The following is a 57,671-nucleotide window of genomic DNA, read 5'->3' on the forward strand; positions in this document are numbered from 1 at the left end:
ATTATCAACGGCTCGGAAGTGTCTAGATTATCCGTGGCGATTCAGATAACGATTACTCTATTACCCCAACGGCAGTTTTACACCGCATAAAGAATATCGAAATTACAGCATGTTAGGTGATGAATTGTCCGATGGATTGTTAAAACGAAACCATACAGGTAACCATGATGCGTCAGTCACGAGGCGAGAAGATCGCTGAAAGACTGGGGTGGATATTGCTCCAGCTCTATACCGGTAATTCTCTGTCGGTTAATGATATTTGCCAGCAGTTTTCGGTTTCCCGTCGGACAGGGCGACGTGACTTATTGAAGGTTGAAACAGTAACTGAAACAGTTTCTCCCGGGAAAGTGAAGTTGGCTCCCCTGATAAGAGATCGAGTCAGGCAAGGAATATGCAAATAATTTTCTCTACATGGACATAACCTGTCCTCGCATTGCATTAGGCTCTGCAATGAACCAAATAAATCCCATTAATTAAGGATGTAAGATGAAAAGAACGATAATGGCGGCTCTGTTATTCACAGGTTTTCTGTCGCAGGCGCATGCCGGGCTTGTTCAGGTAAATAACCGTGTAGCCTGTTATCTTGCGATGGACAGTATAAATGAAGTGGTTTACTGAATTTGGCCACCTGAACAGAGGTGATATGCTCACCTCAGAACAACACAGGTGTCATAATGAAAAAAAGAAATTTCAGCGCAGAGTTTAAACGCGAATCCGCTCAACTGGTCGTTGACCAGAACTACACCGTGGCAGATGCAGCCAGCGCTATGGATGTCGGCCTTTCCACAATGACGCGATGGGTGAAACAATTACGTGATGAACGGCAGGGCAAAACACCAAAAGCCTCCCCCATTACCCCGGAACAAATTGAAATCCGTGAGCTCAGGAAAAAGCTACAACGTATTGAAATGGAAAATGAAATATTAAAAAAGGCTACCGCGCTCTTGATGTCAGACTCCCTGAACAGTTCTCGATAATCGGGAAACTCAGGGCGCGTTATCCTGTGGCCACTCTCTGCCATGTGTTCGGGGTTCATCGCAGCAGCTACAAATACTGGAAAAACCGTCCTGAAAAGCCAGACGGCAGACGGGCTGTATTACGCAGTCAGGTACTTGAACTGCATGGCATCAGCCACGGCTCTGCCGGAGCAAGAAGCATCGCCACAATGGCAACCCAGAGAGGCTACCAGATGGGGCACTGGCTTGCTGGCAGACTCATGAAAGAGCTGGGGCTGGTCAGTTGCCAGCAGCCGACTCACCGGTATAAGCGTGGCGGTCATGAGCACGTTGCTATCCCGAATCATCTTGAGCGACAGTTCGCCGTAACGGAACCAAATCAGGTGTGGTGCGGTGATGTGACCTATATCTGGACGGGTAAGCGCTGGGCGTACCTCGCCGTTGTTCTCGACCTGTTCGCAAGAAAACCAGTGGGCTGGGCCATGTCGTTCTCGCCGGACAGCAAGCTCACCATGAAAGCACTGGAAATGGCATGGGAAACCCGTGGTAAGCCCGTCGGGGTGATGTTCCACAGCGATCAAGGCAGCCATTATACGAGCAGGCAGTTCCGGCAGTTACTGTGGCGATACCGGATCAGGCAGAGTATGAGTAGGCGTGGAAACTGCTGGGATAACAGCCCAATGGAGCGCTTCTTCAGGAGTCTGAAGAACGAATGGGTGCCGGCGACGGGCTATGTAAGCTTCAGCGATGCAGCTCACGCCATAACGGATTATATCGTTGGATATTACAGCGCACTAAGACCGCACGAATATAATGGTGGGTTACCGCCAAACGAATCAGAAAACCGATACTGGAAAAACTCTAACGCGGTGGCCAGTTTTTGTTGACCACTTCATACCGCAGGAGGCATGATGGAGAGCATTAATAATCAAGTGCAGTCGGTACGCCAGTTGCTGGCCATTCCCCAACTGGCCATCCCAAGCTATCAGCGACCTTACCGCTGGGGCTCCAAGAATATCTCGGATCTCTTTACCGATTTGGCAACCCATCAGGACAAGAGCGCCTACCGGCTGGGCTCGGTGGTGTTTCATCAGCACACCGATAGTGAGCAGGGCGAGATGCTTGATATCGTCGATGGTCAGCAACGCACCCTGACCCTGATGTTGACCGTCAAGGCGCTGATCGAGGTGCTGGATAACGAAAATCGCAGTGGCAAAGAGAAGAGTATCCGGTTTCAACGTCAGGATCTGCGTGAGCAATTGCAGGTCTTGCGTGGACCTATCGATGCGTTTATGCAGCGCCAGCGCTTCCCCAGCCGGGATTCGGAGTTCAACCTCAGACGCAACTATCTGGAGTTGCGTCGGCTGGTGGCCCGCCCTGAGTTTGACGAGCAGCAAATTGACTTTCTGCTCAACCGCTGTCAGGTGGTCTGCTTTGTACTGCAGGATATCTCGGAGGCGTTCCAGTTCTTCGATTCGCAAAATGCCCGGGGGCGCGATCTGGCTCCTCACGATCTGCTCAAGGCATTTCACCTGCGCGAGTTTGCCGGTCATGAGGCCAATCTCAAGACCGAGGCGGTCGCCCATTGGGAGCGCCTGCCAAGCGACGAGCTGGCCAATCTGTTCGCCCTCTATCTCTATCGGGTACGCCAGTGGGCCGAGGGCAAGTCGGCCCGCTACTTTGGCAAGGGGGAGGTGGATCTCTTCAAGGGGGTCAACCTAGATCGGGTAGGGCATTATCCTTACGTGGAGTCGCTGCGCATCGCCCACCACTTTGTCGATGAGTACAACAGCCAGTACCAGCGCAAGATTGACGGCCAGTACATGACGTTTCCCTTTCATCTCGACCAGATGATCATCAATGGTCGGCGCTTTTTCGAGATGGCCGAGTACTACCAGACGCGGGTGGCCGCCATCGTGGCCGAGGAGTCTGATTCCGGCAAGGCGCAATCTGCCACCCTGCTCGGCGAAACGCTGACACCGATGGCCAGCAAGGTGCTATCGACCCTGGGCAGCTACGAGCGTCGCCACCGCACCGGGGATCGTTATGTGCGGGCCATGTTCGACTGCGCCCTGATCTTCTATATCGACAAGTTCGGCAGCCAAGGGCTGTCACTGGCCATCGAGAAGTGCTTTATCTGGGCCTATCGCTGCCGCATCCGCCAGCAGGTAGTGCAGTTGGCAACCATGGATAACTATGTGCTGGAGCACAATCTGATCCGTGCCATTCGTGATGCTCGTCTGCCGGGAGATCTGCACGGCTTCCCTTTGCCTAGCATGAGCAGTCGAGAGAACAAGAACAATCGCAATGGTGCCGAAGATGAGCTGGTCGGGCTGTTTCGGGAGATGAAATATTATGAATGATGCAGGCGTTCGCCCCTTTTCCATTCGTGCACTGCTTGAAGATCGCGCCCGCTATCTGGTGCCCATGTACCAGCGCAACTATGCCTGGGGTGAGGGAGAGATCACCCAGCTGCTGCAGGATGTGCTGGATTATCAGCAAAAATTGGTCAGTGGTAAGGGGCCGCAAACCTACTATATCGGCACCCTGGTGGTGTTTGCCCGGGACGATGGCAGTTTCGAGGTAATCGATGGCCAGCAGCGCTTTACTACCCTCTCTCTGCTGGCCAATTGGCTCAAACATCACGCGATAGATTCGGTGGATATGAGCTGGTATCAGACCATCAACCTCGCTTTTGAGAGTCGCCCGATATCGAGCCATACCTTCGAGCGCTTATGGCAGGGTGTTGCCCCCTACGATTTGCGGGGGAGTACCTTCAATGAAGGTTTGGTGAACGGTTTTGAGCTGATTGGCAAGGCAATGGCGGATCTTGGTTTGGTAGGGGCTAAACTGACGGCCTTTTGCGACTACCTCTTCAAGCATGTGCAGATCTCTCGTATCGAAGTACCCAAGGATACCGATCTCAATCACTTCTTCGAGGCGATGAACAATCGCGGCGAGCAGTTGGAAAAGCATGAAGTGATCAAGGCGCGGCTGATGGAGACGCTGAACCAGATACCCGAGGAAGAGCATCGTCGCCAAAGTATTCATATCCTGACCCGGGTATGGGATGCCTGCGCCAATATGGAGCGCTATATCCAGTACGGCTTTACCCCGCAAGAGCGCCACCGTCTGTTTGGTGAGAGCGACTGGGGTCAGTTTGTGCCCCGTGATTTTGCCCATCTGCTTGATCTGCTAGGATCCCCAAACACGGCCGACGCTGCCGATAAAAGCCGTGCAGCTGCCGGTAGCCAAGGGCGCACCTTGTTGGCCATTTTGCAGGATGACAAGCTTGATGGTGAGCAGACGGTGGAGGAGGAGAGCGCAGGCTCCGAGCGCTTTAACAGCGTCATCAACTTCTCCAACTTCTTGCTCCATGTGCTGCGACTCGTGAGCCGCGACCCGGGTGATACGGAGGGGGTGCCGCTTGATGATAAACAACTGGTCGATCAGTTTGAGCTGCGAGTGATAAGGCAACCGGATCCAGTAGCGGCAGTTCAGCGTTTTATCTATGGCCTGTTAAAGAGCAAGTATCTGTTTGATCAGTTCATCATCAAGCGCGAGTTTGCCGATGGCAAGGATAGTTGGAGTCTGAAGCGGCTGCACTGGTATTCGGAAAAGAGCGTCAGTTACATCAATACCTTTGACAAGGATGAAAATGAGAATGGTTTCTCTGGTGTTAACCGGCGGGTCCTGATGTTGCTGTCGGCGTTTCATGTGTCGACCCCGACCCTGGTTTACAAACATTGGCTGAATGGTGCACTGAGATATCTGTTCGACAATTGTCACCCTGATCAACCGGTGGATGCCGGGGCTTATCTGTCCTATCTGGAGAGTCAGGCTCGCCGCTTTGTCTTCCAGCGCTTTTTGGCGCCTGGTGAAGGGGCTTCCTATTACCAGATGCTCTACCTTGATAACGCCCTGTTGCCCGCCATCAATGTGGATGAGAGTTGGCACAAGGTGATTACATCCAAACTTCGCTTCGGTCATATCGAGAACAACTTTGTCTTCAACTTCCTCGACTATCTGCTGTGGGTACGAGATCGGAATAGCGACAAAGTTGCTGGCCCCTTTGAGTTCACTTTCCGCAGCTCGGTGGAGCACTTCTCACCCCAGCATCCGATGGATGGCTATAAACCGGTTGAGCAGAGTGCACTCCATTCGTTTGGCAACCTTTGCCTTATCAGCCACAGCAAGAACTCGCGCTTGAGTAACTTCCAGCCGCAACAGAAGCAGGAGCACTTTGAAGCAAGCCTTGCCAATAACCAGACTGATAGTCTTAAATTGCTTGCTATGATTCGGCTGATGAAAGATAAAGGTCGTTGGCTGGAAGATGAGATAGCTGTGCATCAACAAGATATGTTGCAGGTCTTACTATCCAATCAAATTCAGCAATAACGGATTGAATCTGTTTATGAAATTTGGCTGCTATCAACTAATGGGCGTTAAGTTGATTGTATGATCTGATTGATAAAGAAGGGGAGACTAAAAATCTCCTCTTCTTTGCAGCAGTTTACTGCGGTCTTTTTGTGATGCATCAGCATAAAACGTTTTACTTGTGGACCCTAAGAAATGGAGAACATTATGTCGACTGTAGATACCTCTACAGCAGAGGAACTCAATCAAGGAGGCTCAGATTTTATTCTGACTTCCCTCGAGGCTATGCGTAAGAAGTTATTGGACCTTACGTCTCGAAATCGACTTTTGAATTTCCCTATCACTCAAAAAGGGTCTTCACTACGTATTGTTGATGAATTACCAGAACAGCTTTATGAAACCCTTTGCTCGGAAATCCCGATGGAATTTGCTCCTGTGCCCGATCCAACTAGAGCGCAGCTGTTAGAGCATGGCTATCTCAAAGTTGGGCCAGATGGTAAAGATATACAGTTAAGAGCTCATCCTAGCGCTAAGGATTGGGCGCACGTCTTAGGAATCCGTACAGATTTTGATTTACCAGATAGCCATAAAACGGTTGTTTCTGATTCAGATAGAGAGTTGCTGGAAAAAGCCCATCAGTTTATCTTGCAATATGCCCAAGGCCAGAATGGAAAATTAACAGGGATTCGTTCTGAATACGTTAATCAAGGTATAGCTTTGTCAGCGTTGAAGGAGGCGTGCTGCTTAGCAGGCTATGAAGGGCTTGAGGATTTTGAACGACAGGCAAAGGCTGGGAATGAGATTAGTATATCTTCTTCCAATCCCTCTCATGACGATAATCGGATACAGGCTCTGCTTTATCCAAATGAACTGGAAGCTTGTTTGCGCGCCATCTATGGTAAGGCTCAAACTGCTTTGGAGGAGAGTGGCGCCAACATCTTGTATTTGGCGTTAGGGTTCCTTGAGTGGTATGAAAGCGATTCCTCTGAAAAGGCACGTTATGCACCGTTATTTACAATTCCGGTGAGATGTGAACGAGGAAAATTAGATCCGAAGGATGGTCTTTACAAGTTTCAACTTTATTACACGGGTGAAGATATTTTGCCCAATCTCTCTTTGAAGGAAAAACTTCAGGCTGACTTTGGCCTCGCTCTTCCTTTGTTCAATGAAGAGGAAACTCCAGAGTCTTATTTTGCTTCGGTGAAGAAGGTTGTAGAGCAGCACAAACCTAAATGGTCTGTGAAACGTTATGGTGCACTTAGCTTGCTCAATTTTGGCAAGATGATGATGTATCTTGACCTCGATCCTGCCCGCTGGCCTTGTGACAAGCGCAATATATTGTCTCATGAAGTAATTCGTCGCTTTTTCACCAGTCAGAGCTGTGGTCAAGAGAATTCCGGCTTACCTGGTGGCTTCGGTCAGCATGAGTACTGCATCGATAGTTACCCTGATATTCATGACAAGGTTCCACTAATCGATGATGCGGATAGCTCGCAGCACAGTGCGTTGATCGATGCTATCCGTGGTCAAAACTTAGTCATTGAGGGCCCTCCTGGTAGTGGCAAATCACAAACGATCACCAACTTGATTGCAGCAGCTCTGCTCAACGGTAAGAAAGTCCTGTTTGTGGCAGAGAAGATGGCTGCACTGGAGGTCGTCAAACGTCGCTTGGATCGTGCGGGGCTAGGTCAATTTTGCTTAGAGTTGCACAGTCATAAAACTCATAAGCGCAAGGTGCTGGATGATATTAATGCTCGCTTGGTGAGTCAGGCGACCATGCCTACTATGGAAGAGATTGATGCTCAGATTTTGCGTTATGAAGATCTTAAGCAGCAGCTCAATGAATATGCCGCATTGATCAATAACCAATGGGCGCAAACAGGCAAAACGATCCATCAGATTTTGAGTGGTGCAACCCGTTATCGTCACAAATTAGATATTGATGCAACAGCACTTCATATCGAAAACCTTTCCGGGAAGCAGTTGGATAAAGTGACCCAATTACGGCTGCGTGACCAAATAGTAGAGTTTAGCCGCATCTACAAAGAGGTTCGTGAGCAGGTGGGGGCTAATGCAGAAATATATGAGCACCCTTGGAGCGGTGTGAATAACACACAAATTCAATTGTTTGACAGCGCTCGTATAGTCGATTTGCTACAAACTTGGCAGACATCAATTATCGACTTTCAACATAGCTATCAAGAATATGTAGATAAGTGGGCGTTAGAAGGCGAAAGCCTTAATACGCTTCAATATATTGAGCAATTGGTAGAAGATCAGTCGAATCTTCCAGTGTTGTGTGGTTCAGAGCATTTCCCAGCACTTAGTGAGCTAGATTCACCCGATGCCATTGCACGGGTGCGTCACTATTTAGATAGGTTCGAGTTGCTACAAGGTCATTATGTGGCCTTGAGCCAGGTTATCGAGCCTCAAAAGCTACGACTTTTAGAACAAGGACAATCGTGTGACTTTCCTCGTGAAGAGCTGGAAAAATATGGTGCAGCAGAGGATTTCACTTTACGTGATTTGGTCAGGTGGCTTGAATCCATCCAATCAATTCATGATGAGTTATCATCTATTTATGCGCAATTAAACGATTTCAAAAATGCTTTGCCAGATGGTATTGCTTCGTATATCGATGATTCGCAAGCTGGATTGCTATTCTGCTCTGAGTTGTTGTCGATTCTGGGTGCTTTACCGACTGAGCTTATTAGAGTTCGAGATCCTCTTTTTGATGATGATGATATCGATGCAGTATTGCGCGACTTAATGTGTCAAATCGAAACATTGCGTCCTTTAAGAGATGGTCTATCTACTTTGTATCAATTGGACCAGTTGCCTTCCCAAGAGATGCTCGCGCATGCCGTTGCTGTTATCCAGCAAGGGGGATTATTTGCATGGTTTAAGAGTGATTGGCGTAGTGCCAAGGCACTGCTCATGGCGCAATCTCGTAAGCCTGACACTAAGTTTGCTGAGTTAAAACGCTGCTCAGCTGATTTGCTCAAGTATTCGGAGCTGTTACAACGGTTTGAACAAAGTGACTTTGGTAATCAACTTGGTAATGCATTCCGAGGGTTGGACACCGACTGTGAACAACTCATGTTATTGCGTGATTGGTACAAGAAGGTCCGAGCTTGTTACGGGATAGGTTTTGGAAAGCGAGTTGCGATAGGCTCTGGATTATTTAACCTAGATGGTGAGATTATCAAAGGTGTGCATTTAATCGAGAAATCGCAGATTAGCTCAAGATTAATGACTTTGGTTAAACGGGTCGAGCACGAGGCTAAGTTATTACCGCGTATTTCTAGCTTGTTGGAAGAACATGCATCTTGGTTAGGTGAGCAAGGTGTATTGATGCAATCTTACCGACAGGTGCGGAATACTCTCATTGCCTTGCAGGGATGGTTTATCAATCCAGATATATCATTAGAGCAGATGACTCATTCCTCCGAGATTTTGCAAAACATAAACGATCTTCAGATATCCCTTGAAAATGACTCGTTACAGTTAGGGGCGTTTTTACAATTAACCCCATTGGCTTGCGGTGCGTATAAAAATAATCAACTGACGTTAGACACTATTAACGACACGCTGAATTTTGCCGAGCAACTGGTTGATAAGATAAATTGCGTATCCTTGGCTACCCAGATCAGACATTTGGCTAGTGGTAGTGATTACGATTTACTATGTCGTGATGGTGGGGAAATAGTTTCGAAATGGAATGAACAGATTAAAAATGCTGAGTTATATGCGCTAGAAACAAAGTTAGAGCGGAGTCAGTGGCTCAAGTCGACTGATGGTTCTCTTAATACATTAATCGAGCGCAACGAAAGAGCAATACAGCAACCCCGTTGGTTGAACGGGTGGGTTAACTTTATTCGTTGTTACGAGCAGATGCATGAAAATGGATTGCAGCGAATCTGGAGTGCTGTACTTGCGGGCTCGCTCCCGATTGAAAAAGTTGAATTGGGTTTAGCATTAGCAATTCATGACCAGCTGGCGCGGGAGGTTATTCACATCCACCCTGAATTGATGAGAGTTTCCGGCTCACAGCGCAATGCTTTGCAGAAGTCATTTAAAGATTACGACAAAAAACTGATTGAATTACAACGTCAGCGGATTGCAGCAAAAATTGCTTGCCGAAATATACCAGAAGGGAATTCTGGTGGTAAGAAAAGTGAATATACAGAACTAGCTTTGATCAAAAATGAGTTGGGTAAAAAAACCAGACATATTCCAATTAGGCAATTGGTTAACCGTGCATGTAATGCGCTGGTTGCAATTAAACCTTGTTTCATGATGGGGCCAATGTCAGCAGCTCATTACCTAGAACCTGGACGAATGGAATTTGATCTGGTGGTGATGGACGAAGCGTCTCAGGTGAAGCCAGAGGATGCATTGGGTGTCATCGCGAGGGGCAAGCAACTAGTGGTCGTTGGTGACCCGAAACAGCTACCACCAACCAGTTTCTTTGATCGAAGTGCCGACGGAGAAGATGACGATGATGCCGCGGCTTTAAGTGATACTGACAGCATTTTGGATGCTGCTTTGCCACTGTTTCCTATGAGACGTTTGCGTTGGCACTATCGTTCACGACATGAAAAGTTGATTGCATACTCTAACCGCCATTTTTATAACAGTGATTTGGTGATATTCCCTTCCCCAAATGCTGAGTCTCCAGAGTATGGGATTAAATTTACCTATGTGTCAAAAGGTCGGTTCTCCAATCAACACAATATTGAAGAAGCCCAAGCAGTTGCTGAGGCCGTACTTCATCATGCGCAACACCGGCCGGGTGAGTCACTCGGGGTAGTGGCCATGAGTTCCAAGCAACGCGATCAAATTGAGCGCGCTATCGATGAATTGCGCCGAAATCGCCCTGAATTTAACGATGCAATCGATGGCTTATATGCCATGGAAGAGCCACTTTTTGTGAAAAACCTTGAGAACGTTCAAGGGGATGAGCGTGATGTAATCTTTATTTCCTTTACCTATGGACCTTCTGAGCATGGTGGAAAGGTTTATCAACGCTTTGGACCTATCAATTCCGATGTTGGCTGGCGTCGCTTGAATGTGCTTTTCACTCGATCAAAAAAACGGATGCATGTGTTTAGTTCAATGCGTTCTGAAGATGTATTGACGAGTGAAACCAGTAAACTTGGTGTTATTTCGTTGAAAGGTTTTTTACAGTTTGCCGAAAGTGGCAAACTAGATTCCCTCACAACGCATACCGGCAGGGCTCCAGATAGTGACTTTGAGGTTGCTGTAATGGAAGCACTCAATCACGCTGGGTTTGAGTGTGAACCTCAGGTAGGGGTTGCAGGATTCTTTATTGATCTAGCTGTGAAAGATCCAGGTTGTCCTGGCCGTTACTTAATGGGCATAGAGTGTGATGGTGCGGCTTATCACTCAGCTAAATCTGCTCGTGATCGTGACCGTTTGCGTCAAGAGGTTCTGGAGCGTTTGGGTTGGAGAATTAGCCGCATTTGGTCCACTGATTGGTTCAGTAATCCTGATGAGGTTCTATCTCCGATTATCCGTAAACTCCATGAGCTTAAAACATTGGCTCCAGACGTTGTTGTACCTTCCTATGAATATGTCGAAACGATTGAGTCAAGCGCTGAAGTGGCGTCTGACTCAATTGATTCTCTTATGCCCAATTTGGGGCTTAAGGAGCAACTTAAGTATTTTGCCACACATGTCATTGAGGTTGAGCTTCCTAATGTTGATGCTGATCGTCGTTTGTTGCGGCCCGCAATGCTTGAGGCTTTGCTGGAACATCAGCCTTTATCACGTTCCGAGTTTGTTGAACGAATACCTCATTATCTGCGGCAAGCAACAGATGTATACGAAGCGCAACGCTTTCTTGACCGAGTCTTGGCATTAATTGATGGCGCAGAGGCTGAAGCGAATGATGCAGCGTTTGAGTCTGAATTGGCATAATTAGTTAAAGGTAATAAGAACAGTGACAACTGTCGGACAACGTGAACGCGCAACTCAACAGCGCGTAGTCAGGTTTTTTATTGAGGAATTGGGCTATCGTTATCTAGGCGATTGGCACACGCGTCCTAACAACCGTAATGTTGAGCCTGATTTGCTCAGTCATTGGTTGATTGACCGTGGTGTGCCCATATGCTCCCCCTATACTCAAACTATAGGGCAGGATCGTCTACCGGGGTGGGGTCAGTCCATTACTAACTGACAGTTGTACCGAATACTGGGGGCAGGTCAAGCGCTTTAGCTTGTGTGGCAACAACCTCCTTTACAGGACCAGGTAGACGATTACCCTGTGCTGTTTCTGTGCTCAACGCAATCTACGGCTATCCATTTTCTGCCAGTGGTTGCAAAGACGACCATTCAACGTCAGCAAAGTTTCGCAATGCACTGCTATGTAACTCATTGATCCTACGTAGAATTTAAAATCCCTCGGCTGTAAGGCTGTGTGGGTTCAAGTCCCACTCCGGGCACCATGGGAAAGAAAAGAATAATCAAAGCAATAAGCAGTGTCGTGAAACCACCTACGGGTGGTTTTTTTGTTTTTATAATTTGCTTTGACCATTGCGTAGCCATTCAGATTCCTCATACAGAGAGAGCATTACTGCCTCACCGCAAACGTAACAACAAAATGCTCTTTTGCTTTCAGAACGAGAAAAGTGAATTGGAAATCAAAGTCGGGAAATTTGCCGCCACCACACTGTATGTAAAGATATGGCAGCGGTTGACTGGCGAATGTTTGAAGTGTGAGTCTTGAATGACTGCCACTCGCGGCGGGTTGTACTTACCCAGTATGATGAATCAGAGATGTTTAATCTGACACCAGCCAGAACTCAGCCTCTTCAAACATTTCCTGAACGGTTCGGCTTATCTGTTCTTTCTCGTGCTTACTGGCATCTGTGTTGATCCCCGGTAGTGTCATCATCGGTTTAACTCGAACATCCGCATCCGGGAAGAGTCGGTGAACCCTCTTACTCAACTCACCTAAAATAATCTCCTTTGCACCCGGCAAACCCTCAAAATTTCTTTTGTCATAAACTAGTTCCACAAACATTGCACACTGCCTTTCTGGTGGATGAATATACAGTATTTATACTGTGTTTTTATCCACTATTCAAGAGGGCGTTAACGTGGGCATTCCTTCAGTTGCGACTGAGATGTGCAATGGTCGCTGAAGTCCGGATTGAGCGATGACGGGCTCACCCGAATCCATACCTGACCAACCTGAAGAACAGCAATGTGTGATGACCGCTCCGTGAAAGAGTACGAGAAAGACCGTTTTCAATATTGCTCAATGAGGGGGATATCCTTATATTTGATTGAGTTGTATTGTTTTAACCCCTTATTCTACTGACATCGAGCAACGCTTGATTCATTAAAATATTCTGAGTAAACGGTATGAAGAAACCAAGCGACCATAAAAATGATCGCCTTCCGAAGCCAAGAACGAACTTTTCTGATCCCGATGTGAGAAAACGTGTCGTTGAAGGGTTGAATGATTCTGCAGCAAACGATTTTATTGCCCTTATTAATTGGCTGAGAATGGGTAAAAACGTAGGCGAGGCCATCCCTTTGGCGAAATGTTACAGCCTTCGTAATACGATTTCCAGGCTTGAAGCCCTAAAATGTGGTGTAAAAACCTATTGGAAAGACGTGCTCAAACTGATGGAGCGTACAATACAAAATAGCCACCAAGTTAAAGAGATTGCGTCTGATCCATCGCAAATTTCCACTGGAATTATCAAAAATATGCATGAGATAAGCCAGAGTATAGCGTCAGGGAGCGCAACGCCTGAAATGCTGGCAAGGCTTCATAAAATGCATCAGATCACCTCCAGTCTGAAAGGAAGTGAAGATCTGACAAACAGTATTAACATGCTAATAGAAAGCACGCAGGATGCTTTGCGTAGCTATACGAGTCAAAAAGCAAAACCTAAGGTCAGGAAACCCATTAAGCAAAATTATGCCCAACGTGAAGATATGATACTCCGCAGCGAGTGTGAGCCTTTAATTGGCTTGAATGACATTTTCATGATAGCAAGTCGCCTTATTTCTATGTCAACTCGATTGGGTTGCTCTCCTGTGACCTTGGCAAAACGAGTAGATGCTTTGAAAGGTGTAATTAACCCTGAAATTATGCCCGAATTGCTCGATCTCCTTCAGCAGGATGTCGAGCTGATGGCCCAGACTGTTCCGCTCCAGGTCAAAGATGATAATAGCCGTAGTGATGGTGGAAAACTTGTTGGATTGACGGGGATAGTCGAAGGCGGATCTTCTATTGGTGTTGAAGCTCAGCGAATAATCACAGCAGAGCTTAAAAGGCTTCCCCCGCTGACCAATGCTCAGCGAATATCTTTTGATACAGCGCGTGCAAGCTTGGCCTTAGAATGTGACACATTCAAGGTTATTGAAGAGATCAGGCGTATTGCAGCTTGCTTTAAATGGAGGCCGTTGGCTGTTGCTGCCTATATTGCACACAAATCTCTTGGAATCAGGGCTGATATTGCTGGAGACGTGATTACCCTACTAGCGCAAGATGAGGCACTTTTAGAAAGTGCTAAATGCCCGTACTCATCCGGCCAACCGCAATCCAGTTGAGGTAGCGCTTGCGACATGCTTTACGTTCTCCGTTTTGTATCAGTAAAACCTCGCCTTGGTGTTCGGCTTGTGTGGATTCAAGTCCCATTCTAATTGAATAATTAAATCAATAAGCCGTGTCGTGAAACCACCTACGGGTGGTTTTGTTGTGCCTGTAATTTGTTGACCCGCATCGGTATCGTTTCTAAGGGCAAGGTTTCAATAGGCATCTACCTGCGAATCGGTGCACCCATCATAAATCCTCCGCGGGCCGGGTTACTACTGAACCCATCTCGGGCGGGATTGTAACTCTGGTTCTGAAAACGGTTAAACATAATGGGATCGCCAATGCCATCCTGAATCGCAAATGGCCGATAGATTTTATTGCGGGACCTGAGCGTGAAACCGAAATCCTCCGTTCCTCCAATGATGATGACGCTGTTGCCGGTAGACAGCGCCGCACTTAATTCACGCTCTCTTGCGGCCTGGTCCTGTAAGGTGCTGGCAATAGCACAGAATGACGTCATCAACAGTACGGTGAAGGCGAAGTATGAACGTACCCGTGGCCGTTTCATGATGAATACCTGATAAAAATGTGGCTATTCAAGTATAGCGTTTGGCAGCGTTGGTACCCGACGTAGGCATGATTAATTTTACCGCTGTGTCTGTGAAAATAATGATTATCCAGCCAGTCAGCACCGCTGAATTCCCCCCTATAATGAAAGTAGGTAACAGGTGATAGCTCCTGTTTGCAGACCCTACTGATGCAGGAGACGATCATGAGAGGCTTACTCTCTTTGACGATGATGTCTGCAACGTTACTCGTTTTTAGCGCGATAGCGTATCCAGTAGCAGTGAGCGTTGCTGTGGCGTCTGTGCCGTCGCAAGACCCCATCAGTCGCTATCAACAAAGGTTTGATCAAATACAATCCTATCAGGTTGTTATGCGTTCCTCGTCCACGACAGAGGCGAGCAAAATTATTCGCTATAGCTATAAAAAACCCGGCTATGTACGAATGGACTTCACCCAACCGCATGCTGGTGCGGTACTGACCTATAACCCCGATAGTGGGAAGGTGACGTTGTGGCCATTTGGGCTAGGAACGTTGCCTGTTTTGACGCTGTCGCCCACTAATTCACTGATTCAGGATGAGCGCGGTCATTGTGTGGACCGGTCTGACATCGGCGTTTTGCTGGGGAATATTCGCCGTCTGCAGCGTGAGGGAACCACCACCACCCTTGGCGTGGAGAATCTATCCGGGCGCTTGGTCACCTATGTCTCGGTGGTGGGGCCGAAGGCAATGGTTGTTGATGGTGTTCATCGCTATGACCTTTGGTTAGATAACTATTATGGGCTGCCTGCCAAAGTGATGAGCTACACGCTGGAGGGAAAACTGCTGGAAACGGTGCTTATGGACTCACTGATCGTTAACGTCCGTTTTCCTGCCAATTTCTTCACGCCTTGAAGGAGCCAGCGTAATGGCCGAATATCAGTTTTCTACCGTCTGGCGGGTTGAGGCGTCACTGCAGGAGGTCTGGGAGGTGTTCTCGCATCCGGACCAGTGGCCAGAGTGGTGGGTAAGTCTGGAGCGAGTCACCGAAATTAAGAAAGGTGATGGGCTGGGTATCGGCGCGTTGCACCGTTATACCTGGAAAGGGGCGCTGCCGTATCGTTTAACCTTTGATATTAATGTACTGAATATTCAGCCGTGTTCTCTGCTCGAAGGAGAAGCCTGCGGTGAGGTTGAAGGTCGTGGAGTATGGTCTTTTGTCGAATTAGGTAAGGAGACACTCGTCAGATACGACTGGAACATTCGCACCACGCTTCGCTGGATGAACTATCTTGCCCCGCTGGCAGCCCCCGTATTTCGCTGGAATCACGATACGGTTATGCGCGAGGGCGCAAGAGGACTTGCCCGCAAATTAGGCGCTCCTGTGTATATGTTTTAATTTAATGGCGAGCCAGGTAAAGGGACTCGCATATTTTATGCATTCTTTGCCTTTTTTCTTATTGCGCCTGTACTCTTGTGGTCGAAAGTGGCTTAATCGGTTCTCTTTTCATTCACAGTTAACAGGTCTGTTATTGATGAATAATCCCCATCGACTCGCCTTTTTACGTCAGCGTCTGTCTGCTGTGATGATCGCCTACGCTCGCCGTGGCTCAACTCTCATAATATGGACAGACAGCAATGCAACGTCGCCAGTTTCTTAAAAATAGCGTACTCCTTTCTGCCGCCGGATTCGTCGGCCCTTCGATAGTTAGCCAGACAGTACAAGCCGCAGAGCCGTTAGCGGCGCCGGTGGCGCGTCGACGTTTTGTGTTATCACAAACCTATCAGCTCAATCCACCTCAGGGATCGCGTGGCGTGGTGAAGCTGTGGATACCGCTGCCGGTAGACACCGCGTTTCAGCAGATGACAAACCTTGTCTTTACCGGCAATTATAAGCAGGCGTACGTCACCACTAATAACACCTACGGCGCCAAAACGCTGTTTGCCAGTTGGCCCGATTCGCAGGGTGAGTTGCTGATAAAGGTCGATATTGAGATTGAAACGACCGACTGGGAACCGCTGAAACATGACGCGCTAAAAACCTGGCAAGCGCCGGCGCAGATTATTTACCCGCTGGATGTCAAACCGTATCTGCTGCCGACAGCGCATACGCCCATCGATGGCCTGGTTCAGGAAACCGCGCGTAAAATTACCGGGACGGAGCAGGACCCACTGAAAAAAGCACGCCTTATTTATGAGTGGGTGAGTCGCTATATGGAGCGTGATAATGACGTGATTGGCTGCGGGACAGGCGATGTCGCAGAGATCCTGAAAAGCGGCAAGCTTAAGGGAAAATGTACCGACATGAGTTCCGTTTTTGTGGCCCTGGCTAGGGCTAGCGGCATTCCTGCGCGTGAACTGTTTGGCATCCGCCTGGGGAAAGCCGTTAAGCTGGAACGCTATTCGAAAAGTGCGTTTGGCAAAGCCGACAGCGCAGGGGTTGCCGATGTTAGTGGTGGACAGCACTGTCGCGCTGAGTTCTATCTGGCCGGTTACGGCTGGTTGCCGTGCGACCCGGCAGACGTGACAAAAATGCGTCTGGCAGAGAAAAAAGCCCATCAGGATGCCGATGTCCAGGCCGTCAACGCTTACCTGTTTGGTAACTGGGAAATGAACTGGGTGGGTTTCAACTACGGACGCGATTTTGAACTGTATCCGGCAACCGAGCAGGGTGCGATGAACAACTTTGGTTACCCTTATGCTGAAGTGGACGGCGATCCGATCAATTTCTATGACCCTAAAGCGTTCTCTTACCGCTATGTCGCAACAGAACAACGCTAAGGGGGCGGGATTAACCCTGCTGACGGCCGCTGCGGCGGCTGTGGGCCGCTGTTATATCTGCTGTTTGGTATTTCCGCGGCGGGCTTTGCGGTATTCACCCAGGCTGAATTTTTACGTATCCCCCTGATGGTGCTGACGTTAGGGTTATTATTACGGGTCTTCTGGCGACTCTATTTTTCTAAACGGCTGTGGTGCACCGGGCGGTTAACCTTGACGCAGATGCGCGTTCTATACTGGTTCGCCGTGGCGCTGATTTTGCCGGTGTTATTCTACCCCACGCTGGTGGCCTGGTTTTATGAGGTGTTTGAATGAAAAAAGTAATGCGGCTGGGATGGTTATTACTGCCGTTATGGGTACAGGCCGCCAATCAAAAAGTGGTGCTGGATATCCAAAATATGACCTGCTCGCTGTGCGTTATTTCGGTGAACCAGGCGCTGCGCGAAACCGACGGCGTGATCAAAGCCAAATCTTCGCTTAAGACTCGACAGGCCGAAGCCATCGTGCCCCACGGTTTTTCTACTGATACGCTGCTGAACGCAGTGGCGAAAACCGGATACACGGCCACGCTAAACCGTATTGAGCAACAGTAAGCCGTTTATGCCTATTGGTATCAGTTATTCTGCCAGCCATGTAAGATACTCACAGGCAGGAATTATTGACTAAGGAAAAGCGTTATGAAAACGGGACCGTTAAACGAGAGCGAGCTGGAATGGCTGGATGATGTACTGACCAAGTACAATACCGACAAAGCGATTCTGGATGTCTCAGAGCTGGACGGCTTGCTGACGGCAGTGCTCAGTTCACCTTTTGAAATTGAGCCAGAGCAGTGGCTGGTCGCGATATGGGGCGGCGCGCAGTATGTCCCTCGCTGGTCATCCGAAAAAGAAATGGCGCGTTTTATGAACCTGGCGTTTCAGCACATGGCGGATACCGCCGATCGTCTGGATGAATTCCCGGAGCAGTTTGAACCGTTGTTTGGCCTGCGCGAAATTGAAGGCCATGAGCTGACGATTGTGGAAGAGTGGTGCTTTGGCTATATGCGCGGTGTGGCGTTGTCTGACTGGTCCACATTACCGGATTCGTTAAAACCCGCGCTTGAGGCGATTGCGCTGCACGGGACGGAAGAAAACTTCGAGGTGGTGGAAAAACTGACCCCAGAGGCGTTTGAAGAGAGCGTTGAGGCTATCCGTCTGGCGGCGCTGGATCTACACGCGTATTGGATGGCGCACCCGCAGGAAGCCCCGGCGAAGGTACCGGTTAAAGTCGATGCCAAGGTAGGACGTAACGATCCGTGCCCGTGCGGCAGCGGTAAAAAATATAAGCAGTGCTGTCTGCACTAAGACAATGGGGGCATTAAGCCCCCTTTTTTTTAACCCACTTCTGGCAGCAGTCCTGCCGCAATTGAAAACTGCACCGCTATCACCACAATCCCGCAAATAAACACCAGTGCCAGTGCCGGAGCGCCGCCGGCAACGCGATACGTCGCCTGAGGATTGTGTTTTCTGCTCTGCCAGACCAGCATCGACGGGATCAGCAGCGCCAGCACCGCGAGGGCCACGCCTGCGTATCCCAGTGCCATGACAAACCCGCGCGGGTAGAAGAGGGCGAAGGCCAACGGCGGCAGGAATGTCACTATGCCGGTCTGCAGTCTTCCGGCTGCAGTATTACGGCGCTGGAAGAGGTCAGCCAGATAATCAAATAAGCCCAGCGCCACACCCAGGAAGGAGGTCGCCAGTGCGAGGTCGGCAAACAGATGCACTGCCAGCTCAACGTGCGGTGAGGCCACCACTTCACGTAACGCCTGTAATAAACCGTTTAAGCCCGCATGATCGGCGAGCAGCCCCATAAAGGTTGATGAGTTGATACTGCCGAGTGTGGCCAACTGCCAGAAAATATAGGCGACCAGCGGGATGGCGCTACCGGTAATAAATACCCAGCGTAATTTACGGATATTGCCGTTCATATAGCTGACAATGCTGGGAACGCTGCCGTGAAAACCGAATGAAGTGAAGATAACCGGAATGGCAGAAAGCGCCAGACCCTGCTGCAGCGGTAGCGTGAGGAGATTGACTTTATGGACGTGCGGCATCAGCAACGCCAGCATAACGACCAGAAAAATAATTTTGGCGCTGAACAGCAGGCGGTTGAACAGATCAACCAATGAAGTGCCTACACATACCACCCCCCCGGCAACAAAGGTGAACAGTAATACGCCCATCGTTGGGGATATGCTGGTGCCGGTCCAATCACTGATGCTCGAGGCCAAAAGTTCACCCGCACCGCTGATGTACGCCGCTGTGAGCGCATACATCAAAAACATCATGCTAAAGCCGGTGATCCACTGTCCGTAGCGACCGAGATAGCGTTTTGCCAGCGTGCCGAGTCCGGTGTCTGCCGGGACATGCTGATACACTTCGAGCAGCAACAGCGCGGTGTAGCACATCAGTGCCCATAGCCCAACTAACAACACCAGCGTGACGCTAAATCCCACGCCCGCCGCAGCCAATGGCATCGCCAGCATACCGGCGCCAATCGTGGTTCCCGCCACGATAAAAACACTACCCAGAGTTCTATTCTTCACGTTTTCCTCTGTCCCAGAGATAGTCAACAGTTGTATCTGCGGCGCAGAGTAAGGCATAACGCTATTTTCGTCAAATGACCGTTACAATACGTGTATAATTATATTTACACTTGGTGAGTGGTTAAGATGTATTCCAGATGACATTTTTCTGCGTTAGCGCAAAGCAGCATAAAGCCGTTCACATTAGGCTATGGGCTTTATTGAGGAGAATGTATGGAATCTATTCACGGCCACGAAGTACTCAACATGATGATTGAGTCTGGCGAACAGTATTCAAATGCCAGCCTTGAAGCGGCGATTACAGCACGTTTTGGCGAGCAGGCACGTTTTCATACCTGTTCTGCTGAGGGCATGACGGCGGCTGAGCTGGTGGCGTTCTTAGCAGCGAAGGGGAAGTTTATTGCCAGAGACGACGGCTTCTCTACGCACGAAAGTAAGATCTGCCGCCATTAATATTCCTGGCTAACGGTAGTATAGCGCCACCGTTAGCCAACAGAATTAATTCTGTGTATCAAGCGTGGCCAGTTCTCTGTCGATGAAATAAAGACCTTCACCGCTTTTGCCTGCCAGCGTTAATTTATCAATAACCGATTTAAATAATTTCTCTTCTTCGTGCTGCTCGGCAACATACCATTGCAGGAAATTAAAGGTCGGATAATCCTGATGGGTCATTGCCGCATGCGCCAGTTCATTAATTTTCTGGGTGATCAGCTGTTCGTGTTCATAGGTAACGCGGAACAGTTCATCCAGTGACGCGTATTCAGCAAACGGTGATGGCACGGTATTAATGCACGGCAAGCTGCCGGTGTCGGTCAGGTAGTCAAACAGACGCTGCATATGCGTCATCTCTTCCTGCGCATGGCGACGCAGGAACGCGGCGGCGCCTTCAAAGCTGTGATAGCTGCACCACGCACTCATCTGTTGGTAGAGCAGAGATGAATATAATTCAAGATTCATTTGCTCATTCAGTTGGTCGATCATTTCTGTTTTCAGCATGGTTCTGCTCCACGAACGGTAATTATATATTGATGTGGCATCACTATAATTTGTTATTTATTTATTTGCAAAAGGTAAAATAATAATTTTAATTATTAAAAATGCGAATGGGAATAAAACGCATTAACGATATTAGATCGTAAAAATAAACCCGGCGTAATAAAGACCAGCAGCAATATGCTGGTCTGCATATTAGTAATTAAAAGAGGGGGATTGTGGGACGGCAACGCCGTGGCACTGCCAGGCGAGCGTGATGGTGGTATTCATGCACAAGGAACCGGCATAAACGCTGCAGGTGGCAACCGGTTGGCCAAACGCCACCGCGCTGGCGTATCCCATCCGCTGACATTCCTTTGTCGCCGTACCCTGGGCAACATAATCGTCGGTACGAGCCGTCTGCAGCATGGCCTGGTTGTAAGTCAAGCGCACTACACCGGTGATAGGGCTGGCTTCGCTGACCTGTGCCTGTTTAGTGATAGTGCATCCCGTCAGCACGAGCGGCAATAGGGTTAGGATTAGGGTCTTCATGATATCGCTCTGAAAGTTCGGTGATAGGCTATCCTTGCATACACTGCGGCCTGACAATGGCCTGAATAACTTAACGATCACCTGCAAGTAATCACAACGGCGTCTTCGGCATGAGGCAAATCGGTTGTTTCAAAGGAAAAATGTGAGCACATCATTACTTTTTAAAACTAAATTTCATTAAATTTGAAAGTGAGTTTGCAAAATAGTAATGTGGCCTGAATGTTATGACTCATGGCGGAACCCCCGCGACGTATTCAGGAGAAGACACAATGAAAATTGCATTGATGATGGAAAACAGCCAGGCAAGCAAAAACGCGATCATTCATAACGAGCTTAAAGCCGTTGCTGATGAGAAAGGTTTCCCGGTGTTTAACGTTGGGATGAGCGATGAAAATGACCATCATCTGACCTATATTCATCTTGGTATTATGGCCAGCATTCTGCTCAATTCTAAAGCTGTCGATTTTGTCGTCACCGGTTGCGGTACGGGTCAGGGCGCCATGATGTCGCTGAATATCCATCCGGGCGTCGTGTGCGGCTATTGCCTCGACCCGGCAGATGCGTTCCTGTTCGCACAAATCAACAACGGTAATGCGCTCTCCCTGGCGTTTGCGAAAGGTTTCGGCTGGGGCGCAGAGCTGAACGTACGCTATATGTTCGAAAAAGCCTTCACGGGGCGTAACGGCGAGGGTTATCCGCCGGAGCGTAAAGAGCCACAGGTGCGTAACGCCGGTATTCTGAATCAGGTTAAAGCGGCGGTCGTCAAAGAAAACTATCTTGATACTCTGCGCGCTATCGATCCCGAATTGGTGAAAACGGCTGTATCCGGCCCGCGTTTCCAGCAGTGCTTCTTTGAAAACTGCCAGGACAAAGCGATTGAAGCGTTTGTCCGTGAAATCATTGGCTAAATGTTGTTGGCCCGGCGGCGCACGCTGTCCGGGCTTATCGGTTCTTGTTTGACACCGCACAGCCTGCGTCGCGAGTGAGCCGCAACGTATCCACCATGCCGATCAGGCAAATAATAGCAATTACCACAAAGGCCAGACGGAAGCTAATGCCGGGCACATGGCTCAGCGCCAGCCACTTGCTGACTTCATCACCCATTCTGATGCCAATTGCCGCCAGCGAAATTCCTAACCCTACCGCTAATTGCGTGGCCGTGCTGAACAGCGTATTGGCGTAGCTCATCTGCGAGGCGGGAACATCAGCGAAGGCCAGCGTGCTGACACCGGTAAACTGGATCGAGCGGAACACGCCGCCCAGATACAGCACCAGTAAAATCACCCACACTGGCGTTTGCGGGGTAATCAACGCGCAGGCCAGTAGCGCCAGTACGTTCAGCGCACCGTTAATCAACAGCAGCTTTTTAAAGCCCAGCCAGCGAATCAACGGCGTGGTCGCAGGTTTGATCGTCAGATTGCCGACAAACACCGCCAGCACTAATGAGCCGGCATGAAAGGCGTTCATGCCAAAGCCGACCTGAAACATCAACGGCAGCAAAAAGGGTACCGCGCTGATAGACGCACGAAACAGCGACCCGCCGTACATCGTGACGCGAAACGTCGGGACCTGCAGGGCATCGAGACGAATCATCGGCCAGGCAGCATGGCGAAAATGGCGCAAAGCGAACAGAAAGGTGACGACCCCAAGCGTAAGTAGGCCAGCAGTTAGCCAGCCTTGAGGCTGTTGTGCGCCCAATAACTCCATGGCATACACCAGACTAACCATGGCAACCGAGGTGGCAATAAAGCCGGGGATGTCGAAGGGGCGGCGTTCATCATCATGGATATCGGGGATGAAGCGTAACGCCAGGGCTATCGCCAGTAATCCCAACGGGACATTAATAAAGAAGATCCAGCGCCAGTTGGCATAGCTAGTGATAAACCCGCCGAGCGGGGGACCGATGATAGGGGCGACTAATGCCGGCCAGGTCAGGGTGGCAATGGCAGTGATTAACTGGTGTTTTGGCGTGGTGCGCAGCACCGCGAGGCGACCAACCGGCACCATCAGTGCACCGCCCACTCCCTGTAGGATACGCATCGCTACAAAGCTTTCGAGGCTGGTGGATAACCCGCACAGCACTGAGGCGAGGGTAAAGATGGCCAGCGCCAGACTAAACACCTTACGCGCGCCGAAGCGGTCGGCAATCCAGCCGCTGGCAGGGATCAGAACCGCCAGGGTGATCAGATAAGCGCTGATGCCAATGTTGAGATCGACCGCCTCAACGCCAAAGCTTTTTGCCATATCGGGTAGGGCGGTGGCGATGACCGTGCCATCGATAAACTCCATAAAAAAAGCCCCGGCAACGAGCAAGGCCGCCGGGGAGAGGCCACGTTTATTCTCAACCGCTACATCGTTACTCATGTTGTGCTTGCCATCTCAAATGAAATTCACGGGATCTTTTTATTTTCAGTGCAGCTGTACTCTCTGCACTGCTATCGTTTCGCACCCTGAATGGGTACTATGACAACCTTTCTATAAGGAGCTCATTATGTCCCAAACACTGAATGCCGATCAGGAACTGCTCTCGGACGTTGTTGCCTGCCAGCTGGTTATTAAGCAAATTCTGGATGTTATTGATGTCATTGCCCCGGTCGAAGTGCGGGAAAAAATGTCCAGCCAGCTGAAAAGCATCGATTTTTCCAGTCATCCCGCAGGTGGCGATCCGGTTACGATGCGCGCTATTCAAAAAGCCGTTGCGTTGATCGAACTGAAGTTCACGCCGCAAAGTGAGTCTCACTAAAATAAACCGTTGTTTCAGGTTTTAGAAAGGTTTTTTTGCGCCTCTTGGATACAGAGGCGCTGACAGGGTAGTGCCGAGTATCAGTGATGCTGGTGGTTAACGACGTTTAGCAGATGCTTATCCGTTTGCGCCATACACAGTCCGGCGCGTTTGGCGCTACGAACCTCATCAAGAATCGTTTGCAACAGCACACCATCCTGCTGCTGCTCTTTTTCCAGATCGTGAAGAAAATCAACGGTTGGCGCATCGTTCAATGCTTCTGCTTCATTTGTTAAGCGTGACAGTGTGTTGGCTCGCTGTTGATATTCATCCAGCGTTTTTTGAAATAAGTCTTCAAGAGATGTCAACTCATCGCCTGGCACGTCGATGGCTTTGACAATGGGGTTGGCACCCGCGCTTTTCATAAAATTAAACACGCGCATCATTTGCGTGACGTTGCTCTGTGCCTGCGTACGCAGAAACGTTGCGGTGCCGGTCAGACTGTGCTCGTAGCACCATTCACTAAGGTGAAGGTAGAGGTTTGAAGCATAAAACTCAAGATTCATTTGGGTGTTGAGTTTGTGAACAATTCCAACTGCAGCCATATCAATATCCTTATTTCCAGAAAGGAAAATGTACGTTACTCACGTCAGTACAACGGGCTGCCGTTGCACTTTACATCTACGTACACGTAATACTGTTAGCAGAATAAATCCGTTCTGCCGGTCCTTTATATGATCACTGAGGCAATTCTATGCCGATCGAAAATAAGCATAGCGCCTGCTCACGCATAAGAAAATCCTTAAATCTTCGTATTTATGTTTTTTTACATATTGTTATAAGAATATTCTTGCTCTTAATATTTTGATGTATAGCGGGAGTGAATGTAACGAACTGATTTTAAAGTTGTTAAAGTTAAATAAAGATAATGAAATGGCGTTTCATATCACAAAATTAAATTTTCCGACAAGGTATCCTCGGTGCGAGTTCTCAATATTTGACGTTTTTTTTGCGCCTGATCAATTTTACTGAATTGCATTAATCAAATGACATTAATAATTCGACATTTATGGTTTGATTGATGTGGATAAATCGAGGAGTTAAGTATGAAAAAGGTCGCGGTGCTGCTGGCACCCGGTTTTGAAGAGGCTGAAGCCATTGTCACCATCGATATTCTTCGCCGTCTGCATATTGACGTTGAGACGCTGGCCTGCGCCGAGTCCCGTGCGGTAGTGAGCTATCACGATATTCCGATGGTCACTGACAGCACCCTGGCTGCCCGCCTGGAGACGATGTATGACGCCGTCGTGTTACCCGGTGGGCCGCAGGGCAGCGTGAATCTTGCCGCCAGCGATTCGGTTGTCCAGTTTATTGCGCGTCATGATGCCGCCGGAAAACTGATTTGTCCGGTGTGCTCGGCCGCCGCCCGGGTTCTGGGAGGCAACGGCCTGCTGAAGGGCCGTCGTTACGTGTGCTCAGGGGATTTGTGGCAAAACGTCACGGAGGGTGAATACATCGACGCGCCGGTAGTCGAAGATGGCAATCTGATCAGCGGCAAAGGCTTAGGTCATATTTTTGATTTTGCTTTTGCCGTTTCTGCTCGTCTGCTGGAAGATGATGCCCCAGTTCGCGACCATGCCGAACATATTTATTACCCCTGGTAATCATTGCGTTCCCGAATGTGTGCATTCGGGAACAAGGATTCACTGACTGACGTTATGGATTAATCTGCTGCGCCTCATTTTCCCCACCAAAAAAACCGCGTTTTTTTATGTCATTTCCCACTGAATTTATGTACGCAATTACTGTAATTCTGTGGTGTGATGCCGCTCTCTTATGGAGAATCAATTTCCCGCTACAACTACTCTCAGCACTGGCATTGATCTTATCAATAAAAGGTAATGCCTTGTTTTACGTCCGAATTACAAAAAATCGTCTGATTTTACCCTACATAAAAGAACGTTAAAGCTGGAGTTAACCATGCACAAATTCACTAAAGCGCTGGCGGCCATCGGTTTGGCTGCCGTTATGTCACAATCCGCTATCGCTGAATCCATGAAGCTCGGTTTCCTGGTCAAGCAGCCGGAAGAACCCTGGTTCCAGACTGAATGGAAATTTGCGGATAAAGCCGGTAAAGACCTTGGTTTTGAAGTGATTAAGATTGCCGTCCCGGATGGTGAGAAAACCCTGAATGCCATCGACAGCCTTGCGGCAAGTGGCGCAAAAGGCTTTGTTATTTGTACGCCGGATCCCAAGCTCGGGCCTGCGATCATGGCAAAGGCGCGTGGCTATGACATGAAAGTGATCGCCGTCGATGACCAGTTTGCCAACGCCAAAGGTAAGCCGATGGACACCGTGCCGCTGGTGATGATGGCGGCCACTAAAATTGGTGAGCGTCAGGGCGAGGAATTGTACAAAGAAATGCAAAAACGCGGCTGGGATGTGAAATCTTCTGCCGTGATGGCGATAACCGCCAACGAACTTGATACCGCGCGTCGTCGTACGTCCGGTTCAATGGACGCGCTCAAAGCGGCTGGCTTCCCGGAAAAACAGATCTATCAGGTTCCGACCAAATCTAACGATATCCCCGGCGCATTCGACGCCGCGAACTCCATGCTGGTTCAGCATCCTGAAGTTAAACACTGGTTGATTGTCGGCATGAATGACAACACCGTGCTGGGTGGCGTGCGTGCGACCGAAGGGCAGGGCTTTAAAGCACCAAACGTGATTGGTATCGGCATCAACGGCGTCGATGCGATTAGCGAACTGTCTAAAGGTGAAGCGACCGGCTTCTACGGCTCACTGCTGCCAAGCCCGGACGTACACGGCTATAAATCCAGTGAAATGCTTTACAACTGGGTGACTAAAGGGGCAGAGCCGCCGGCATTTACTGAAGTGACAGATGTGGTGCTGATCACCCGCGATAACTTCAAAGAAGAGCTGGCGAAAAAAGGGTTAGGCGGCAAGTAATACGTCATGCCGGATAAGACAAAATGTCTCTTATCCGGCCAACACATTACGCCCTCAGTAGGCCGGATAAGGCAACGCCGCTATCCGGCAACAGATTAGATTCACGGAGACGTTATGCAACAGTCTACCCCGTATCTCTCATTTCGCGGCATTGGCAAAACCTTCCCTGGCGTTAAGGCGCTAACGGATATTAGCTTTGACTGCTATGCCGGTCAGGTGCATGCACTGATGGGTGAAAATGGCGCCGGGAAATCAACATTATTAAAAATTCTCAGCGGTAACTATGCGCCAACGACGGGTTCTTTGGTGATCCGCGGCGAGGAGGTTTCGTTTGCGGACACCACCACCGCGCTGAACGCCGGTGTCGCCATTATTTACCAGGAACTGCATCTGGTGCCGGAAATGACCGTCGCCGAGAATATTTACTTAGGCCAACTGCCCCACAAGGGTGGGATTGTGAACCGCTCGCTGCTGAACTACGAAGCCGGTTTACAGCTAAAACATTTGGGGATGGATATCGATCCGGCCACGCCGTTGAAATATCTCTCCATTGGCCAGTGGCAAATGGTGGAAATTGCCAAAGCGCTGGCGCGTAACGCCAAAATCATCGCATTTGACGAGCCGACCAGCTCGCTTTCCGCCAGGGAGATAGAGAATCTGTTCCGCGTTATTCGCGAACTGCGCAACGAAGGGCGCATCATTCTGTATGTCTCGCACCGTATGGAAGAGATCTTCGCCCTCAGCGATGCGATTACCGTGTTTAAAGATGGGCAGTACGTTAAGACATTTACCGATATGCAGCAGGTCGATCACGAGGCGCTGGTGCAGGCCATGGTGGGGCGTGACCTCGGCGATATCTACGGCTGGAAATCTCGACCGTATGGCACAGAACGCCTGCGCTTGCATGAGGTTAAAGCGCCAGGCGTGCGTACGCCGATCAGTTTATCGGTGCGCAGTGGTGAAATCGTTGGGCTGTTTGGTCTGGTCGGGGCCGGGCGTAGCGAACTGATGAAAGGGCTGTTTGGCGGAACACGAATCACCGAAGGTCAGGTGTTTATTGATGAAAAGCCGATTGATATCCGTAAACCCAGCCACGCGATTGAGGCCGGCATGATGCTGTGCCCGGAAGACCGCAAAGCCGAAGGAATTATTCCGGTCCATTCGGTTCGTAACAACATCAATATTAGCGCCCGGCGTAAACATGTTCTGGGCGGATGCCTGATTAACAACGGTTGGGAAGAGACTAACGCTGACCACCATATCCGCTCACTCAATATTAAAACGCCGGGAGCAGAGCAGCTGATCATGAACCTCTCTGGCGGTAACCAGCAGAAGGCGATTCTCGGCCGCTGGTTATCGGAAGATATGAAGGTGATTTTGCTCGATGAACCGACGCGCGGCATCGATGTGGGAGCGAAGCATGAAATTTATAACGTTATTTATGCCCTGGCGGCGCGCGGTGTTGCCGTGCTGTTTGCCTCCAGTGACTTGCCGGAAGTTCTTGGCGTCGCCGACCGTATTGTGGTGATGCGAGAAGGTGAAATTGCCGGTGTGTTGCTCCACGAACAGGCGGATGAGCGTCAGGCGTTGAGCCTTGCTATGCCTAAAGTCAGCCAGGCTGTAGCCTGAATAAGGAGAGTATGATGTCTTCCGTTTCTACATCGGGTTCTGGCGCAACCAAATCAGCGCTTAATCTTGGCAGAATTTGGGATCAGTACGGGATGCTGGTGGTGTTCGCCGTGCTGTTTCTGGTGTGCGCCCTCTTTGTGCCGAACTTTGCCTCCTTTATTAATATGAAGGGGCTGGGCCTGGCGGTTTCTATGTCGGGAATGGTCGCATGTGGGATGCTGTTTTGCCTGGCCTCCGGCGACTTTGACCTCTCCGTTGCGTCTGTAATTGCCTGTGCCGGGGTTACCACCGCGGTGGTCATCAACATGACCGAAAGTCTGTGGATAGGCGTCGCCGCCGGGTTGCTGCTGGGGGTTCTTTGCGGCCTGGTGAACGGCTTCGTGATTGCCCGTTTAAAAATAAACGCGCTGATTACCACGCTAGCGACCATGCAGATTGTGCGCGGTCTGGCCTACATTATCTCTGACGGTAAAGCGGTTGGAATCGAAGATGAGCGCTTCTTCGCCCTCGGCTATGCGAACTGGCTGGGTCTGCCTGCGCCTATTTGGTTAACCGTTGGCTGCTTCATTATTTTTGGCTTACTGCTGAATAAAACCACCTTTGGGCGTAACACGCTGGCTATTGGCGGTAATGAAGAAGCGGCGCGTCTGGCAGGTGTTCCGGTAGTCCGTACGAAGATTATTATCTTCATTCTTTCCGGCCTGGTATCGGCCGTTGCGGGGATTATCCTGGCGTCGCGTATGACCAGCGGTCAGCCAATGACGTCTATTGGCTATGAACTGATTGTGATTTCAGCGTGCGTGCTGGGGGGCGTTTCGCTGAAAGGTGGCATCGGAAAAATCTCATATGTGGTAGCCGGGGTGCTGATCCTCGGGACGGTTGAAAACGCGATGAACCTGCTGAACATTTCGCCGTTCGCCCAGTACGTTGTCCGTGGCCTAATCCTGCTGGCGGCGGTGATCTTCGACCGCTACAAGCAAAAAGCGAAGCGTACTATTTGATGATTTAACGGCCAACTTTTCAGTTTAGCTCCTCCCAATCGCCAGCCGCTATACCGGTTGGCGATTGTTTTTGCAAATGGCGAGCTTGGTCACACTGTCTATACTTATACCCGTCATACCTCAAGCTGCATAAAGATAAGGAGGAGCACCGGGTGACAGTATCGCGAACCGTACCCCCTGAACTATCCGCAAACTGTGCTTATTTTTTTGATCTCGACGGAACATTAGCTGAGATAAAACCGCATCCCGATCAGGTCACCGTCCCGCAGACGATCCTGCAATTACTACATCGCCTGGCGACGCACAATGCGGGAGCACTGGCATTGATTTCAGGGCGCTCAATGACTGAGCTTGACGCACTCACTCATCCCATTCGTTTTCCGCTTGCCGGCGTGCACGGGGCTGAGCGCCGCGACATCAAGGGTCACACCCACATTGTCCGTCTTCCTCAGGACGTCGAACACGACATTAGCGTGCTATTGCATGCTGCACTGGCGAACATGCCCGGTACGACGTTAGAAACAAAAGGCATGGCGTTTGCTTTGCATTATCGACAGGCCCCACAGCATGAGGCGGCGCTGCTGGCGCTGGCTGAACGCATCACGCGCCGATGGCCCCAGCTCGCCCTGCAGCCCGGAAAATGTGTGGTTGAGATAAAACCAAAGGGGACGAACAAAGGGGAAGCGATTGCTGCATTTATGCAGGAAGCCCCTTTTGCCGGGCGCATCCCTGTTTTTGTTGGTGATGATTTAACCGATGAGGCGGGTTTCGCTGTGGTAAACCGCGTTGACGGCATTTCCGTGAAGGTGGGGAGCGGCGCGACCCAGGCGATGTGGCGTCTGGCGGGCGTAACAGATGTCTGGCGCTGGCTGGAGCAGATCAACTGTCCGCAGCAAGACCAAAAAGCAACGAATGACAGGAGAGATGGCCATGAGTCGTTTAGTCGTAGTCTCTAATCGAATTGCCTCACCGGATGATAAAGGCAGTGCTGGCGGCCTGGCGGTCGGTGTGCTGGGGGCATTGAAAACGGCGGGGGGGCTGTGGTTTGGCTGGAGCGGTGAGACGGGTAATGAAGACCAACCACTAAAAAAAGTCACCCGCGGCAATATCACCTGGGCATCGTTTAATCTGAGTGAGCAGGATTACGAAGAGTATTACTGCCAGTTTTCGAATGCCGTTTTATGGCCTGCTTTCCACTATCGCCTGGATCTGGTGCAATTTCAGCGCCCGGCTTGGGAAGGCTATCAGCGGGTCAATACATTATTGGCTGAGAAACTGCGGCCCTTACTGAATGATGACGACATCATCTGGGTTCATGATTATCATTTATTACCGTTTGCCAGCGAGCTGCGGAAACGCGGCGTGAACAATCGTATCGGTTTTTTCCTGCATATTCCGTTCCCGACGCCGGAGATATTCAACGCATTGCCCCCGCATGATGTGCTGCTTGAGCAACTGTGCGATTTTGACTTACTGGGGTTCCAGACCGAAAACGACCGTCAGGCGTTTCTTGATGCGCTAAGTGCACAAACCCGAGTCACCTCGCGGGGCGACAATCATCATCAGGCATGGAAAAAGGCGTTCCGTACCCAGGTTTATCCTATCGGCATTGAACCCGATGAAATTGCCCGCCAGGCGGCGGGGCCACTGCCGCCGAAAATAGCGCAGCTCAAGGCCGAGCTAAAAAATGTGCAGAATATCTTTTCGGTTGAGCGACTGGACTACTCCAAAGGCTTGCCGGAGCGTTTTCAGGCCTACGAGGCCCTTTTGGAGCATTACCCTCAGCACCACGGTAAAATTCGCTATACCCAAATCGCCCCGACGTCGCGTGAAGAAGTGCAGGCCTATCAGGATATTCGCCACCAGTTGGAGACTGAAGCCGGGCGCATCAATGGCAAGTATGGGCAGCTGGGCTGGACGCCGCTTTATTATCTGAATCAGTATTTTGATCGTAAATTGCTGATGAAAATTTTCCGCTACTCGGATGTTGGGTTAGTGACGCCACTGCGCGATGGCATGAATCTGGTCGCTAAGGAGTTTGTGGCAGCGCAAGATCCCGCCAATCCTGGCGTGCTGGTGCTCTCACAATTTGCCGGGGCAGCACATGAACTGACCTCGGCGCTGATCGTTAATCCCTATGACAGAGATGATGTTGCGGGTGCATTAAACCGCGCGCTAACCATGCCGCTTGCTGAGCGTATTTCCCGCCACGCTGAGATGCTGGACATTATCGTTAAAAACGATATCGACAACTGGCAGGCTCACTTTATCCGCGATTTAAAAAAGATCACGCCACGTCATGCTGAAAGCCAACCGCATGACACCGTAGCTGACTTTCCTAAATTGGCCTGACGACGAGGATACGGTCATTAATCGCCTGCCAGCGGCACCAACAGCACATCGACCTGGCTGGCGCTGACCACGCTTTTCGCGGAGCAGGATGCTCGCGAAAAGAAGCTGTGATTATGGTTGCCATAAATGACGAGATCGACGGCGTGTTTGCGACAGATATCCAGTATATGTTCGTTGAGTGCCCCATAGGTAATAAAGGTATGCTCAATGGGGTACTGCGCCTGCTGGGTGAGTTTATCGATAAAATTCAGAGTCTCTTCTTGCATTACCTCACGCAGGTCTTCCAGCATGGGGGCCGCAAACTGGTTATACAGTTCGGGATCGGAGACCAGGGTGACCAGGCTAATGCGCGCATTGACAGGGCGCGCAATAGAAACGGCTTTTGCTAACAACTGGTGACTTTCGGGGGTGGCGGCAACAGCGACAAGAATGTGCATGTAGCTCATAACTCGCTCCTTAAATACAAGAATTATGAGAGGACTTTTAGCGTTACTCTCGCTTCTTTCATAGTGCAATTTTTCATACTGTAATAGTGTGAATGTCATCATGATTATTCATTAATTATTCTTATAAATAGAATAATCAGATCACAAAAGCTGAAAATCTGTTCAATCAATTTAAGTGAAATTCTCAGCTAATGAAAACAATATGTTAATAAAAAACAAACATAAATTAACATTTTGCATATCGTTACCTGACGGTATTAGTTAATGAGGTTAAATATTTAACTCATTGTTTATAAAGATATAAAGTGAGGAAGCAGTTTATTGTAAATCTGTGATCTCGCTCGTTATTTCGCGCGGTGATATTAACTGTCGTAAACAAAAGACTATTCGCTTTTATTGCAAGAATATTCGGGTGTATGGAATCGATAGAGTGAGTTGTTGGCTATAAAATAACCAAAATAAAAGCTGTGCTGATGGATTTATGTTAAACGTTTAGCTGGTTTATGTGATCTGCGTCACATATTCTTTAAATTCGCAGCAGGGTTCCGTTGTATGTGTAACTGGCGGCGGGTAGAGTTGCGTCGAATTAGGAAAAATCTTAGGCATTTGTAAGAATTGATGTGAGCTTGTAAGGAACGCGGCCTTCTTAAAAAGGGATGTTTACACAACGCGTAAGCCGTAACGCTGCTATGTATTTGACCTTTTGCTTTTTTTTTACCGGGCCTTCCCGGCGACATCACGGGGTGCGGTTACGCCGCATAAAAATAATGTTGGTTATTATGGATGCAAATAATGCATACATCCGAGTTGCTCAAACACATTTATGACATAAATTTGTCATATTTATTGCTTGCACAGCGTCTAATCGTTCAGGACAAGGCTTCCGCGATGTTTCGCCTTGGTATCAGCGAAGAGATGGCGGACACATTGGGAACCTTAACCCTTCCTCAAATGGTCAAATTGGCGGAAACAAACCAACTGGTCTGCCATTTCCGTTTCGACGATCATCAAACAGTTACTCGCCTGACGCAAGACTCTCGTGTCGACGATCTTCAGCAAATTCACACAGGTATCATGCTTTCAACGCGTCTGTTAAGCGACATCAATGATGCGGCGCGTAAGAAAAGGGCGTGATGATGAGCGAAAAAAGCATCGTTCAGGAAGCACGTGATATCCAGTTAGCCATGGAATTAATCACACTGGGCGCCCGTTTGCAAATGCTGGAAAGCGAAACGCAACTCAGCCGTGGCCGCCTTATCAAGCTGTATAAAGAATTACGCGGTAGCCCTCCGCCGAAAGGGATGCTTCCTTTTTCTACCGATTGGTTTATGACGTGGGAGCAAAATATCCATGCTTCTATGTTCTGCAACGCATGGCAATTTTTGCTCAAAACGGGCCTGTGTAGCGGTGTCGATGCCGTCATTAAAGCGTATCGCCTGTATCGTGAGCAGTGCCCACAGCCAGCTGAAGGGCCGTTGTTGGCGTTAACCCGCGCATGGACACTGGTCCGTTTTGTTGACAGCGGGTTGCTGGAACTGTCTACCTGCAACTGCTGCGGCGGTAATTTTATTACTCACGCGCACCAACCCGTGGGCAGCTTTGCCTGCAGTTTATGCCAGCCGCCATCACGTGCCGTAAAAAGACGTAAACTTTCCCAGAATGCTGCCGATATTATTCCACAACTGCTGGATGAACAGATCGAACAAGCTGTTTAACTGATACGGTGTGGATAGACACTCCAGCAGCGGTAAGCCATTACCGCTGCTTTTTTTTGTCCCGACCTTTTAGTTAACTGCCCGACTGCGCATCCTGTCATAGTCAATTGCGAAAGGATGATATCGTGCTGATCTTAATAGGTTACCTGGTTGTTATTGGTACAGTTTTCGGCGGCTATATGATGACCGGCGGACACCTTGGGGCACTCTATCAACCGGCTGAGCTGGTGATCATTGGTGGCGCGGGTATCGGGGCATTCATTGTCGGTAATAACGGCAAAGCCATTAAGGGGACGATGAAAGCGATTCCGTTGCTCTTTCGTCGCTCAAAATACACCAAAGCCATGTATATGGATCTGCTGGCGCTGTTGTATCGCCTGATGGCCAAGTCGCGCCAGCAGGGTATGTTCTCGCTTGAGCGCGACATCGAAAACCCCAAAGAAAGTGAAATTTTTGCCAGCTACCCGCGCATTATCGCGGATGCCGTAATGCTTGATTTTATTGTCGATTATTTGCGTCTGATTATCAGCGGCAATATGAATACGTTTGAAATTGAAGCGTTGATGGACGAAGAAATTGAAACGCATGAAAGTGAGTCGGAAGTCCCAGCTAACAGCCTGGCGATGGTCGGCGACTCATTACCGGCTTTCGGTATCGTCGCGGCGGTGATGGGGGTAGTACATGCGCTGGCCTCGGCCGACCGTCCGGCGGCTGAACTGGGGGCGCTTATCGCACATGCTATGGTGGGGACCTTCCTCGGGATTTTACTGGCCTATGGTTTTATTTCACCGCTCGCCAGCGTGTTGCGTCAGAAAAGTGCCGAAACGACCAAAATGATGCAGTGCGTGAAGATCACACTGCTGTCCAACCTGAACGGCTACGCTCCACCGATTGCCGTCGAATTTGGTCGTAAGACACTGTATTCCAGCGAACGTCCGTCGTTTATCGAACTGGAAGAACATGTTCGTGCGGTGAGAAATCCAACGGCACAGCAAACGACTGAGGAAGCATGAAAAATCAGGCCCATCCCATTATCGTCGTCAAGCGACGAAAACATAAAGGTCACGGTGGTGGGGCGCATGGTTCATGGAAAATTGCCTACGCTGACTTTATGACTGCGATGATGGCGTTCTTTCTGGTGATGTGGCTCATTTCCATCTCCAGTCCGAAAGAACTGATCCAGATTGCCGAATACTTCCGTACGCCTCTGGCCACCGCGGTAACCGGTGGAAATCGTATTTCAAACAGCCAAAGCCCGATACCTGGTGGGGGGGATGATTACACCCAACAGCAAGGGGAAGTGAACCGGCAGCCGAATATTGATGAGCTGAGAAAGCGCATGGAACAAAGCCGCCTGAGCAAATTACGTGGCGACCTGGACCAGCTTATTGAGTCCGATCCGAAGCTACGCGCGCTGCGCCCGCATTTGAAAATCGACCTGGTGCAGGAAGGGTTGCGTATTCAGATTATCGATAGTCAGAACCGCCCGATGTTTAAGACCGGCAGTGCCGAGGTTGAACCTTACATGCGCGATATCCTGCGGGCGATTGCGCCGGTTTTGAATGGTATCCCCAACCGCGTTAGTTTGTCCGGTCATACGGATGATTTTCCATACGCCAACGGTGAGAAAGGCTACAGCAACTGGGAACTGTCTGCTGATCGCGCAAACGCCTCACGCCGCGAACTGGTCAGTGGTGGTCTGGACACCGGGAAAGTATTACGGGTGGTAGGTATGGCCGCCACGATGCGTCTGAGCGATCGCGGTCCTGAGGACGCCATCAACCGCCGTATAAGTCTGCTGGTGCTGAATAAGCAGGCGGAAGAGGCCATTTTGCATGAAAACGCTGAAAGCCAGAATGAGCCGGTAAGTGTCTTACAACCGCCAGCGGTCGTTCCGCCGGCAAGCGTTCCCACATCGCCACCAGCCAATCCGAGGTGATAGCGTGAGCATGGATATTAGCGATTTTTATCAGACCTTTTTTGATGAAGCTGACGAACTGTTGGCTGACATGGAGCAGCACCTGCTTGATTTGGTCCCTGAATCTCCGGATTCCGAACAACTGAATGCCATTTTTCGTGCGGCGCACTCGATTAAAGGCGGGGCGGGCACCTTCGGCTTTACTATTTTGCAGGAAACGACCCATTTAATGGAGAACCTGCTGGATGAAGCGCGGCGTGGCGAGATGCAGCTCAATGCCGACATTATCAACCTGTTTTTGGAAACAAAAGATATTATGCAAGAACAGCTCGACGCCTATAAAAGCTCAGAAGAGCCGGATGCCGCCAGCTTTGAGTATATTTGTCATGCGCTACGACAGTTAGCGCTCGAAGCAAAAGGTGAAACCGCACCCGCGGTCGTCAACACTGCAAAATTGAGTGTTGTTGACGGCACGGCGATACAGGAAGAGACGATGGCGCAGGAAACTGTTGCTGCTGAAGAGGTTAAAAAACGGATCGTTCTGTCACGTCTGAAAGCTGGAGAAGTGGATTTACTGGAAGAAGAGTTGGGGAACCTGGCGACCTTAACGGATGTGGTCAAAAGCAGCGATACGCTGTCGGCTACGATTGACGGTGACCTCGCGGAAGATGACATCATCGCGGTACTTTGTTTTGTTATCGAAGCCGACCAGATTGAGTTTACTCCCGTTGTGGCTGCCCCCGTTGAGTCGGTGACCGTGATGGACGAACCGCTGCCGGTTGCCGTTGTTCCGGTGGTTAAAGCCGCCGTCAGTGAACCGCCGCAGGGGCGCGTTGAGCGTGAAAAACCCGCGCGCGCCAGCGAATCTACCAGCATCCGCGTGGCGGTTGAGAAGGTCGATCAGTTGATTAACCTGGTCGGCGAACTGGTGATCACGCAGTCGATGCTGGCCCAGCGTTCGAATGAACTGGATCCGGTAAACCATGGCGATCTCATCACCAGCATGGGTCAGTTACAATGTAACGCCCGTGATTTGCAAGAATCGGTGATGTCGATTCGTATGATGCCAATGGAGTATGTCTTCAGCCGCTTCCCGCGTCTGGTTCGTGACCTGGCGGGCAAGTTGGGCAAACAGGTTGAGCTGACGCAAATTGGTAGCTCCACCGAACTCGATAAGAGCCTGATTGAACGCATTATCGATCCGCTGACCCACCTGGTGCGTAACAGCCTGGACCACGGTATCGAATTACCGGAAAAACGCCTTGAATCCGGGAAAAATCCAGTCGGTAACCTGACGCTGTCTGCTGAACACCAGGGCGGGAACATCTGCATCGAAGTCACCGATGATGGCGCGGGCCTCAATCGTGAGCGCATCCTGGCCAAAGCCATCTCACAGGGCATGCCGATCCATGAAAACATGAGCGATGACGAAGTCGGCATGCTGATTTTCGCGCCGGGATTCTCGACCGCCGAGCAGGTGACGGATGTCTCTGGTCGCGGTGTCGGGATGGATGTGGTGAAGCGTAACATTCAGGAAATGGGCGGGCATGTTGAGATCCAGTCGAAGCAGGGCCAGGGCACAACCATCCGAATTTTGCTGCCGCTGACGCTGGCGATTCTGGACGGCATGTCCGTGCGCGTGGCGGATGAGGTGTTTATTCTGCCACTGAATGCGGTGATGGAATCGCTGCAACCCCGTGAAGAAGATCTGCACCCGCTGGCCGGGGGAGAACGCGTGCTTGAAGTGCGTGGTGAATATTTGCCACTGGTTGAATTGTGGAAAGTCTTCGAGGTTGACGGCGCAAAAACCGAAGCAACTCAGGGCATCGTGGTGATTTTACAAAGTGCGGGACGTCGCTATGCGCTGCTGGTCGATCAGCTTATTGGCCAACACCAGGTGGTGGTGAAAAACCTGGAAAGCAATTACCGCAAAGTGCCAGGCATTTCTGCCGCAACAATCCTTGGCGACGGTAGCGTCGCGCTGATTGTCGATGTCTCTGCATTGCAGGGGTTAAACCGCGAACAACGTGTGGCGATCACCGCCGCCTGATTGATTGAGTGAGAAAGGGAATAATATGACCGGTATGAGTAATGTAACTAAACTGGCCGGCGAACCGTCAGGTCAGGAATTCCTCGTGTTTACGCTAGGGGATGAAGAGTACGGTATCGATATTCTGAAAGTGCAGGAAATTCGTGGTTATGATCAGGTCACGCGTATCGCTAATACACCGTCTTTTATTAAAGGGGTGACCAACCTGCGCGGTGTGATTGTGCCTATCGTTGACCTGCGCGTGAAGTTCAGCCAGAGCGACGTTGACTATAACGAGAACACCGTGGTGATTGTGCTGAATCTGGGTCAACGCGTGGTGGGGATCGTGGTGGATGGTGTGTCGGATGTGTTGTCGCTGACGACCGATCAGATTCGCCCGGCACCAGAATTTGCGGTTACGCTGTCAACGGAATACCTGACGGGGCTGGGCGCACTGGGCGATCGGATGCTGATTTTGGTTAATATCGAGAAGTTGCTGAACAGCGATGAAATGGCATTGCTGGATATTGCTGCAAGTCACGTCGCCTAACCGCCTCCGGCCTACAACGATCGTCGTTGTAGGCCGGATATGCATATCGCCATCCGGCTCCCTCAACCGTTACGCTTCCTGCTCAACCAGTTCAGGTTCTTCTTCCAGTAACCCTTCATTCCGCGCAAGCATTGCGGTGGCAATCCCGTTGCCTAACACGTTAATCGCCGAGCGCCCCATATCGAGGAAGTGGTCGATACCCATCAGTAACAGAATGCCTGCAACCGGAATATTAAAACTGGGAATTGTTGCTGCCAGCACCACCAACGCCGAACGCGGCACGCCGGCAATCCCTTTTGAGGCTAACATCAACGTTAGCATCAGCACGGTGATTTCGGCGAAAGAAAGGTGAATATTATAGGCCTGCGCAATAAACATTGATGCAAAGGAGCAGTACACCATTGAGCCGACCAGGTTAAACGAGTAGCCGATCGGCAGCACGAATGACACGATGTTGCGTGAGCAGCCAAATTTCGTCAGTTGCTCGAGCGTTTTGGGATACGCGGCTTCAGAGCTACTGGTGGTGAAGGCCACCAGCACTGGATCTTTCAGCATGCTGACCAGACGAAATACCTCTTTTTTCAACACCACGTAGCCGACCGCGAGCAGCACCAGGCAGGTCAGCACAATCGCTAGGTAATAGCCGCCGATGAACGAGGCATAGTTGAGCAGAATTCCCAGCCCTTGGGTGGCGATGACGGAGGAGATGGCGGCAAAAATTGCCAGCGGAGCCACGTACATTACATACCCGGTTACCTTCAACATAATGTGGGAAACCACATCCAGTGCGGCAACCAGCGGTGCGTTAAATTTCTCACCGAGTGAGGCCCCGCCAATACCGAAGAACATCGAGAACACCACGATTTGCAGGATCTCATTATTGGCCATTGCTTCGGCAATGCTGGTCGGGATCGTGTGAGTGAGAAAACCTTTCAGGCTCATGCCGCTGACGGCGAGGCCTGTATCGGTGGCTTCCAGTGGAATGGCCAGGTTCAGCCCGCTCCCCGGTTGTTCAAGGGAGACGACAAAAAGACCCACCAAAATAGACAGCACGGAGGAACTGATAAACCAGAGCATGGCTTTGCCCCCGACGCGACCAATGGTGGATGTCTCTCCCAGTCGCATAATGCCGACGGTTAGCGTACTGAAGACTAACGGCGCAATGACCATTTTAATGAGCCGCAAGAAAATGTCGGTGAGCAGCGTAATATTATCAGCCCAGGCGGTTACTACGCCCGGTGAGGCCCAGGAGTGGATCACCGCGCCTGACAGGATGCCCGCCAGCATAAAGACCACGATGAACAACGTGAGTTTGTTTGCATTTGCCACTAAAAATCCCTCTGTGATGATGTAATAGTTATTCCCCTGCTACACATTTTTTGTACTTATTAAGTGGTAGCAAAGCATTCATCATATAAATCAAAGTCAGGATCGGTACAACTTTTTTTAATTTTTTATCCATTTTGTTGTGGTGTTTGAGCATCTGCGTTTTCACGCCTCTTTTTCCTGCAGGATTTCCTTTTTGCAAACGTAAAGTTATTCGGGCGGGTGCCGATAATGTTGATAACTCGTTTTCAGGAAGGTGCCTTATGTTTAACCGTATCCGCGTTGTCACAATGCTGATGATGGTGCTGGGGGTTTTCGCACTGCTACAGCTTGTTTCCGGTGGTCTGTTGTTTTCCTCATTGCAGCAGAATCAGCAAAGTTTTGTTATTTCTAACGATTTACGTCAACAGCAAAGTGAACTCACCTCAACATGGGACTTAATGCTGCAAACGCGCATTAACCTGAGCCGATCCTCTGCGCGCATGATGATGGATGCTTCTAACCAACAGAGCAGTGTGAAGAACGATCTGTTGAAGAATGCGAAAGGTACGTTGGCGCAGGCAGAAACGCATTACGCAAAATTCAAAAGCATCACGCCATTACCGGAGATGGCAGAAGCCAGCGGTAACGTTGATGAGAAATATCAGCAGTATCACGCAGCATTAACGGAGCTGGTGCAGTTTCTGGAAACCGGCAACATGGATGGTTTTTTTGCTCAGCCGACCCAGGGTATGCAAAACGCACTGGGTGAGGCGCTCGTGAAATATGCTGGCGTCAGTGAAAAACTCTATCTGCAGGCGTTTGATGAAAGCGCGCAGGATTACCAGTTTGCCCAATGGCAGCTCGGCGTTCTGGCCGTGGTGCTGGTGCTGATCCTGATGGTGGTGTGGTACGGCATCCGTCATACCTTGCTTAACCCTCTGGCCCGCGTTATTGCCCATATCCGCGAAATAGCCAGCGGCAACTTAACCACGTCATTAACCGTTAGCGGGCGCAATGAAATTGGTGAGTTGGCCAGCACGGTTGATCATATGCAGCGATCGCTTATTGAAACGGTGACCCTGGTGCGGGAAGGTTCCGATGCGATCTATTCCGGCACCAGCGAAATTGCCAGCGGTAATACCGACCTTTCGTCGCGCACCGAGCAGCAGGCTTCTGCGTTGGAAGAGACGGCGGCCAGCATGGAACAACTAACGGCGACGGTGAAGCAAAATGCGGACAACGCCCGTCAGGCTTCGCAACTGGCGAAAAGCGCTTCCGATACCGCGCAGCATGGCGGCAAGGTAGTCGATGGCGTGGTAAACACCATGCACGAAATCGCTGATAGCTCGAAGAAAATTGCTGACATCATCAGCGTAATCGACGGCATTGCCTTCCAGACCAATATTCTTGCGCTGAACGCGGCGGTTGAGGCCGCACGCGCCGGTGAACAGGGCCGTGGTTTCGCCGTGGTGGCGGGAGAAGTGCGTAATCTGGCAAGCCGCAGCGCGCAGGCGGCGAAAGAGATCAAAGCCCTGATCGAAGACTCCGTTTCTCGGGTCGATACCGGCTCGGTATTGGTAGAGAGTGCCGGGGAAACCATGAATGACATCGTCAATGCGGTAACCCGTGTCACCGACATCATGGGAGAAATCGCCTCAGCGTCTGACGAACAAAGCCGTGGTATCGACCAGGTTGCGCTCGCCGTATCCGAGATGGATCGTGTGACGCAGCAGAACGCCTCGCTGGTGCAGGAGTCGGCTGCTGCTGCTGCTGCACTCGAAGAACAGGCCAGCCGTCTGACCCAGTCGGTATCGGCTTTCCGCCTGGCTGCACGCCCACTGTCGGCTAAATCTCGCGATGTACGGCCATCTTCAACAGCGGCCCCTGCGTCATACCCGCGCCAGCAAAGTACTGAACCCGATAGCAATTGGGAAACATTTTAACCGGGAGCTAACACCGGATAGTAAGTCGAGCGGGCAGAGTCTCTTTCTGCCTGCATCGTGTTTTTAAGCATGAAGAGCAAACCGTAACACAACACGAATTGGCGCAGCACAGGCTGTGCCCGTTGTATCCTGAATGTGATTGAGAAGGCGCTATGACATCATCTCTGCCCTCCGGGCAAACGTCATTATTGTTACAGATGACACAGCGCCTCGCGCTGTCTGACGCGCATTTTCGTCGGATATGTCAATTAATCTACCAGCGCGCGGGTATCGTGCTGGCCGACCACAAGCGGGACATGGTGTATAACCGCCTGGTGCGTCGCTTGCGTACCCTGGAGTTGGACGACTTTGGTCGCTATCTCAGCATGCTGGAAGCCAACCAGAACAGCGCTGAGTGGCAGGCGTTTATTAATTCCCTGACCACCAACCTGACCGCTTTTTTCCGCGAAGGACATCATTTTCCGGTGCTGACTGACCACGCGCGTCGATGCAGCGGCGAATACCGTGTCTGGAGCGCCGCGGCCTCTACCGGTGAAGAACCCTACAGTATCGCGATCACGCTGGCAGATACGTTGGGTATGGCACCTGGACGCTGGCGCGTTTTTGCCAGCGATATTGATACCGAAGTGCTGGAAAAAGCCAGAAACGGCATTTACCGCCTCGATGAACTGAAAACGCTGTCGCCACAACAGTTACAGCGTTATTTCATGCGTGGTACCGGACCGCATGAAGGACTGGTGCGTGTGCGTCAGGAACTGGCGAGCCATGTTGAATTCTCCAGCGTGAATTTACTGGATAAAAAATACAACGTGCCCGGTCCGTTCGACGCCATATTTTGTCGTAACGTCATGATCTATTTTGATAAAACGACGCAGCAGGACATTTTGCACCGGTTTGTTCCACTCCTGAAGCCGGATGGGCTGTTGTTTGCCGGTCACTCAGAAAACTTTAGCAACCTCGTGCGCGAGTTTAGCCTGCGCGGACAAACGGTGTATGCGCATGCGCCGGGTAAGGATAAATCATGAGTAAAATCAGGGTTTTGTCGGTCGACGATTCCGCATTGATGCGTCAAATCATGACTGAAATTATTAACAGCCACAGCGATATGGAGATGGTCGCGACGGCACCCGATCCGCTGGTTGCGCGGGATTTGATCAAAAAATTTAATCCTGATGTCCTGACGCTGGATGTGGAAATGCCGCGTATGGACGGCCTCGATTTTCTTGAGAAGTTGATGCGATTACGTCCGATGCCGGTGGTGATGGTCTCTTCTCTGACCGGAAAAGGCTCAGAAGTCACGCTGCGGGCGCTGGAGTTGGGGGCGATTGATTTCGTCACCAAACCGCAACTGGGGATCCGCGAAGGGATGCTGGCCTACAGCGAGATGATTGCCGAGAAAGTGCGTACGGCATCCCGCGCGCGTCTGGCGGCACATAAACCAATTGCCGCGCCGAAGACGCTGAAAGCGGTGCCGTTGCTCAGTTCTGAAAAACTGATCGCTATTGGCGCGTCGACCGGGGGAACGGAGGCGATACGCCATGTGCTACAGCCGCTACCGCTTTCCAGTCCGGCGGTCATCATCACCCAACATATGCCTCCAGGTTTTACTCGCTCATTTGCCGAGCGCCTGAACAAACTGTGTCAGATCAGCGTGAAAGAGGCGGAAGACGGCGAACGTGTATTGCCGGGACATGCGTATATCGCCCCTGGTGACAAACATATGGAGTTGGCTCGCAGCGGGGCGAACTATGTGATCAAAATTCATGATGGGCCGCCGGTTAACCGGCATCGGCCTTCTGTGGATGTGCTGTTTCATTCGGTGGCAAAACAGGCGGGGCGCAACGCCGTGGGCGTGATCCTCACAGGCATGGGCAACGATGGTGCCGCCGGAATGTTAGCGATGCACCAGGCAGGCGCCTGGACCATTGCGCAAAACGAAGCAAGTTGTGTGGTGTTCGGCATGCCGCGCGAGGCCATCAATATGGGTGGCGTGAGCGAAGTGGTCGATCTTAGCCAGGTAAGCCAGCAGATGCTGGCGAAAATCAGTGCCGGACAGGCAATACGTATTTAATGAGGAGCAGTATTTTATGGCGGATAAAGAGCTGAGATTTCTGGTTGTGGATGACTTTTCCACCATGCGTCGCATCGTGCGCAACCTGTTAAAGGAGCTGGGATTCAACAATGTTGAAGAAGCCGAAGACGGTGTGGATGCCCTGAATAAGCTGCAGGCAGGGGGATTTGGTTTTGTCATTTCTGACTGGAACATGCCAAACATGGACGGACTGGAATTGCTGAAAACCATTCGTGCCGACGGCGGTATGTCTTCTCTGCCGGTGCTGATGGTGACCGCGGAGGCGAAGAAAGAGAACATTATTGCCGCCGCGCAAGCCGGTGCCAGTGGTTACGTGGTGAAGCCTTTCACGGCGGCGACGTTGGAAGAGAAACTCAATAAAATCTTTGAGAAACTGGGCATGTGAGGGTGTGATGATGATGCAACCACAAATTAAACCTGTTGATGAACATTCAGCAGGGGATATCATCGCGCGCATCGGTAGTCTGACCCGAATGCTGCGCGACAGCCTGCGTGAACTGGGGCTGGATCAGGCCATTGCTGAAGCGGCGGAAGCGATCCCGGATGCGCGCGATCGTCTGGATTACGTTGTGCAGATGACCGCACAGGCAGCAGAGCGTGCGCTGAACAGCGTAGAAGCCTCGCAGCCACACCAGGACGCAATGGAAAAAGGGGCCAAAACCCTGAGTAAACGCTGGGACGAATGGTTCGAGAATCCGATTGAACTGTCTGATGCCCGTGAACTGGTGACCGACACCCGTCAGTTCCTCGGTGATGTCCCTGGACACACCAGTTTTACCAATGCTCAGCTGCTCGACATTATGATGGCGCAGGATTTCCAGGACCTTACCGGCCAGGTTATCAAGCGCATGATGGACGTTATTCAGGAAATTGAGCGCCAGCTGTTAATGGTGCTGCTGGAGAACATCCCTGAGCAGGGCGCCCGTCCAAAACGTGAAAACGAAAGTTTGCTGAACGGCCCGCAGGTTGACACCTCGAAAGCCGGCGTTGTGGCAAGTCAGGATCAGGTTGACGACCTGCTGGACAGTCTCGGGTTCTGATTCGTGCAGGCCGGATGTAGGGGCAACCGCTTCTCTTCCGGTCTGCATACTCTCTACCGTCTGTAGGGGTTAACGTCATAAACCCCGTCTTTTTTACCGCTTACTCTCGCCATTGCTGTGTCGCTGTTCTGGCATCATTCTCGCCTGTGTCTCTATCCAGGGTCTGATGCGTGGCAGAAGAAAGCGACGACGACAAAACAGAAGCCCCCACACCCCACCGACTTGAAAAAGCGCGGGAAGATGGGCAGATCCCCCGTTCCAAAGAGCTGACCTCACTGCTTATTTTGCTGGTGGGCGTGTGCATTATCTGGATCGGCGGGGAGTCGCTGGCCCGCAGATTGGCGGGTATGCTGTCGGCCGGGCTGCGTTTTGACCACAGTATGGTCAACGACCCTAATCTGATCCTCAGCCAAATCATTCTGCTGATTAAAGACGCCATGATTGCGCTGTTACCGCTGATTACTGGTGTGGTGCTGGTGGCATTGATCTCGCCGGTGATGTTGGGCGGTTTGATCTTCAGCGGTAAATCGCTGCAACCCAAATTTTCGAAGCTGAATCCGCTGCCGGGTATCAAGCGCATGTTTTCTGCGCAAACCGGTGCTGAACTGCTGAAAGCCATCCTGAAATCTACGCTGGTTGGCAGCGTGGCTGGATTCTATCTCTGGCACAAGTGGCCGGAGATGATGCGATTGATGGCCGAATCGCCGATTACCGCAATGGGTAATGCCCTTGATTTAGTTGGCATGTGTGCGCTGCTGGTGGTGCTCGGGGTGATCCCGATGGTGGGGTTTGACGTTTTTTTCCAAATTTACAGCCATGTGAAAAAGCTGCGCATGTCACGCCAGGATATTCGCGATGAATATAAACAAAGCGAAGGTGACCCGCACGTTAAAGGCAAAATTCGCCAGATGCAGCGTGCGGTAGCGCAGCGACGCATGATGGCGGATGTGCCGAAAGCCGACGTCATTGTGACTAACCCCACACACTATTCGGTCGCCTTGCAATATGACGAAAACAAAATGAGTGCGCCACGCGTCGTCGCCAAAGGGGCGGGGCTGGTCGCGTTGCGTATTCGCGAAATTGGCGCGGAACATCGAGTCCCAACCTTAGAAGCACCACCGCTGGCCCGTGCGTTATATCGCCATGCTGAGATTGGTCAGCAAATACCCGGCCAGCTGTATGCTGCCGTCGCAGAAGTGCTGGCGTGGGTATGGCAATTAAAACGCTGGCGTCTGGCGGGCGGCAAGCCGCCACCGCAACCTGGAAACCTTCCGGTGCCTGAAGCACTGGATTTTATGAACGAGAAGAATACTGATGGCTAATCTGGTCGCGATGCTGCGCCTGCCCGGCAACCTGAAATCCACACAATGGCAGATTCTTGCCGGGCCGATCCTCATCCTGCTTATCTTGTCGATGATGGTGCTGCCGCTGCCAGCGTTCATCCTTGATTTACTGTTTACCTTTAATATTGCGTTGTCGATCATGGTGTTGCTGGTGGCGATGTTCACCCAGCGCACGCTCGAATTCGCTGCCTTCCCGACCATTTTGCTGTTCACCACATTATTACGCCTGGCGCTGAACGTTGCCTCGACGCGTATTATTTTGATGGAAGGGCATACCGGTTCGGCGGCGGCGGGGAAGGTGGTTGAAGCGTTTGGTCACTTCCTGGTGGGCGGTAACTTTGCCATCGGTATCGTGGTTTTTGTCATTCTTGTCATTATCAACTTTATGGTTATCACCAAAGGTGCCGGTCGTATTGCCGAAGTTGGCGCACGCTTTGTGCTGGACGGTATGCCCGGTAAACAGATGGCGATTGATGCCGATCTCAATGCCGGACTGATTGGGGAAGATGAAGCCAAAAAACGTCGTTCAGAAGTGACCCAGGAAGCTGATTTTTACGGCTCTATGGACGGTGCGAGTAAATTCGTTCGCGGGGACGCCGTTGCCGGTATTCTGATCATGGTGATTAACGTGGTCGGCGGCCTGCTGGTAGGCGTATTACAACACGGTATGAGTATGGGCAGTGCGGCTGAAAGCTACACCTTGCTGACCATCGGTGACGGTCTGGTCGCCCAAATCCCGGCGCTGGTTATCTCCACCGCGGCGGGCGTTATCGTGACGCGCGTCAGTACCGATCAGGATGTCGGCGAACAGATGGTCACCCAGCTGTTCAGTAACCCCAGCGTGATGGTGCTCAGTGCGGCGGTGCTCGGTTTACTGGGCCTGGTACCAGGCATGCCAAACCTGGTATTTCTGATGTTTACCGCAGCGCTATTGGGGTTGGCCTGGTGGCTGCGCGGTCGCGAGACAAAAGCCCCTGCGGAACCTCAGACGATCAAAATGCCGGAAAATAATGCGGTGGTGGAAGCGACCTGGAACGATGTCCAACTGGAAGACTCGCTGGGAATGGAAGTGGGGTATCGCCTGATCCCAATGGTGGATTTTCAGCAAGATGGCGAGTTGCTGGGACGAATTCGCAGTATTCGTAAGAAATTTGCCCAGGATATGGGCTTCCTGCCGCCGGTGGTGCACATCCGCGACAATATGGATCTGCAGCCTGCGCGCTATCGCATCCTGATGAAAGGGGTAGAAATTGGCAGCGGGGATGCCTATCCGGGACGCTGGCTGGCCATCAACCCTGGTACGGCAGCGGGATCGCTGCCGGGTGAGAAAACGGTTGATCCGGCTTTTGGTCTGGACGCTATCTGGATTGAAAGTGCGCTAAAAGAACAGGCGCAAATCCAGGGCTTCACGGTGGTGGAAGCCAGTACCGTCGTCGCCACGCATCTGAATCACCTGATTGGCCAGTTTGCCGCCGAACTGTTTGGACGTCAGGAGGCGCAACAATTGCTGGACCGCGTGTCGCAGGAAATGCCGAAACTGACTGAGGATCTGGTGCCTGGCGTGGTGACGCTGACCACGCTACATAAAGTGTTGCAGAATTTATTGGATGAAAAAGTGCCGATTCGCGATATGCGCACCATCCTCGAAACGCTGGCTGAACATGCGCCGCTGCAAAACGATCCGCATGAACTCACTGCCGTGGTCCGCGTGGCGTTGGGAAGGGCGATTACCCAGCAATGGTTCCCGGGGAACGACGAAGTTCAGGTTATTGGTCTGGATACGCCACTTGAGCGCTTGCTGCTGCAGGCCCTACAAGGGGGCGGCGGCCTGGAGCCGGGGCTGGCAGACCGACTGTTGGCGCAAACTCAGGAAGCGTTATCGCGCCAGGAAATGTTGGGCGCGCCGCCGGTGCTGTTGGTTAATCATGCATTGAGGCCTCTGCTGGCGCGTTTTTTACGCCGCAGCATACCGCAGCTGGTGGTGTTGTCGAACATGGAGCTTTCTGATAACCGCCATATCCGCATGACCGCGACCATCGGAGGTAAATAATGCGTAAGTTTCTGTGGCTGTTATTGTTTCCTCTGGCAGTGCAGGCCGCCGGAGAAGGCGCCTGGCAGGCTAGTGGCATGGGCATTACGTTAAATCACCGCGGGCAGTCTGCCTCGTCTGCGCCTTTGGTTCCCGGCCAGCCCGTCTCGGGGTTGATGACGCTGGTAGCCTGGCGCTATGAGCTGAATGGCCCTACGCCTGCGGGGCTGCGGGTACGTTTATGTTCGCAGTCGCGCTGCGTTGAGCTGGACGGGCAAAGCGGCACCACTCACGGATTTAATAACGTACCTGCCGTGGAGCCGATGCATTTTGTCTGGGAGGTGCCCGGCGGCGGTCGCCTGATCCCGGCCTTACAGGTGCAAAGTAATCAGGTCATCGTCAACTACCGTTAATTCTCTCTTCTTCATCGCAGCTGGCAGATGAAACTGCTGGCTGTCTCGCACTTTTTGACCCGCCACTTTGATTTAAAAGAAACGCTGTTTTATAAAATAGGTGACTTACGTTGCCGGACTCTTTGTGCTGTTGCCATTTCGCGATTATCCCTGGCAGAAATAAAAAGGTTTCCCTTGCGGTTAACTTTTACTGTGACCGTGTAAGGACGTCCTGCATCGAAGTGAGGATTGCGGGGCCTCCCAATAATGTGCAGGGGTAACGGCAATGAGAACACGTAAAATTGGGTTGGTAAATTATTTTGCCTATGGGGCAGGTGACTTTTTAGGCGCAGGGACCACGGCGCTGACCGCCGCATGGTTGCTCTATTTCTACACCACTTTTTGTGGCCTGACGCCTATTGAGGCGACGTTTATTTTTGCAACGGCCAGGGTGCTGGATGCGGTGGTTAGCCCATTAATGGGCTTTTTAACGGATAATTTTGGATCGACCTGGCTTGGTAAACGCTTTGGCCGACGTAAGTTTTTTATTCTGCTGGGGATTCCCTGTGTCTTTAGCTACTCCCTGATGTGGGTCGGCGACATGGGATTCTGGTACTACCTGCTGACCTACCTGGTGTTTGATGTGGTTTACACCATGATTCTGGTGCCCTATGAAACGCTGGTACCGGAAATGACCGATGATTTTAAACAGAAAACCAAGTTTTCTGGCGCGCGTATTTCTATGGCCCAGATGTCAGCCATACTGGCCTCGTTCTTACCTGGCGTACTGTTGACGCTGTTTGGTAAACACAATCCTGTTTCATTTTTCTATGCCAGCCTGGTGTTTTCGGTGCTGTGCGCGCTGATGCTGACCTTTGTGTGGTTTTTTACCTGGGAACGCCCGCGTGAAGAATGGACCGAAGCGGCACTTCGCGCTGAAGAAGAGAAGAAAAGCCTGACCTTTCGTCAGAGCATGAGTCGTCTTTTCACTGAGCTAAGTTCGACGATGCGCATCCGCATTTTCCGTCAACATTTGGGCATGTATCTTGGTGGTTATATCGCGCAGGACGTGTTCAACGCGGTCTTTACCTACTATGTGGTGTTTGTGTTGATGCAGGAAGCCTCTATGGCGTCGAACCTGCTGGGCACCATGGCTATCTTCCAGTTTATTGCGGTTATCGCCATGATCCCGCTGTGCATTCGCTTTGGACCGGCCCCGTCTTACCGGATGGTGGTGGTGCTGTTTGGCCTGAGTTCTCTCTCTTATGCGGTGTTGTATTACGCCGGGCTGAGTGATGTGTACGCCTTATTGCTGCTGGTTTCCGCCGTTGCGGGCCTGGGACGTGGTGGCATCAATTATGTTCCGTGGAATACCTACACCTATATCGCCGATGTCGACGAGGTGATCACAGGCCAGCGTCGGGAAGGGATCTTTGCCGGCATCATGACTTTAACGCGCAAAGCCTCGCAGGCGGGGGCCGTCATGCTGGTCGGCATTGTTATGCAGTTATCGGGTTTTGTCTCCGGGCAGAGTGAACAACCTGCTGCGGTCAGCCATACCATTCTGTTCATTCTGAGCTGCGGTACGTTGATTGTACTGGCGTTGGGATTCCTGGTGTCTCTGCGTTTCAAACTGAATCTGCAAACACATAGTACCTTGCGTGAAGAGACTGCAAAAATGCGTGAGTCAGGTCGCCCCGTGCCAGAAGGGCTTACTCCTGAAGGACGTGCAACGGTAGAGATGCTTTCAGGCATGCCGTATGAATCACTTTGGGGTAACAACAATATTGGTTACCTGAATCGTAATAAACCTGCTGCGCCATCACTGCAACATGGCTCAGCATTGAATTCGACATTGCACAGAGGTTAAGTAAATGATTGTTTATCCGGTTAAACACAGCCCGTTGTTACGTCAACCTGAACATTTTATTGCCAGAGATGAGTTAAAAACGCTCATCAAGAAGGTGACGCATAATCTGGTCAATATTCATGATGAGAGCGGTGAGTTCTTGCTGCGACTGGACGACGGACGCGTTATTGACACCAAAGGGTGGGCTGGATGGGAGTGGACGCACGGCGTCGGCCTGTACGGGATGTACCAGTATTACCAGCAAACCGGTGATGAAACGATGCGCGATATCATCGATGGCTGGTTTGCCGACCGCTTTGCAGAAGGCGCGACGACTAAAAACGTCAATACCATGGCGCCGTTTCTGACGCTGGCGTATCGCTATGAAGAAACGCGCAATCCGGCGTATCTGCCGTGGCTTGATTCCTGGGCTGAGTGGGCGATGCACGACATGCCGCGTACCGATTTTGGTGGTATGCAGCACATCACGCTGGCGGAAGAGAATCATCAGCAGATGTGGGACGACACGTTGATGATGACGGTGTTACCGCTGGCGAAGATTGGCAAACTGCTCAACCGCCCCGAGTACGTTGAAGAGGCGACGTATCAGTTCCTGTTACATGTGCAAAACCTGATGGATAAAGAAACCGGTCTGTGGTTCCACGGCTGGAGCTATGAGGGAAATCATAACTTTGCCAACGCCCGCTGGGCGCGCGGTAACAGCTGGCTAACTATTGTTATTCCGGAGTTCCTCGAACTGGTCGATTTACCGGAGAATAATGCCGTTCGTCGCTATCTGGTACAGGTACTGAATGCGCAAATTGCGGCCCTGGCGAAGTGTCAGGATGAGAGTGGTCTGTGGCACACGTTGCTGGACGATCCGCATTCTTACCTTGAAGCGTCAGCCACCGCCGGATTTGCTTATGGGATTTTGAAAGCGGTGCGTAAGCGTTATGTCGGGCAGGAATATGCGGCGGTAGCAGAACTCGCCATCAAAGGCATTGTGCAGCATATCTCACCAGAAGGGGAGCTGCTGCAAACCTCATTTGGTACCGGAATGGGGCACAATCTCGAGTTCTATCGCAACATTCCGCTGACCTCCATGCCTTACGGCCAGGCGATGGCGATGCTGTGTCTCACCGAATACTTGCGTAAGTATTTTTAATATCGGTGTCCGACGGCGCTGTTTGTTGAGTTACCTCTGTTTGTGCGGCGTTGTCCTGCGGCACAAACAGATGATCCATAATTTGTCGCATAACCGGCGCGGCGGTAATGCCGTCGCTGCCGCCGTTTTCCAGAATCAACGCCACGGCGACTTTCGGGTTTTTGTAGGGTGCAAATGCGGTGTAGAACACGTGGTCACGCAGGCGGATGGGGATCATCTTCGCATTGTAAGTCTGGTTTTCTTTCAGGCTGAAAACCTGTGAGGTTCCGCTTTTCGCCGCAATTCCGTAAAGTGCAGTATGGAAAAATTTATAACCTGTCCCGTTCGGCGCATTGGCCATGCCAAACATCGCCTCGCGTACCAGTCCCCAATAGGGCGAGGAGGGAGAGGCAATCTGTGACGGTACCGTGGCGGCATGATAAGGCGTAACAGATTTACCACTCTCTTCAGCCTGCAACAGGTGAGGGGCAATCACTTTCCCGTTGTTAATCAGTGCCACCATTGCTTTCACCATCTGGATTGGCGTGGCGATCCAGTATCCCTGACCGATACCAACCGAAATGGTGTCTCCCTGATACCAGGCTTTTTTATGCACCCGTTGTTTCCAGTCGCGGCTCGGTAACAGCCCGTTGTACTCTTCATCAAGATCGATGCCGGTGGGTTTACCGTAACCAAACTGGCTAAGCATGCTATTGATTCGGTCAATGCCCATCATATACGCCACCTGATAGAAGAACGTATCAGCGGACTCTTCAATTGCTTTGGTCACGTCCAACATGCCATGACCGGTTTTTTTCCAGTCGCGATAATGTCGCTCAGTGCCGGGCAATGTCCATGTTGGCGCGCCAAAGAAGCTGGTCTGCGGGGTGATAACGCCATTGAGCAATGCTGACATCGCCATGTACGGCTTGACCGTGGAAGCGGGAGGGTACAAACCTTGCGTGACGCGGTTAATCAACGGCAGGTCTTTATCCTGCAGCAGCGTGTTGTAGTCCTGGTAGCTGATACCTTTGACGAACGGATTCGGATCATAGCTGGGGTTAGAGACCATCGCCAGCACCGAGCCATCGTGCGGATCTTCAACCAGTACTGCGGCGCGCTGACCGACCAGCAGGCCCTCTATATATTCCTGTAAGTGTAAATCCAGCGTCAGGTGGATGTCCTTTCCGGCAACAGGCGGTACATCTTTTATCAGGCGTACGATGCGTCCGTGGTTATCGACTTCGACTTCTTGATAACCCGTTTTGCCGTGCAGATCGTTTTCGTAATAGTGTTCGATCCCCTGCTTGCCAATGTTGTGATCGGCGGCGTAGTTTTCTGCCAGCCCCTTTTTATCCAACGCTTTCAGGTCGCTGTCATTGATTTTAGAGACATAGCCGAGCACATGCGCCAACTCTGCGCCATACGGATATTGGCGATCTTCATAGCTATTGATGGTGACGCCGCTGAAATGAAACTGATTAACCGAGAAACGGGCGATCTCCACGTCGGTCAGCGCATTTTTGAGCACCACCGGGCGATAGCGACTACTGGATTTCAGATCGTGGCGAAACTGGTCAATCTCATCAGGGGTCAGGTCAACAATAGGCGTTAGCTGCTTTAGCAAGGCATCCATATCGTTGATTTTATAAGGAGTGACAGAAATATCGTACCAGGTGACGTTGCGCACCAGCGGGATACCGTTGCGATCGTAAATGATGCCGCGCGTTGGGGCAACCGGCAGCATTTTGATGTCATTGGCATTTGAGCGGGTGGTGTAATACTGATGCTCGCGAATTTGTAAGTTGTAGAGGTTATAAATCAGGATGCCAAAACAGATGACCACCAGGCCAAAGGCCACTATTACCCGTCGCTGAAAGAGTTTCTCTTCCGCCTCAAAATCTCTGAATGTCATGGACCCACACCTGATTAATTCGCCGCCTAATGATACGGAGGTGTAAATGGGATAACAGGTAAAAGATGTTCCATCCCTCTACGGAAATGTGTCATTCCTTGTGAGTTGTAACAAATTACAGTGAACGTAGCCGTTTCTCGTAGGCCGGATAAGGCGTTTACGCCGCCATCCGGCAAGTTGCGCCTGACCGTCTGATGGCGCTTCGCTTATCAGACCTACGAGGGCGGTCATTCGGGAAAATAAAAAAGCCCGCGACATAGCGCGGGCTTTCACATCACTCGTGGTGATTACATACGTTCTACGGTTTCGATACCCAGCGTATCCAGACCCAGCTTCAGCGTTTTCGCCGTCAACTGTGCCAGCTTCAGGCGGCTGTTACGAATCTCTTCGCTCTCGGCGCTGAGGATTGGGCAATGTTCGTAGAAACCAGAGAACAAACCGGCAAGATCGTACAGATAGGCGCACATCACGTGCGGTGTACCTTCACGTGCAACGACGGTGAGCGTTTCTTCAAACTGCAGCAGACGCGCCGCCAGTTGGGCTTCACGATCTTCACTGATGATGACCTTCGCGCTGGCCAGCGCACTTTCGTCGATATCTGCCTTACGGAACACGGACAGTACGCGGGTGTAGGCATACTGCATGTACGGTGCGGTATTGCCTTCGAAGGCCAGCATATTATCCCAGTCGAAGATGTAATCCGTGGTACGGTTTTTCGACAGATCTGCATACTTCACGGCGCCGATACCGACTGCATTCGCCAGTTTTTCCAGCTCGTCGGCAGGCATGTCCGGGTTCTTCTCTGCCACCAGACGACGTGCACGCTCCAGCGCTTCATCCAACAGATCGGCCAGTTTAACTGTGCCACCCGCGCGGGTCTTGAACGGTTTACCGTCTTTGCCGAGCATCATGCCGAACATGTGGTGTTCCAGCGGTACGGAATCCGGCACGTAACCGGCTTTACGCACGATGGTCCATGCCTGCATTAAATGCTGATGCTGGCGGGAGTCGATGTAATACAGCACGCGATCGGCATGCAGTGTTTCGTAACGGTACTTGGCGCAGGCGATATCAGTGGTAGTGTACAGATAACCACCATCTTTCTTCTGGATGATAACGCCCATCGGTTCGCCTTCCTTGTTTTTATACTCATCAAGGAATACGACAGTCGCGCCTTCGCTTTCAACGGCCAGGCCTTTGGCTTTGAGATCCGCAACAATGCCTGGCAGCATCGGGTTGTACAGGCTTTCGCCCATCACGTCGTCGCGGGTCAGCGTCACGTTCAGACGATCGTAGGTTAACTGGTTCTGCGACATGGTAATGTCGACCAGTTTGCGCCACATTTCGCGGAAGTAAGCATCACCACCCTGCAACTTCACCACGTAGCTACGTGCGCGCTCGGCGAATTCTTCATCTTCGTCGTAATGTTTTTTCGCGTCACGATAGAAACCTTCAAGGTCAGCCAGCGCCATTTCACCCGCGTTTTCCTGCTGCTGCTTTTCCAGCCACGCGATGAGCATACCGAACTGGGTTCCCCAGTCGCCAACGTGGTTTGCACGGATGACTTTATGGCCGAGAAACTCCAGCGTACGGACAGCCGCATCACCGATGATGGTGGAGCGCAGGTGGCCTACGTGCATCTCTTTCGCCACGTTTGGCGCAGAGTAGTCAACAACAACGGTTTGCTTTTCTGGCTGTGCAACGCCCAGACGATCGGAAGCCAGCGCCTGCTGCACGTGCTGCGCCAGGAATGCTGGATCGAGGAAAATATTGATAAAGCCCGGGCCCGCAATTTCAACCTTGCTGGCAATCCCGTTGAGATCCAGATGAGTCAGCACCTGCTCTGCCAGTTGTCGCGGCGCCATACCCAGTTTTTTAGCGACTGCCATCATGCCATTAGCCTGATAATCGCCGAACTGTACTTTTGCTGACTGACGAACCTGAGGTTCGCAATCTGCAGGCGCACCTGCAGCAATCATGGCCTGACGGACTTTTTCTGAGAGAAGAGCCTGAATATTCACCGGAATACCTTACATTTATGAAGCGCTTTACTATACACCGCGCCAGATTAAGAATTTAGGCCGGGAGTATACTGCAAATGCCCGTTGCCGTCAGCATTGTGCGTGCCGCGCGCGGCCTAAAATAGACGCAGTGCAATGACGCATAATCATTCATTTTGTCCCTGAAAAAATCAGCGGTTGGATGGTACTGCGCAACAGAGTAAATTAGCGGCTTTGAACATGGATATGAGCTTTCAATATGGCGAACTGGCAAACCGTTGCAGAACTGCATGATATTTCCGCAGATTTAGGGCATTTCACTCAGGCGTTAACTGAACTTTCCACCCGTCTGGGTTTGAATATTGCTCCGCTTGAAGCCGATCACATCTCTCTGCGCTGTCATCAAAACACTACCGCAGAGCGCTGGCGTCGCGGGTTTGAACAGTGCGGCCAACTGTTGTCGGAAAATATCATCAATGGCAGACCGATTTGCCTGTTCAAACTGGATGAGCCGGTGTGCGTGGCGCACTGGCAGTTTTCTATTGTGGAGTTGCCGTGGCCGGGTGAAAAACGCTACCCACATGAGGGTTGGGAGCATATTGAGATTGTTCTGCCGGGCGAGCCGGAAACGTTGAATGCGCGAGCGCTGGCGTTGCTTTCTGATGAAGGATTGAGTCAGCCGGGTATCTTTGTGAAAACCAGTTCACCACAAGGCGAGCGTGAGCGGTTACCGAACCCGACGCTGGCGGTCAGCGACGGCAGCGTGACTATCAAGTTTCATCCATGGTCAATTGAAACGATTGTGGCAAGCGAGCAACAGGAGTAACCATGGCACTGCTGGAAATCTGCTGTTACAGCATGGAGTGTGCGCTGACGGCACAAAAAAATGGCGCGGATCGTATTGAACTGTGTTCGGCACCCAAAGAAGGGGGCTTAACCCCATCACTGGGTGTATTACGTACCGTTCGTCAGCATATTGATATTCCCGTCAATCCGATTATCCGCCCGCGCGGCGGGGATTTTTGCTATACCGACGGTGAATTCGCCGCCATGCTGGATGATATCGCCATGGTCAGAGATCTCGGATTCTCCGGGCTGGTAACCGGGTTATTAGATGTTGATGGCAACGTCGATATGTCGCGCATGGAAAAAATTATGCGGGCAGCCGGTACGCTAAATGTCACGTTTCATCGGGCCTTTGATATGTGTGCCAACCCCTTAAATGCGCTGAAAAGTTTATCTGATTTGGGTGTCGCCCGAGTGCTGACTTCCGGGCAAAAATCAGATGCTGCGCAAGGTTTAACAAAAATAATGGAACTTATTGCACAGCCCGGTGCTCCAATCATTATGGCCGGAGCGGGGGTTCGCGCTGCGAATTTGTCTCTATTCCTCGACGCCGGTGTGCAGGAAGTCCACAGTTCTGCCGGAGTATGGCTGGCTTCTCCCATGCGTTATCGCAATACGGGGTTGTCGATGTCTTCGGATGCGCAAGCGGATGAATATTCCCGCTATGCGGTAGACGGGGCGGCGGTTGCTGAAATGAAAGCGATTATTGCGCACCATCGGGCCAGCTGATTTTTACCGTTGCATCATGTCGCCCAATATGATGCTTGCTCGTACCAGGCCCCTGCAATTACAGGGGCCTTTTTTTCTCCTTCATATTTCAAGCCGCAGCCGCGTTGGCCGCCTTGCTCACCCCGGTCACGTAGTTATCTACGCTCCCGGGGATTTGCTGTGTTGCCGCCTTGCTGCAACTTGAACTATTTTGGAGAAACGGTGCTATACGTAACGGTCATCCGGCAATCCATCACGGCTTACGCGCAATCAAGACCGCGCGCAGCGGGGCAGGGTACCCTTCTACCGTTTTACTGCTGTCGTTCGGGTCGAGGAAATCAGCCAGCGATTCGGTAATCATCCACTCGGTGCGGCGCTGTTCTTCGGTA

Annotated in this window: 50 protein-coding genes and 1 pseudogene (1 of these 51 running past the window's edge); 39 read left to right on the forward strand and 12 right to left on the reverse strand. The window is 51.0% G+C overall.

What is annotated here, in order from left to right; genetic code table 11:
- Positions 1-167 precede the first annotated feature (167 nt).
- The 5 genes from FDW88_RS22830 to hhe all read left to right on the forward strand — a co-directional run bounded on the left by FDW88_RS22830 (position 168) and on the right by hhe (position 11,276).
- Positions 168-401 (forward strand): DeoR family transcriptional regulator, encoded by a 234-nt coding sequence (locus tag FDW88_RS22830; protein WP_137362908.1) that lies wholly within the window; start codon positions 168-170, stop codon positions 399-401.
- A 273-nt stretch (positions 402-674) separates the two neighbouring features.
- Positions 675-1,843, forward strand: a protein-coding gene (locus FDW88_RS15205; protein WP_137362874.1) for an IS3-like element ISEc52 family transposase whose coding sequence is annotated in 2 segments (ribosomal slippage) — positions 675-924 and positions 924-1,843 — 1,170 coding nt in all. Because the reading frame shifts where the segments join, the coding sequence is not laid out codon by codon here.
- 24 nt (positions 1,844-1,867) lie between these two features.
- Positions 1,868-3,319 (forward strand): DUF262 domain-containing protein, encoded by a 1,452-nt coding sequence (locus FDW88_RS15210; protein ID WP_077249079.1) that lies wholly within the window; start codon positions 1,868-1,870, stop codon positions 3,317-3,319.
- Positions 3,312-5,354: a DUF262 domain-containing protein gene (locus tag FDW88_RS15215; RefSeq protein WP_097311082.1), complete on the forward strand. Its 2,043-nt coding sequence runs from the start codon at positions 3,312-3,314 to the stop codon at positions 5,352-5,354. The genes FDW88_RS15210 and FDW88_RS15215 overlap by 8 nt, the downstream gene beginning before the upstream one ends.
- Positions 5,355-5,540: 186 nt before the next feature.
- Entirely contained in the window at positions 5,541-11,276 is a 5,736-nt protein-coding gene (hhe, locus tag FDW88_RS15220) for a DUF4011 domain-containing anti-phage protein Hhe (protein ID WP_048266475.1), read from the forward strand.
- Positions 11,277-12,138: 862 nt separating this feature from the next.
- Here the strand turns inward: hhe and FDW88_RS15230 are convergent.
- Positions 12,139-12,381 (reverse strand): DinI family protein, encoded by a 243-nt coding sequence (locus FDW88_RS15230; RefSeq protein WP_096757486.1) that lies wholly within the window; start codon positions 12,379-12,381, stop codon positions 12,139-12,141.
- A 344-nt stretch (positions 12,382-12,725) separates the two neighbouring features.
- Between FDW88_RS15230 and FDW88_RS15235 the strand changes: the two genes are divergently transcribed.
- Positions 12,726-13,925: a hypothetical protein gene (locus FDW88_RS15235; protein WP_137362875.1), complete on the forward strand. Its 1,200-nt coding sequence runs from the start codon at positions 12,726-12,728 to the stop codon at positions 13,923-13,925.
- A 209-nt stretch (positions 13,926-14,134) separates the two neighbouring features.
- Here the strand turns inward: FDW88_RS15235 and FDW88_RS15240 are convergent, their stop codons facing one another.
- Positions 14,135-14,479 (reverse strand): hypothetical protein, encoded by a 345-nt coding sequence (locus tag FDW88_RS15240; RefSeq protein WP_137362876.1) that lies wholly within the window; start codon positions 14,477-14,479, stop codon positions 14,135-14,137.
- A 369-nt stretch (positions 14,480-14,848) separates the two neighbouring features.
- Between FDW88_RS15240 and FDW88_RS15245 the strand changes: the two genes are divergently transcribed.
- The 6 genes and pseudogenes from FDW88_RS15245 (at position 14,849) to FDW88_RS15270 (ending at position 18,576) form a co-directional block, all read left to right on the forward strand.
- On the forward strand, positions 14,849-15,370 hold the full coding sequence (locus FDW88_RS15245) for a DUF1571 domain-containing protein (RefSeq protein ID WP_249354894.1): 522 nt from the start codon (positions 14,849-14,851) through the stop codon (positions 15,368-15,370).
- A gap of 13 nt (positions 15,371-15,383) precedes the next feature.
- Positions 15,384-15,854 (forward strand): SRPBCC family protein, encoded by a 471-nt coding sequence (locus tag FDW88_RS15250; RefSeq protein WP_115258807.1) that lies wholly within the window; start codon positions 15,384-15,386, stop codon positions 15,852-15,854.
- A gap of 239 nt (positions 15,855-16,093) precedes the next feature.
- Entirely contained in the window at positions 16,094-17,236 is a 1,143-nt protein-coding gene (locus tag FDW88_RS15255; protein WP_115258806.1) for a transglutaminase-like domain-containing protein, read from the forward strand.
- Positions 17,214-17,548 (forward strand): annotated as a pseudogene (locus FDW88_RS22835) (hypothetical protein). The gene FDW88_RS15255 and the pseudogene FDW88_RS22835 overlap by 23 nt, the downstream one beginning before the upstream one ends.
- Positions 17,545-17,826 (forward strand): heavy-metal-associated domain-containing protein, encoded by a 282-nt coding sequence (locus tag FDW88_RS15265; protein ID WP_137362877.1) that lies wholly within the window; start codon positions 17,545-17,547, stop codon positions 17,824-17,826. Before FDW88_RS22835 ends, FDW88_RS15265 begins: the two are co-directional and overlap by 4 nt.
- 84 nt (positions 17,827-17,910) lie before the next feature.
- Positions 17,911-18,576, forward strand: a complete 666-nt coding sequence (locus tag FDW88_RS15270) for a YecA family protein (RefSeq protein ID WP_096757479.1) — start codon at positions 17,911-17,913, stop codon at positions 18,574-18,576.
- A 29-nt stretch (positions 18,577-18,605) separates the two neighbouring features.
- On the opposite strand, the gene tyrP is transcribed toward FDW88_RS15270, so the two are convergent.
- Complete coding sequence (gene tyrP / locus FDW88_RS15275; RefSeq protein WP_115258804.1) at positions 18,606-19,817, reverse strand: tyrosine transporter TyrP; 1,212 nt, start codon at positions 19,815-19,817, stop codon at positions 18,606-18,608.
- A 213-nt stretch (positions 19,818-20,030) separates the two neighbouring features.
- Between tyrP and FDW88_RS15280 the strand changes: the two genes are divergently transcribed.
- Positions 20,031-20,270 carry a YecH family metal-binding protein gene (locus FDW88_RS15280; RefSeq protein WP_096757478.1) on the forward strand — a complete coding sequence of 80 codons (240 nt, stop codon included), beginning with the start codon at positions 20,031-20,033 and terminating at the stop codon, positions 20,268-20,270.
- 45 nt (positions 20,271-20,315) lie between these two features.
- Here the strand turns inward: FDW88_RS15280 and ftnA are convergent, their stop codons facing one another.
- Positions 20,316-20,813, reverse strand: coding sequence for a non-heme ferritin (ftnA, locus tag FDW88_RS15285; protein ID WP_096757477.1), 498 nt, complete (start codon positions 20,811-20,813; stop codon positions 20,316-20,318).
- A gap of 192 nt (positions 20,814-21,005) precedes the next feature.
- Positions 21,006-21,341 (reverse strand): YecR-like lipofamily protein, encoded by a 336-nt coding sequence (locus FDW88_RS15290; RefSeq protein WP_117341916.1) that lies wholly within the window; start codon positions 21,339-21,341, stop codon positions 21,006-21,008.
- 269 nt (positions 21,342-21,610) lie between these two features.
- Between FDW88_RS15290 and FDW88_RS15295 the strand changes: the two genes are divergently transcribed.
- Positions 21,611-22,249: an RpiB/LacA/LacB family sugar-phosphate isomerase gene (locus tag FDW88_RS15295; RefSeq protein ID WP_115258802.1), complete on the forward strand. Its 639-nt coding sequence runs from the start codon at positions 21,611-21,613 to the stop codon at positions 22,247-22,249.
- Between the two features lie 34 nt (positions 22,250-22,283).
- Here FDW88_RS15295 and FDW88_RS15300 read toward each other — a convergent pair whose 3' ends face one another.
- Positions 22,284-23,705, reverse strand: a complete 1,422-nt coding sequence (locus FDW88_RS15300; RefSeq protein WP_137362878.1) for an MFS transporter — start codon at positions 23,703-23,705, stop codon at positions 22,284-22,286.
- A 127-nt stretch (positions 23,706-23,832) separates the two neighbouring features.
- Between FDW88_RS15300 and FDW88_RS15305 the strand changes: the two genes are divergently transcribed.
- Entirely contained in the window at positions 23,833-24,084 is a 252-nt protein-coding gene (locus FDW88_RS15305) for a DUF2766 family protein (RefSeq protein ID WP_096757473.1), read from the forward strand.
- A gap of 80 nt (positions 24,085-24,164) precedes the next feature.
- Here FDW88_RS15305 and FDW88_RS15310 read toward each other — a convergent pair whose 3' ends face one another.
- Complete coding sequence (locus FDW88_RS15310; protein ID WP_115258800.1) at positions 24,165-24,668, reverse strand: non-heme ferritin-like protein; 504 nt, start codon at positions 24,666-24,668, stop codon at positions 24,165-24,167.
- 501 nt (positions 24,669-25,169) lie between these two features.
- Here FDW88_RS15310 and FDW88_RS15315 point away from each other — a divergent pair.
- From FDW88_RS15315 to otsA, 6 genes are all read left to right on the forward strand, one after another.
- Positions 25,170-25,727 carry a DJ-1/PfpI family protein gene (locus tag FDW88_RS15315; protein WP_117341918.1) on the forward strand — a complete coding sequence of 186 codons (558 nt, stop codon included), beginning with the start codon at positions 25,170-25,172 and terminating at the stop codon, positions 25,725-25,727.
- 316 nt (positions 25,728-26,043) lie between these two features.
- Positions 26,044-27,033, forward strand: a complete 990-nt coding sequence (locus FDW88_RS15320) for an arabinose ABC transporter substrate-binding protein (protein ID WP_115258798.1) — start codon at positions 26,044-26,046, stop codon at positions 27,031-27,033.
- Between the two features lie 114 nt (positions 27,034-27,147).
- Complete coding sequence (gene araG / locus FDW88_RS15325) at positions 27,148-28,662, forward strand: L-arabinose ABC transporter ATP-binding protein AraG (RefSeq protein ID WP_115258797.1); 1,515 nt, start codon at positions 27,148-27,150, stop codon at positions 28,660-28,662.
- Between the two features lie 14 nt (positions 28,663-28,676).
- The gene (gene araH, locus FDW88_RS15330) at positions 28,677-29,663 is read left to right on the forward strand and encodes an L-arabinose ABC transporter permease AraH (protein ID WP_096757468.1); all 987 of its coding nucleotides are present in this window, start codon (positions 28,677-28,679) and stop codon (positions 29,661-29,663) included.
- Between the two features lie 152 nt (positions 29,664-29,815).
- Complete coding sequence (gene otsB / locus FDW88_RS15335; RefSeq protein ID WP_137362879.1) at positions 29,816-30,619, forward strand: trehalose-phosphatase; 804 nt, start codon at positions 29,816-29,818, stop codon at positions 30,617-30,619.
- Positions 30,594-32,015 (forward strand): alpha,alpha-trehalose-phosphate synthase, encoded by a 1,422-nt coding sequence (gene otsA / locus FDW88_RS15340; protein ID WP_137362880.1) that lies wholly within the window; start codon positions 30,594-30,596, stop codon positions 32,013-32,015. The genes otsB and otsA overlap by 26 nt, the downstream gene beginning before the upstream one ends.
- Positions 32,016-32,032: 17 nt before the next feature.
- Here the strand turns inward: otsA and uspC are convergent, their stop codons facing one another.
- Entirely contained in the window at positions 32,033-32,461 is a 429-nt protein-coding gene (gene uspC, locus FDW88_RS15345; RefSeq protein WP_096757465.1) for a universal stress protein UspC, read from the reverse strand.
- 792 nt (positions 32,462-33,253) lie between these two features.
- On the opposite strand from uspC, the gene flhD reads away from it, so the two are divergent.
- The 6 genes from flhD (at position 33,254) to cheW (ending at position 38,673) form a co-directional block, all read left to right on the forward strand.
- Positions 33,254-33,595, forward strand: a complete 342-nt coding sequence (gene flhD / locus FDW88_RS15350; RefSeq protein ID WP_137399382.1) for a flagellar transcriptional regulator FlhD — start codon at positions 33,254-33,256, stop codon at positions 33,593-33,595.
- 2 nt (positions 33,596-33,597) lie between these two features.
- The gene (gene flhC / locus FDW88_RS15355) at positions 33,598-34,176 is read left to right on the forward strand and encodes a flagellar transcriptional regulator FlhC (protein ID WP_170974175.1); all 579 of its coding nucleotides are present in this window, start codon (positions 33,598-33,600) and stop codon (positions 34,174-34,176) included.
- A 125-nt stretch (positions 34,177-34,301) separates the two neighbouring features.
- Positions 34,302-35,189 carry a flagellar motor stator protein MotA gene (gene motA, locus FDW88_RS15360; protein ID WP_096757462.1) on the forward strand — a complete coding sequence of 296 codons (888 nt, stop codon included), beginning with the start codon at positions 34,302-34,304 and terminating at the stop codon, positions 35,187-35,189.
- The gene (gene motB / locus FDW88_RS15365) at positions 35,186-36,115 is read left to right on the forward strand and encodes a flagellar motor protein MotB (protein WP_115258793.1); all 930 of its coding nucleotides are present in this window, start codon (positions 35,186-35,188) and stop codon (positions 36,113-36,115) included. The genes motA and motB overlap by 4 nt, the downstream gene beginning before the upstream one ends.
- Positions 36,116-36,119: 4 nt before the next feature.
- Positions 36,120-38,144 carry a chemotaxis protein CheA gene (gene cheA / locus FDW88_RS15370; RefSeq protein ID WP_137362882.1) on the forward strand — a complete coding sequence of 675 codons (2,025 nt, stop codon included), beginning with the start codon at positions 36,120-36,122 and terminating at the stop codon, positions 38,142-38,144.
- Positions 38,145-38,169: 25 nt separating this feature from the next.
- Entirely contained in the window at positions 38,170-38,673 is a 504-nt protein-coding gene (gene cheW, locus FDW88_RS15375; protein ID WP_115258791.1) for a chemotaxis protein CheW, read from the forward strand.
- Positions 38,674-38,742: 69 nt separating this feature from the next.
- On the opposite strand, the gene FDW88_RS15380 is transcribed toward cheW, so the two are convergent.
- Positions 38,743-40,002: a dicarboxylate/amino acid:cation symporter gene (locus tag FDW88_RS15380; protein ID WP_115258790.1), complete on the reverse strand. Its 1,260-nt coding sequence runs from the start codon at positions 40,000-40,002 to the stop codon at positions 38,743-38,745.
- A gap of 260 nt (positions 40,003-40,262) precedes the next feature.
- On the opposite strand from FDW88_RS15380, the gene tar reads away from it, so the two are divergent.
- From tar to FDW88_RS15430, 10 genes are all read left to right on the forward strand, one after another.
- Complete coding sequence (gene tar / locus FDW88_RS15385) at positions 40,263-41,924, forward strand: methyl-accepting chemotaxis protein II (RefSeq protein ID WP_137362883.1); 1,662 nt, start codon at positions 40,263-40,265, stop codon at positions 41,922-41,924.
- A 152-nt stretch (positions 41,925-42,076) separates the two neighbouring features.
- Positions 42,077-42,949 carry a protein-glutamate O-methyltransferase CheR gene (gene cheR / locus FDW88_RS15390; RefSeq protein ID WP_117341923.1) on the forward strand — a complete coding sequence of 291 codons (873 nt, stop codon included), beginning with the start codon at positions 42,077-42,079 and terminating at the stop codon, positions 42,947-42,949.
- Positions 42,946-43,995, forward strand: coding sequence for a protein-glutamate methylesterase/protein glutamine deamidase (gene cheB / locus FDW88_RS15395; RefSeq protein ID WP_115258787.1), 1,050 nt, complete (start codon positions 42,946-42,948; stop codon positions 43,993-43,995). Before cheR ends, cheB begins: the two co-directional genes overlap by 4 nt.
- A gap of 16 nt (positions 43,996-44,011) precedes the next feature.
- Positions 44,012-44,401, forward strand: coding sequence for a chemotaxis response regulator CheY (gene cheY, locus FDW88_RS15400; protein ID WP_045444172.1), 390 nt, complete (start codon positions 44,012-44,014; stop codon positions 44,399-44,401).
- A gap of 10 nt (positions 44,402-44,411) precedes the next feature.
- Complete coding sequence (gene cheZ, locus FDW88_RS15405) at positions 44,412-45,056, forward strand: protein phosphatase CheZ (protein WP_096759429.1); 645 nt, start codon at positions 44,412-44,414, stop codon at positions 45,054-45,056.
- A gap of 170 nt (positions 45,057-45,226) precedes the next feature.
- A complete protein-coding gene (flhB, locus tag FDW88_RS15410; protein ID WP_115258786.1) occupies positions 45,227-46,378 on the forward strand; it encodes a flagellar biosynthesis protein FlhB in 1,152 nt (383 codons plus the stop codon).
- Complete coding sequence (gene flhA / locus FDW88_RS15415; RefSeq protein WP_137362884.1) at positions 46,371-48,449, forward strand: flagellar biosynthesis protein FlhA; 2,079 nt, start codon at positions 46,371-46,373, stop codon at positions 48,447-48,449. Before flhB ends, flhA begins: the two co-directional genes overlap by 8 nt.
- Positions 48,449-48,841, forward strand: coding sequence for a flagellar protein FlhE (flhe, locus tag FDW88_RS15420; RefSeq protein ID WP_115258784.1), 393 nt, complete (start codon positions 48,449-48,451; stop codon positions 48,839-48,841). Before flhA ends, flhe begins: the two co-directional genes overlap by 1 nt.
- A 265-nt stretch (positions 48,842-49,106) precedes the next feature.
- Positions 49,107-50,690: an MFS transporter gene (locus FDW88_RS15425; protein ID WP_117341925.1), complete on the forward strand. Its 1,584-nt coding sequence runs from the start codon at positions 49,107-49,109 to the stop codon at positions 50,688-50,690.
- Positions 50,691-50,694: 4 nt separating this feature from the next.
- The gene (locus FDW88_RS15430) at positions 50,695-51,834 is read left to right on the forward strand and encodes a glycoside hydrolase family 105 protein (protein WP_117341926.1); all 1,140 of its coding nucleotides are present in this window, start codon (positions 50,695-50,697) and stop codon (positions 51,832-51,834) included.
- Here the strand turns inward: FDW88_RS15430 and mrdA are convergent.
- Together mrdA and argS are read right to left on the reverse strand one after the other, a co-directional pair.
- Complete coding sequence (gene mrdA, locus FDW88_RS15435; protein ID WP_137362885.1) at positions 51,806-53,728, reverse strand: penicillin-binding protein 2; 1,923 nt, start codon at positions 53,726-53,728, stop codon at positions 51,806-51,808. The two genes, FDW88_RS15430 and mrdA, sit on opposite strands and share 29 nt — an antisense overlap.
- A 287-nt stretch (positions 53,729-54,015) precedes the next feature.
- A complete protein-coding gene (gene argS, locus FDW88_RS15440; RefSeq protein WP_115258780.1) occupies positions 54,016-55,749 on the reverse strand; it encodes an arginine--tRNA ligase in 1,734 nt (577 codons plus the stop codon).
- Between the two features lie 238 nt (positions 55,750-55,987).
- Between argS and FDW88_RS15445 the strand changes: the two genes are divergently transcribed.
- Positions 55,988-56,554, forward strand: a complete 567-nt coding sequence (locus FDW88_RS15445; protein ID WP_135912213.1) for a VOC family protein — start codon at positions 55,988-55,990, stop codon at positions 56,552-56,554.
- A 2-nt stretch (positions 56,555-56,556) separates the two neighbouring features.
- Entirely contained in the window at positions 56,557-57,303 is a 747-nt protein-coding gene (gene cutC / locus FDW88_RS15450; protein WP_137362886.1) for a copper homeostasis protein CutC, read from the forward strand.
- Between the two features lie 232 nt (positions 57,304-57,535).
- Here cutC and cmoB read toward each other — a convergent pair whose 3' ends face one another.
- On the reverse strand, positions 57,536-57,671 hold the end of the coding sequence (gene cmoB / locus FDW88_RS15455; RefSeq protein ID WP_115258776.1) for a tRNA 5-methoxyuridine(34)/uridine 5-oxyacetic acid(34) synthase CmoB. It continues 833 nt past the right edge of the window; the window shows 136 of its 969 coding nt (coding positions 834-969); its start codon lies off the right edge, out of view; the stop codon is at positions 57,536-57,538.

Origin of the sequence: Citrobacter sp. wls829, from assembly GCF_005280825.1 — a bacterium.
Taxonomy (GTDB): Bacteria; Pseudomonadota; Gammaproteobacteria; order Enterobacterales; family Enterobacteriaceae; genus Citrobacter; species Citrobacter gillenii.

Excerpts from the sequence above, each read along its gene's own strand:
- otsA (WP_137362880.1), top strand. The coding sequence starts at position 30,594 with ATGAGTCGTTTAGTCGTAGTCTCTAATCGAATTGCCTCACCGGATGAT.
- uspC (WP_096757465.1), bottom strand. The coding sequence starts at position 32,461 with ATGAGCTACATGCACATTCTTGTCGCTGTTGCCGCCACCCCCGAAAGT.
- FDW88_RS15425 (WP_117341925.1), top strand. The coding sequence starts at position 49,107 with ATGAGAACACGTAAAATTGGGTTGGTAAATTATTTTGCCTATGGGGCA.
- FDW88_RS15445 (WP_135912213.1), top strand. The coding sequence starts at position 55,988 with ATGGCGAACTGGCAAACCGTTGCAGAACTGCATGATATTTCCGCAGAT.
- FDW88_RS22830 (WP_137362908.1), top strand. The coding sequence starts at position 168 with ATGCGTCAGTCACGAGGCGAGAAGATCGCTGAAAGACTGGGGTGGATA.
- FDW88_RS15295 (WP_115258802.1), top strand. The coding sequence starts at position 21,611 with ATGAAAATTGCATTGATGATGGAAAACAGCCAGGCAAGCAAAAACGCG.
- flhD (WP_137399382.1), top strand. The coding sequence starts at position 33,254 with ATGCATACATCCGAGTTGCTCAAACACATTTATGACATAAATTTGTCA.
- cheB (WP_115258787.1), top strand. The coding sequence starts at position 42,946 with ATGAGTAAAATCAGGGTTTTGTCGGTCGACGATTCCGCATTGATGCGT.
- flhA (WP_137362884.1), top strand. The coding sequence starts at position 46,371 with ATGGCTAATCTGGTCGCGATGCTGCGCCTGCCCGGCAACCTGAAATCC.
- FDW88_RS15250 (WP_115258807.1), top strand. The coding sequence starts at position 15,384 with ATGGCCGAATATCAGTTTTCTACCGTCTGGCGGGTTGAGGCGTCACTG.
- flhC (WP_170974175.1), top strand. The coding sequence starts at position 33,598 with ATGAGCGAAAAAAGCATCGTTCAGGAAGCACGTGATATCCAGTTAGCC.
- motB (WP_115258793.1), top strand. The coding sequence starts at position 35,186 with ATGAAAAATCAGGCCCATCCCATTATCGTCGTCAAGCGACGAAAACAT.
- cheY (WP_045444172.1), top strand. The coding sequence starts at position 44,012 with ATGGCGGATAAAGAGCTGAGATTTCTGGTTGTGGATGACTTTTCCACC.
- FDW88_RS15320 (WP_115258798.1), top strand. The coding sequence starts at position 26,044 with ATGCACAAATTCACTAAAGCGCTGGCGGCCATCGGTTTGGCTGCCGTT.
- cheZ (WP_096759429.1), top strand. The coding sequence starts at position 44,412 with ATGATGCAACCACAAATTAAACCTGTTGATGAACATTCAGCAGGGGAT.
- FDW88_RS15240 (WP_137362876.1), bottom strand. The coding sequence starts at position 14,479 with ATGAAACGGCCACGGGTACGTTCATACTTCGCCTTCACCGTACTGTTG.
- cheR (WP_117341923.1), top strand. The coding sequence starts at position 42,077 with ATGACATCATCTCTGCCCTCCGGGCAAACGTCATTATTGTTACAGATG.
- FDW88_RS15305 (WP_096757473.1), top strand. The coding sequence starts at position 23,833 with ATGTCCCAAACACTGAATGCCGATCAGGAACTGCTCTCGGACGTTGTT.
- FDW88_RS15215 (WP_097311082.1), top strand. The coding sequence starts at position 3,312 with ATGAATGATGCAGGCGTTCGCCCCTTTTCCATTCGTGCACTGCTTGAA.
- FDW88_RS15245 (WP_249354894.1), top strand. The coding sequence starts at position 14,849 with ATGCGTTCCTCGTCCACGACAGAGGCGAGCAAAATTATTCGCTATAGC.
- FDW88_RS15235 (WP_137362875.1), top strand. The coding sequence starts at position 12,726 with ATGAAGAAACCAAGCGACCATAAAAATGATCGCCTTCCGAAGCCAAGA.
- mrdA (WP_137362885.1), bottom strand. The coding sequence starts at position 53,728 with ATGACATTCAGAGATTTTGAGGCGGAAGAGAAACTCTTTCAGCGACGG.
- FDW88_RS15290 (WP_117341916.1), bottom strand. The coding sequence starts at position 21,341 with ATGAAGACCCTAATCCTAACCCTATTGCCGCTCGTGCTGACGGGATGC.
- FDW88_RS15300 (WP_137362878.1), bottom strand. The coding sequence starts at position 23,705 with ATGAGTAACGATGTAGCGGTTGAGAATAAACGTGGCCTCTCCCCGGCG.
- ftnA (WP_096757477.1), bottom strand. The coding sequence starts at position 20,813 with ATGCTGAAAACAGAAATGATCGACCAACTGAATGAGCAAATGAATCTT.
- araH (WP_096757468.1), top strand. The coding sequence starts at position 28,677 with ATGTCTTCCGTTTCTACATCGGGTTCTGGCGCAACCAAATCAGCGCTT.
- FDW88_RS15315 (WP_117341918.1), top strand. The coding sequence starts at position 25,170 with ATGAAAAAGGTCGCGGTGCTGCTGGCACCCGGTTTTGAAGAGGCTGAA.
- FDW88_RS15270 (WP_096757479.1), top strand. The coding sequence starts at position 17,911 with ATGAAAACGGGACCGTTAAACGAGAGCGAGCTGGAATGGCTGGATGAT.
- FDW88_RS15310 (WP_115258800.1), bottom strand. The coding sequence starts at position 24,668 with ATGGCTGCAGTTGGAATTGTTCACAAACTCAACACCCAAATGAATCTT.
- cutC (WP_137362886.1), top strand. The coding sequence starts at position 56,557 with ATGGCACTGCTGGAAATCTGCTGTTACAGCATGGAGTGTGCGCTGACG.
- FDW88_RS15230 (WP_096757486.1), bottom strand. The coding sequence starts at position 12,381 with ATGTTTGTGGAACTAGTTTATGACAAAAGAAATTTTGAGGGTTTGCCG.
- FDW88_RS15210 (WP_077249079.1), top strand. The coding sequence starts at position 1,868 with ATGGAGAGCATTAATAATCAAGTGCAGTCGGTACGCCAGTTGCTGGCC.
- cheW (WP_115258791.1), top strand. The coding sequence starts at position 38,170 with ATGACCGGTATGAGTAATGTAACTAAACTGGCCGGCGAACCGTCAGGT.
- FDW88_RS15280 (WP_096757478.1), top strand. The coding sequence starts at position 20,031 with ATGGAATCTATTCACGGCCACGAAGTACTCAACATGATGATTGAGTCT.
- FDW88_RS15430 (WP_117341926.1), top strand. The coding sequence starts at position 50,695 with ATGATTGTTTATCCGGTTAAACACAGCCCGTTGTTACGTCAACCTGAA.
- FDW88_RS15255 (WP_115258806.1), top strand. The coding sequence starts at position 16,094 with ATGCAACGTCGCCAGTTTCTTAAAAATAGCGTACTCCTTTCTGCCGCC.
- araG (WP_115258797.1), top strand. The coding sequence starts at position 27,148 with ATGCAACAGTCTACCCCGTATCTCTCATTTCGCGGCATTGGCAAAACC.
- tar (WP_137362883.1), top strand. The coding sequence starts at position 40,263 with ATGTTTAACCGTATCCGCGTTGTCACAATGCTGATGATGGTGCTGGGG.
- hhe (WP_048266475.1), top strand. The coding sequence starts at position 5,541 with ATGTCGACTGTAGATACCTCTACAGCAGAGGAACTCAATCAAGGAGGC.
- FDW88_RS15265 (WP_137362877.1), top strand. The coding sequence starts at position 17,545 with ATGAAAAAAGTAATGCGGCTGGGATGGTTATTACTGCCGTTATGGGTA.
- flhe (WP_115258784.1), top strand. The coding sequence starts at position 48,449 with ATGCGTAAGTTTCTGTGGCTGTTATTGTTTCCTCTGGCAGTGCAGGCC.